The following is a 40,657-nucleotide window of genomic DNA, read 5'->3' as shown; positions in this document are numbered from 1 at the left end:
GGCAGCGCGTGCACCCGGGATGAGCTGATCCGCGCAGCTGATTCCGGCTTCTTCGCCGTGGTTGCCATCGATGCCCAGGGTGAGCTCCGCTCGATCATCGAGGTGGGTGACCGGTCTCCGGATCCGAAGCTGATGCCGGCTCCCAGCACCGGCGACAGCCGCCGCGGCAGCCACCCCGGCAGCGGGTCGCCGTCACCTGGCTCCACCCCCTGACGGCCCGGCCGTCGCCTTGTTACCGACTTGATGCCGAGCGCTGCAAGCGCAATGCCCTGCGGGGTGTTCTCATGTACAGCGGTGGCGCTTCTCAATGCCGGCGAAGACCACCGCCGGAGAAAAGCGCCTGCCGAGAAGGTGTTCAGATGAGCAAGCTTGCGACAGCCCTCGCCGGGATACCGCGCGGGGTGCGACGAGTCGTGTCGAGGCGGCCCCGCCTGCTGCTCGGCTCGACGGTGACCCTCGGCTCGACGCTGGTGCTCGGCCTGGTGCTGGCCGGCTGCGCCGGATCGGGTCGGCATCCCGGCGCCGGCTCCAGCGTCCCGGCCACTGATTCGACGGCGCCCAGCGGCGTCGGAACGACCCCGCCCGCGCCGTGCAAGCAGTGGTCGTGCGTGCCCGAGCAGCCTGTCCAGCTCGGCGGCGGCTATTCGGTGCGGCTGTGGGCCAGCGCCGCGCCGACCGCGGCGCCCACCGCTGATCGCAGCACGCCGGTGTTGCAGCTGCTGCACGACGGCCGGCATCGGCAGTGGTGGGTCGGCCGAGCCGGTTTCGGCTGGTCGGCAAAGCTTGATTGCCTCGCTGCCGGCGGGGCCGTCCCCGCGCACTGCGTGGTGCTGGCCGAGGCCGGCTCGCATGCCGGCAGCGCGGAGGTGGTGACGCTGCGCTCGGGCGCGCTGGCCAGCTCGCCGCAGGCCAGCGTCAGCTTCGACGGCGGCCGGCCGATGGCCGCCGACCTCGACCACGACGGCTGGCTGGACGTGCTGGGCACCGAGAACGACTACCAGCCCAACTACGCCACCGGCCACAACTACTGGGCCACCTACCGGTTCGCCGAAGGCAGCCTGTACCGCACCGGGTGCGCCCTGCGCCGGACGCTGGCCCAGCCTCCACCGCCGGACCGGCTGCTGACCGGGGACTGCCCGGCGATCTACACGAACTAGCCCTCGGACCTGCTGATTCAGCCCTCGGCGATCCAGCCTCTAACCTGCCGATCCAGCCCTTGGCGATCCAGCTCTCGGGCCTGCCGATTCAGCCCTCGGACATGCCGACTGCTTGGCTGACCTCGACGGCCAGCGCGGCCAGCTCGCCCGCGGCCTGCCGCTCGGCCGCCGCGACGCCGGCCAGCACACCGTCGGCAGGAGCTTCGGCTGCCGCGCCCGGCCCGGCGACGGCCGGTATCACCAGTTCCAGGTAGGCCTTGCACTTGGGCTCCGTCCCGGACGGGCGCACCACCACCCGGCCGCCGTCGAAGCGCAGGATCATCACGTCGTTGTCCGGCGCCAGGTCGGTCACGCTGACCTGCCTGCCCAGCAGCCGCTCGGGTGGCTCGGCCCGCAACCGGGCCATGGCCTGCTCGATCAGCGCAAGGTCGGTGACCCGCCAGGACAGCTGGCTGGTGGCGTGCAGCCCGTACTCGGCGGCCAGCTCGGCCAGCCGGCGCGGGATCGAGGACCCGTCGGCCTTGAGGCCGGCGGCGAGCTCGGCGACCAGCAGCGCCGCCGAGATGCCGTCCTTGTCGCGCACCAGCCCCGGCGCGACCGCGTAACCCAGCGCCTCCTCGTAGCCGTAGACCAGGTCCGGCGCGGCCCGGGAGATCCACTTGAACCCGGTCAGCGTCTCGGCGAAGCCCACCCCGTGCCGGGCGGCCATCGCCGACAGCATCGTCGAGGACACGATGGTCGTCGCGTACGTGCCCCGGACGCCGCGGCGCAGCAGCCAGTCCGCCAGCAAGACGCCCACCTCGTCGCCGCGCAGCATCCGCCAGCCGGCCGGGCGGTCGCCGGCGGCGGGGAACAGCGCGCCCACCGCGCACCGGTCGGCGTCGGGATCGTTGGCGATGATCAGGTCCGCCTGCTCACGTCCGGCCAGCGCCAGCGCCAGATCCATCGCCCCCGGCTCCTCCGGATTGGGAAAGGTCACCGTCGAGAAGTCCGGGTCCGGCTCGGCCTGCTCGCCGACCTCGCTGGGCGCGCTGAAGCCGGCCGCCGCGAACACCGCCCGGACGACCGCAGCGCCGACCCCGTGCAGGGCGGTGTGCACCACGTCCAGCTCGCGCGGGGTGTCCGGCCGGACGAGCGCCGCCACCGCCGCCACGTACGCATCGACCACCGACTCGTCCAGCGTCTGGTAGCCCGGCGACAGCTCGATGGCGCGCACCGACTCGACGGCCCGGATCGCGGCCTCGATCTCGGCGTCCATCGGCGGCACGATCTGCGCCCCGTCGTGGGCATAGACCTTGTAGCCGTTGTCCTGCGGCGGGTTGTGCGAGGCGGTGACCATCACCCCGGCCACCGCCCCCAGGTGGCCGACCGCGAACGCCAGCACCGGGGTGGGCAGCAGCCGGGGCAGCAGCCGGGCATCGAAGCCGGCAGCGGCCAGCACCGCCGCGGAGTCGGCGGCGAAGGACCGCGAGCCGTGCCGGCCGTCATAGCCGATCACCACGATCCCGCCGGCCCGTCCGGCCGTGGTCAGCTGGACAGCCAGCCCGGCGGCGGCCCGCCGCACCACGGCGGTGTTCATCCCGTTCGGGCCCGCTCGCAGCGGCCCGCGCAGGCCGGCGGTGCCGAAGGTGAGCGGACCGGCGAACCGGTCGGCGAGCTCGGCTGAGGCGTCCGGGTCGCCGTCCTGGGCCCGGGCCAGCAGCGCGCTCAGGTCCGCGACGCCAGCGGGGTCCGGGTCATCGGCGATCCAGCCGGCGACCTCGCGGTACAGCGGGTTTCCGGAGCCGGTGATCGCGCCGGTCACAGCCGGCCGATCAGCTCGCCGAGCAGCCCGCCCGCCCGCAGCGCGGCCGCCTTGCCCGCCGCCAGCACCTCTTCGTGGTTCAGCGGCTGGCCGGTCATGCCGGCTGCCAGGTTGGTGACCAGCGAGATGCCGAGCACCTCCGACCCCTCGGCCCGGGCGGCGATCGCCTCGAGGGCGGTGGACATGCCGACCAGGTCCGCGCCCAGCACCCGGGCCATCCGCACCTCGGCGGGGGTCTCGTAGTGCGGGCCGGGGAACTGCGCGTACACGCCCTCGGCCAGTGACGGGTCGATCTGGCGCATCAGGGCCCGCAGCCGGGGTGAGTACAGGTCGGTCAGGTCGACGAACCGGGGGCCGACCAGCGGAGAGGCGGCGGTCAGGTTCAGGTGGTCGGAGATCAGCACCGGATCACCGACCCGCATGTCCGTGCGCAGGCCGCCGCAGCCGTTGGTGAGCACCGTGACGGAGCAGCCTGCGGCGGCGGCGACCCGCACGCCGTGCACCACCGCGGCCACCCCCCGGCCCTCGTAGAAGTGGGTACGCCCGGAGAAGACCAGGATCCGCTTGCCGGGCCTGCCGTCGTGTCCTTGCATGGTTAGCGACCGGATGGTGCCGGCGTGCCCGGCGACCGCCGGTGGCAGGAAGCCGGGCAGCTCCGTGCTGGCGAACTCCACGTCCGCGGTGGCTCGCTCGCTCAGCGCCGCGACCGCGGGCAGCCATCCGGAGCCGAGCACCAGGGCCACGTCATGCCGCTCGGCGCCGGTCCGCTCGGCCAGCGCCCGGGCCGCCTCGACGGCCAGCTGTCCCGGATCGGCCGGGTGCTCGTCCTGCGATAGCCGGTGCTGGGGCGATTGTCCGGTGGCGGTCACGGGAGAAGAGCCTAGCGGCGCGGGCGGGGCGGACGGCCCGGCCCTGATGGCGTGCCCCGGGCGTCCGGCGGTCGAGAGATAGGCCACGGCGCCACGCGACGGTCACTGTGCTCGCTCTAACATCGCGCTATGACGGCACCCGGAGCCCACCTCGACCTGGCCGGCGGCTTTCCGGCTGCGAGCCGGGAGCAGTGGCGATCGCTGGTGGCCTCGGTGCTCACCAGGTCCGGCGTGCCGTTTCCCGAGGCGGCGCCGGAGGACGTGCTGTCCTACCGCAGTTACGACGGCCTGCAGCTCGCCCCGCTCTACACCGCCGCCGACCTGCCGGCCTGGGTCGGCCTGGATGCCGCCGGGTTGCCGGGCGAGCCACCGTTCGTGCGCGGGACCAGCGCCCGGCGGTCCGCCTGGGACGTCCGGCAGCGGGTGACCGACCCGGACCCGGCCGCCGCCAACCAGGCCGTCCTCGCCGAGCTGGCCGGGGGCGCGTCCTCGATCTGGCTGCAGCTGGGCCAGGGCGTGGCCCCGGTCGAGTCGCTGGCCACCGTCCTGGACGGGGTGTACCTGGAGCTGGCTCCGATCGCGCTGGACGCGGGGCCGGAGACCGAGGCCGCGGCCGAGGCGCTGCTGCGGCTGGTGAGCGATCGCGGCCTGGCCCCGGACGAGGTGGCCGGCACGCTGGGGGCGGACCCGATCGGGCACGCCGCGCGCACCGGGACGGCGCCGGAGCTCGTCTCCATCACCCGGCTGGCCGCGGCGACCGCCGGCTTTCCCCGGCTGCTGCCTGTCACGGTCGATGCCACCGTCTACTCCGAGGCCGGGGGCAGCGACTCCGACGAGCTGGCCATCAGCGTCGCGGTCGCGGTGGCCTACCTGCGGGTGCTGACCGGGGCCGGGCTGGGCATCGACGCGGCGCTGGCCCAGCTGGAGTTCCGGTACGCGGTCAGCGCCGACCAGTGGGCCTCGATGGCCAAGCTGCGGGCCGGCCGCCGGCTCTGGGACCGGGTGGCCGAGCTGTGCGGCGCCCCGGCCGGCAGCCGCGGCCAGCGCCAGCACGCGGTCACCGCAGCGGTGACGCTGACCCGGCGCGACCCGTGGGTGAACCTGCTGCGCGCGACCGTCGGGTGCTTCGCCGCCGCGGTCGCCGGCGCCGAGGCGATCACCGTCGCGCCGTTCGACTCCGCGGCCGGGCTGCCCGACGACTTCGGACGCCGGATCGCCCGCAACACCCAGTCGATCCTGCACGACGAGTCCAGCCTGGCCCGGGTGCTGGACCCCGGCGGGGGCTCCTGGTACCTGGAGTCGCTGACCGAGCAGCTGGCCGAGGTGGCCTGGGACAAGTTCACGGCGATCGAGCGGGCCGGCGGCGCGGTCGCCGTGCTGGAATCCGGCGCGCTGGCCGGCATGCTGGCCGCCAGCTGGGAGCCGCGACGGGACAACATCGCCCGCCGCCGCGACCCGATCACCGGCGTCAGCGAGTTCGCGATGCCGTCCGAGGCTCCGCTCAGCCGCCGTCCGCTGCCGCCGCAGCCGGCCGGTGGCTTGCCGCGGGTGCGCTATGCCGAGCCGTTCGAGGCGCTGCGGGACCGTTCTGACGCCGTGCTGGCGGCCACCGGTTTCCGGCCGCGGGTGTTCCTGGCCGCGTTCGGGCCGGTGTCGGCGCATACCGGGCGGCTGGGGTTCGCCCGCAACCTGCTCGCCGCCGGGGGCATCGAGGCCGTGGTCGACGCCGGCGGGCCGGACGAGCTGGTCGCCGCGTTCGGAGCAGCCGGCACGAGCCTGGCGCTGCTGTGCTCCTCCGACGCCGAGTACGCCACCCAGGCCGGGCCGCTGGCCGCCGCGCTGAAGGCCGCCGGCGCCGGACAGGTCTGGATCGCCGGCCCGCCCGATCTCGTCCAGGCCCAGGCGGACATAGACGCCGCGGTCTTCGCCGGCTGCGACGCGGTCGCCGCCCTGGAATCGATATACCAGATCGTGGGGGCGCCGTCGTGATCCCCGACTTCGGCGAGCTGTCGCTGGGCCGTCCGTCCGGCCGCCCGGCAGCGGACAACGCGCAGGCTGCGGACGGTTGGAGCACCCCGGAAGGCATCGAGGTCGCTCCGCTCTACACCGCGGCGGACCTGGCCGGACTGGACTTCCTGGACGGCTACCCCGGCATCGCGCCGTACCTGCGCGGGCCCTATCCGACCATGTACGTCAACCAGCCCTGGACGATCCGGCAGTACGCAGGATTCTCCACCGCCACGGAGTCCAATGCCTTCTACCGGCGCAACCTTGCCGCCGGTCAGAAGGGCCTGTCGGTGGCCTTCGACCTGCCCACCCATCGCGGCTACGACAGCGACAACCCGCGGGTGATCGGCGACGTCGGGATGGCCGGGGTGGCGATCGACTCGATCTATGACATGCGCGAGCTGTTCAGCGGCATCCCGCTGGACCGGATGAGCGTGTCGATGACCATGAACGGCGCGGTGCTGCCGGTGCTCGCGCTGTTCGTGGTGGCTGCCGAGGAGCAGGGGGTGGCGCCGGAGCAGCTGACCGGCACCATCCAGAACGACATCCTCAAAGAGTTCATGGTGCGCAACACCTACATCTACCCGCCGGTCCCGTCGATGACGATCATCAGCGACATCTTCGCCTTCACCTCGGCGCGGATGCCTCGCTTCAACTCGATCTCGATCTCGGGCTATCACATCCAGGAAGCCGGCGCGACGGCCGACCTGGAACTGGCCTACACGCTGGCCGACGGGGTGGAGTACCTGCGGGCGGGCCTGGCCGCGGGCCTGGGCATCGACACCTTCGCGCCCCGGCTGTCCTTCTTCTGGGGCATCGGCATGAACTTCTTCATGGAGGTCGCCAAGCTGCGGGCCGCCCGCCTGCTGTGGGCCAAGCTGGTATCCCAGTTCGAGCCGGCGAACCAGAAGTCCCTCGCGATGCGGGCGCACTGCCAGACCTCGGGCTGGTCGCTGACCGCCCAGGACGTGTTCAACAACGCGGTCCGCACCTGCATCGAGGCGATGGCCGCGACCCAGGGCCATACCCAGTCGCTGCACACCAACGCCCTGGACGAGGCGCTGGCGCTGCCGACCGACTTCTCCGCCCGGATCGCCCGCAACACCCAGCTGCTGCTCCAGCAGGAAGCCGGCGCCAACCGGGTGATCGATCCCTGGGGCGGCAGCGCGTACGTCGAGAAGCTGACCCATGACCTGGCCCGGCGGGCCTGGGGGCACCTGGAGGAGGTCGAGAAGGCCGGTGGGATGGCCGCCGCGATCGACCAGGGGCTGCCGAAGCTGCGCATCGAGGAGGCTGCTGCCCGCACCCAGGCCCGGATCGACTCCGGCCGGCAGCCGGTGATCGGGGTGAACAAGTACCGCCTGGATACCGACCAGAAGATCGACGTCCTCAAGATCGACAATGCCGGCGTGCGGGCAGCGCAAGGGGAGAAGCTGCTGCGGTTGAGGGCAGAGCGCGATCCGGCCGCCTGCCGGCAGGCGCTGGACGCGCTGACCCGGGCGGCGGCTGCGATAGCCGACGGCAGCAGGCCGGCCGGGCTGGAGCAGAATCTGCTGGCGCTGGCGATCGACGCCGCCCGGGCCAAGGCCACGGTCGGGGAGATCTCCGACGCGCTGGAGGCGGTCTTCGGCCGGCACGCCGGGCAGATCCGGACGATCTCGGGGGTGTACGGCGTGGAGGCCGAACAGGAGGGCAGGGTGGCCTCGATCGAGCAGGCCCGGGCGGCCACCGACCGGTTCGAGGCCGAGCACGGACGGCGGCCGCGGATCCTGGTCGCGAAGGTGGGCCAGGACGGGCACGACCGGGGGCAGAAGGTGATCGCCACCGCGTTCGCCGACCTGGGGTTCGACGTCGACGTCGGGCCGCTGTTCCAGACGCCGGCCGAGGTGGCCCGGCAGGCCATCGAAGCCGATGTGCACGTGGTGGGCGTCAATTCGCTGGCCGCCGGGCACCTGACGCTGGTGCCGGCGCTGCGCGACGAGCTGGCCGCCTTCGGCCGCTCCGACATCCTGATCGTGGTCGGCGGGGTGATCCCGGAGCAGGACTTCGACGAGCTGCGGGCTGCGGGCGCGGCGGCGATCTTCCCGCCCGGCACCGTGCTCGCGACGGCTGCCCTGCAGCTGCTCGAGGTGCTCGCCGCCCAGCACCCCGGCGCCGGCTGAGCCACGGTGAGAACCGATCCGACAGGCCCAGCTGTCGACGCGCTCCACGAGGGCGTGCTGGCCGGTGACCGGGCCGCGATCGCGCGGGCCATCACCCTGGTCGAGTCCCGCCGCCCGGACCACCGGGAGCAGGCCCAGCGGCTGCTGGCCGGGTTGTCCCCGCATACCGGCTCGGCGCAGCGGGTGGGGATCAGCGGAGTGCCGGGGGCCGGCAAGTCCACCTTCATCGACACCCTCGGCAGCAACCTGACCGCGGCCGGCCACCGGGTCGCGGTGCTGGCGGTGGACCCGTCCTCGGCGCGCACCGGCGGCAGCATCCTGGGGGACAAGACCCGGATGACCCGGCTGGCCGTCGACCCCGCGGCCTTCGTCCGGCCCTCGCCCAGCTCGGGCACCCTGGGCGGGGTGGCCAAGGCGACCCGGGAGACCATGCTGGTGATGGAGGCGGCCGGCTACGACGTGGTGCTGGTCGAGACCGTCGGGGTCGGGCAGTCGGAGTTCGTGGTGGCCGGCATGGTCGACACCTTCCTGCTGCTCACCCTGGCCCGCACCGGCGATCAGCTGCAGGGCATGAAGCGCGGCATCCTCGAGATCGCCGACGTGATCGCGGTCAACAAGGCCGATGGGGAGCATGCCGATGCCTCCCAGCGCGCGGCCCGCGAGCTCTCCGGCGCGCTGCGGTTGCTGCGCGGCGCGGAGGAGGCCTGGCAGCCGCCGGTGCTGACCTGCAGCGCGTTGCGCAACACCGGCCTGGACCAGGTGTGGAAGCACGTCCAGCGGCACCGGGACAAGCTGCTGGCCGACGGCGAGTTCGAGGCCAAACGCCGCCGCCAGCTGGTGGACTGGACCAGGTCGATGGTGCGCGACCGGCTGCTGGAGCAGCTGGAGACGCCGGCGGCCAAGGCGCTGATCGCAGCCGCTGAACATGCGGTGCTGGCCGGCGAGCTGACCGCGGAGCAGGCGGCGGCCCAGATCCTTGCGGGCCTACCGGGAGGGGAGCGTTCATGACGAAGAAGAAATCGGGGCCGCCGGCCCGGTTCAAGGACCTGTGCATCGACGCCGTCGACATCGAGGAGGCGGCCAAGTTCTGGTCGGTGGCGCTCGGCCTGGAGATCAACCGGCCGGAGGGCGAGATCGAGCTGGTCGGCCCGTCCGCCGAGCATTCGATCTGGGTCAATCAGGTGCCCGAGGCCAAGACGGTCAAGAACCGGGTGCACCTGGACGTGCGCACCGGCTCGCTGGCCGAGCTGGTGGAGTTGGGTGCGGCCGAGGTGGCGCCCGTCCGGAACTGGACGGTGATGACCGATCCGGACGGCCAGGAGTTCTGCGCCTTCGTCCGCAAGCGGCCGCCGGAGTACCGGCTGTTCGACCTGGTCGTCGACGCGCAGGACCCGCGCACCATCGCGACATGGTGGGCCGAGGTGCTAGGCGGGCACAGCCCGATCTACGAGCGCGGCTACTGCGACGTGGCCGGGATCGAGAACCTGCCCTGGCGCAAGTTCACCTTCTTGCTGGTGCCCGAGCCCAAGACGGTCAAGAACCGCGTGCATTGGGACGTGATAGCCGATCCGGACGAGCTGGTGGCGCGGGGCGCGACGCTGCTGCGTGCCAAGAGCGGCGACACCAACTGGCACGTGCTGGCCGATCCGGAGGGCAACGAGTTCTGCGTGTGGGAGCCGTCTGCCGGTAAGGGCCGGTGATGGCGCGCGGGGCTGAGAGATAAGGTGCCCTTGTGCCCAGCAGCCTCCACGCCCGAGCCATCGACTGGCTGGGGGTTCACCATAACGAGCTGGTGGGGTGGCGGCGCGAGCTGCACAGCCATCCCGAGGTGGGGTACGCCGAGTACCGCACGACCGAGCTGATCGTCACGGTGCTCAGCAGTTTCGGGCTCGCTCCGAAGCGGTTGTCCTTCGGCACCGGGGTGATCTGCGACATCGGCCCTGGCCCGGACTTCGTGGCGCTGCGCGCCGACATCGACGCGTTGCCGCTGCCGGACCACAAGTCGGTGAGCTACGCCTCGCAGAACGCCGGGGTCTGCCACGCGTGCGGGCACGATGTGCACACCGCGATCCTGCTGGCGGTCGCCGGCTGCCTGGCCCGCGAGGATGCGCTCGGCGGGTCCGTCCGGCTGATCTTCCAGCCGGCCGAGGAGCGGCTGCCCGGCGGCGCCGAGGCCGCGGTGGCCGAAGGCGCGCTGGACGGCGTCGGCGAGATCTTCGCGCTGCACTGCGACCCGAAGCTGGACGTCGGCCAGATCGGCATGCGGGTCGGCCCGATCACCGCCTCGTGCAACCAGCTGGACATCAAGCTGACCGGCCGGGGTGGCCACACCGCCCGGCCGCAGCTGACGGTCGACCTGGTGTACGCGCTTGGCAAGCTGGTGACCGAGCTGCCCGGACTGCTCTCGCGCCGGATCGATCCCCGCGCCGCCGTGTCACTGGTCTGGGGCGCCGTCGCCGCCGGCTCGGCCGCCAACGCGATCCCCACCACCGGGACGTTGCGGGGCACCGTCCGGATGCTCGACGACCGGCTCTGGAACAGCCTGGAGTCGATGATCACGGAGCTGGCCCAGCAGATCGTGGCGCCGACGGGTGTGGAGATCGAGATCAACTACGACCCGGGCGTGCCGGCCGTCACCAACGACGGCGCCCTGGTCGGCGTCCAGACCAGGGCGGCGCTGGCGGCGTTCGGCCCGCAGGCGGTCTCGGACACCCCGCAGTCGATGGGCGGCGAGGACTTCGCCTGGTACCTGCAGAGCGTTCCCGGCGCGCTGGCCCGGCTCGGGGTGCGCGGGCCGGGGGCGCCGCTCTATGACCTGCACCAGTCGAACTTCGACATCGACGAGGACGCCCTGGCGATCGGGGTCCGGTTCACCGCCGCGCTGCTGGACGAGTTCTGGAGCGGCGGGGTCAAGCACGCCTGATCAGGGTGCCAACGCCTTATGCGCGCGGATGCCTGCGGCCGCGAATTTCGCCATAACGCTCGATCTGGCCGCACGGGGCGATAGCCTCGCGACAGTCACGCAGACACCGGGGAGAACTCATGTTGTCGAGATCCTTGAAGTCCGTCGGAGTAGTCCTTGGCGTCGTCGGCATCATGGCCGCCTCCCAGACGCCCGCTCTCGCTGCGCAGTCGTTCGACCTCAACACCGACCGGACCGATGGGTACGCACATGCCTATGGCGAGGTCAGCTACATCGACGCCAACAGCGTCTACGTGCTTTCGTACGTCTCGGACCGTTGCGACTCGAGTGGGCGGGGCGACGGAGAAGGCGCCTACGTGTGGCTTCAGATCAAGTACACCGATGGTAGCTACGACGGTCCTCGAGTCATCCTCCAAAACTACGACAACGACGGCTGCGACACCGGGTACATCCCGAGCAGCTGGACCTATGACCGGACCAAGAGGATCAGCTGGGTCCGCCTCCGTCTCGATGAGGCTGACGGGCCTAACGACAGCACGCCCGACAGCGTCCTCTCCACCCAGAAGGACAACCCGTACACATAACTTGTGGGAGATACCGGGCGGAGTTCCACGACTCTAGAGTTGGACCACGTCCAATGCCGGCTCCGCTCGCTGGAGTTCAGCAGCGATCAGGCCCCGGTGACAGGCATGATGATCGCGTTCGTAACACAGCAGCGCGACGGTGTGATGGTCGAGCAGTTGAGCGACCCGACGTAGGGCTTGCGCGCCTTCGCCCGCGGCTATCAATCGCCTGAATACGGCATGGCTGCGTGGGTCACCTGCCCGGAACTGCGCACGGTTGTCTTTTGGGTTGCCCAGGGCCCTCAGATGCACATAACGAATGCCGGCTGCTTCCAAGGCCTCAGCAAGCTTCCGCTTGGAAAGCCCAGGCTTACGTGAGAGCGGAGTCAGCCTCACATCAACGAGTACGGTGACGGATTCTCTAATCAGCTCGGCGACCACGTCATTCACCGATCGGCCTTCATAGCCGAGGCTGACCAGCCGGGATTCGGGCATCTGCACATGATGTCAGCGCGGGCGGTTCTGCTGATCTGCGAGCGGACGGTTCAGCCGCCGATGGACCGGCAGGGTCGTTGCCGCAGCTCGTCCACGTAGTCACCGGGCGCCCCGGCGGCGTCCGCGGCCTCGGCGATCAGCCCGAGGTAACGGGCCGAGGGCAGGCCACCCTCGTAGCCGTTGAGCACGTACGTCCAGGCGAGCACGTCGCCCTCCAGGGTCGAGACCCGCAACCGGGACGTCCGGTACAGGCCCGAGTCGGCGCTCTCCCACTTGTCCAGCGCGATCCGGTCCTGCGGCGTGATGTCGTAGAGAGCGACGAACACCGCCGCGCCGGGCTCCTCGACCAGGGTGGCCAGCGCGCCTTCCCACCCCAGGTCCTCGCCGCCGAAGGTCAACCGCCAGTTGGGCAGCCAGCCTGTTCCGGCGAACGGTGAGTGCGGGCACCTGCTGCGCATCTGGGACGGGTCCATGTTGGATCCATAGGCGGCGTAGAGGGGCACGATCGAGCAGCCTACCGATCCGCATGTCGATCTCATCAGCCCCGGGCGGGTGGACCGGGGCATGATCCGGGACAATGGAAGGCGTGAGACGTATCGCGATCATCGGTGGCGGCCCGGCCGGTTACGAGGCCGCTCAGGTCGCCGCCGAACTGGGGGCCGAGGTCACCCTGATCGAGTCCGACGGCGTGGGCGGCGCGTGCGTGCTCTACGACTGCGTGCCGTCGAAGACCCTGATCGCGGCGTCGGAGAAGGTCACCGCGTTCCGGGACGCGCCCGCGGTCGGGCTCTGCTCCTCGGCCACCACCGATGTCACCGTGCAGCTGGCGGTGGTGAACGAGCGGGTGCGCCGGCTGGCTGCCAACCAGTCCGCCGATATCGCCAACCGGCTGAGCCGCCATGGCGTGAAGGTCCTCGCCGGCCGGGCCTGCTTCGCCCCGGACCAGCCGGGCCGGACGTTCGCGGTCGACGTCAGCGGCAGCGGCGAGGACAGCCCCAGCCAGCGGATCGAGGCCGATGTGGTGCTGCTAGCCACCGGCGGCACGCCGCGGGTGCTGCCCGGCGCCGAGCCGGACGGTGAGCGCATCCTGTCCTGGCGCCAGCTGTATGACCTGACCGAGCTGCCGGCCCACCTGATCGTGGTCGGCTCCGGCGTCACCGGCGCCGAGTTCGCCTCCGGGTACAGCGAGATGGGCGTGCCGGTCACCCTGGTGTCCAGCCGGGAGAAGGTGCTGCCGGGGGAGGACCCGGAGGCGGCCGACGTCATCGAGAAGGTGTTCACTCAGCGCGGCGGAAACCTGATCAAGCAGGCCCGAGCCGCCTCGGTGTCGCGGACCGGCGACGGCGTCGAGGTCCGGCTGGTGGACGGGCGCACCGTCGCCGGATCGCACGTCCTGATGTGCGTCGGCTCGGTGCCCAACACCGCCGGACTGGGCCTGGAGCATGTCGGCCTGGCCACCAGCGACGCCGGTTTCATCGAGGTGGACCGGGTGTCGCGCACCGAGGTGCCCGGAATCTATGCCGCCGGTGACTGCACGGGGGTGCTGCTGCTGGCCTCGGTCGCCGCCATGCAGGGCCGGGTGGCGATGTGGCACGCGCTCGGCGAGGCGGTGCAGCCCCTGCGCCTCAAGACCGTCGCCGCCAACGTCTTCACCCATCCCGAGATCGCCACGGTGGGCATCGGCCATGCGGCAGTCACCTCCGGAGCGGTGCCGGCGCGCACCATCACGCTGCCGCTGAGCGGCAATGCCCGCGCCAAGATGCAGGGCGTCACCGAAGGCTTCGTCAAGATCTACTGCCGGCCGGCCTCGGGGGTGGTGATCGGCGGCTCGGTGGTCGCCGCGCAGGCCTCGGAGCTGATCCATTCGATCGCGGTGGCCGTCCAGCTGGGCCTGACCGTCAACGAGCTGGCGGCCACCTTCACGATCTACCCGTCGATCTCGGGCTCGGTCACCGAGGCGGCCAGGCAGCTCATGCATCACGACGACCTCGACTGACGACTCGACTGGACGACCTCGACTGGGGCAGCTGATGGACATCTCACCGGAACAGATCGAGAAATCCCGACGGACGATCCGGGCGGCCGCGGTGTTCGCGGAGAACTCCGAGGTCATCGTGGCGCACGTCGCGCAGCTGCCCGCCGACCACGTGGTGGTCGCCGTCGTCACCGAGGACTACCTGTTCCATGGCGTGCACCACGTCGCCCGCACCGAGCTGGTCGAGCGGGTGCCGGCGCTGGAGGGGGAGAACGGCTGGGCGATGGTGTTCTCCGAAGGCGCCGACACCGCTCACGTCGGCTTGCGCACCACCGAGATGATCGCCCTGGCCGAGAAGCGGATCGAGATGATCTCCCGGATCGCCGCCCGCCGCCGGGGCTGAGTTCGACAGCGGCAGGGACGGGCAGCCGGCAGATCCAGCCGTCAGAGGTCTCAGTCGGGATCGGGCCCGGACGGCGGCAGCATCCCGTGCTGGCGCAGCCGCCGGTCGCGCAACTCCTCGCCGTAGGCGAAGCCCACGAACAGCGGCCCGATCACGACGAACAGCGCGGCGTAGATCCGGATCTCGAGCCGGCCGGGCAGCAACAGCAGCACGGTGACCGGAATGACGGCGAACAGCATGATCCGGCCCGCTTCGCGCAGCCGCCAATCCGGCCCGGTGAGGTCGGCGAACACCCAGTCGTGGTAGCGCTCGGGCAGCCGGCCGCCGAGCGCGTAGCCCAGCCAGCGCAGCGCGCCGGGGTGCTGCTCGTGGGGCATCATCACCGCTCCAGTCTGCCGCTATCGTTCCCGGCGTGGATACCGCCTTCTACGCCGGGTTGACCACCGAAACGGACGGCGCGGGGGCGGGCGCCGAGCTGCAGGGCACGGTGCGCAGCGCGGCGGCCTGCGGCGGGCCGTGGTCGGCCGACCTGCAGCACGGCGGGCCACCCAGCGCGCTGCTGGTCCGGCTGGCCGAGCAGCTTGCCGCCACGGCCGCCGGCCGCTTCGACCTGGCAGCGGCCCGGATCGCGGCCGAGTTCCTGGCGCCGGTTCCGGTTGCCCCGCTCGAGGTGGCGGCCCGGGTGCTGCGGCTGGCCCGCAGCGCCGTCCTGATCTCGGCCGAGCTGGCCGTCGACGGCCGTCCGTGTCTGCAGGCCCGGGTCTGGCTGATAGCGGAGGCCGGAACTCCTGTGATGCCCCAGCCCGGCGCCGAACGCGGCTGCCAGGACAAGCCGGCTCATCCGGCGGCGCTTCCCGACTTCGGCATGGACGGCTTCCCCTACGCCGAGCACCTGGAATGGCGCACCGTCTCGGGCCGGGCGCGCGAGCCGGGCCCGGCCGCCGTCTGGGTCCGCGCCCGGGTGCCGCTGCTGGCCGGGGAGCGGCCGTCCACCCTGCAGCGGCTGGTCCTGGTCGCCGATTCGGCCAGCGGCGTCTCCTCGCTGCTGGACTGGGACGACTGGTCGTTCGCCAACATCGACCTCGACGTGCACCTGATGCGGCAGAGCCAGGACGACTGGTTGCTGATGGAGGCGGTCAGCGAGGTGGGCCCCGGCATCGGGCTGGCCCGCTCCAGCCTGTCCGACCGGGCAGGGCTGCTCGGCGCCGGCCTGCAGACGTTGCTGATCCGCAGCCGTCGCGACTGAGCGACTCAGCGGCCCTAGCTGTGGCCCAGACCACGGTTGGTGCGGAATGAAACCTCCCTAACTAGCGGTTGAGACATCAATAGTTGAACACTAAAACAGTTTGGAGTTCCTGATGACGCTCGCCACCACCACCATCCCCAACTACCTGGCCGGTACCTGGTCGATCGATCCCACCCACTCGGACGTCTCGTTCTCCGTCCGGCACATGATGGTCAGCAAGGTGAAGGGCCGCTTCGGCTCGTTCTCCGGCGCCATCGTCACCGCCGAGAACCCGCTCGACTCCACGGTCACCGCCGAGATCGACCTGAGCTCGATCGACACCAACAACGCCCAGCGCGATGACCACATCCGCTCGCGGGACTTCTTCGAGGTCGACAAGTACCCCACCATGACCTTCACCTCCACCTCGGTCCAGGCCGACGGCGAGGACTACCTGGTGACCGGTGACCTGAGCCTCAAGGGCATCACCAAGAGCGTCACCCTCAAGCTCGAGCTCAACGGCATCGGCCCGGACGCCTTCGGCGGCACCCGCGCCGGCTTCTCGGCCAGCACCGAGATCAGCCGCAAGGAGTTCGGCGTCGACATCGACATGCCGATGGACGGCGGCGGCGTGGTGATCGGCGACAAGATCAGCATCGCCCTGGAGATCGAGGCCGTGCTCGACGCTGCCTGAGCAGCACCTGAACACACGCCCGAGTCGGTGCTACGGGGGGCCGGCTCGGGCGTGAACGCTGTCTAGTCCTTGATCTCGCAGATCACCGCGCCGGAGCTGACCACCGCGCCCGGCTCGGCGGCGAGCCCGGTGATGGCGCCGGCCTTGTGGGCGTTGATCGGCTGCTCCATCTTCATGGCTTCGAGCACGACGATCAGGTCGCCGGCCGCCACCGTGTCACCGTCGCTGACCGCGACCTTGACGATGGTGCCCTGCATCGGCGCGGTCAACGCATCCCCGGACGCCGCGGCGCCGGACCGCTTGGCCCCCGACCGCTTGGGCGCCTTCTTGACCGTGCCGGCCGCAGACCCGCCGGTCCCGGCCCCGAAGCCGGCCGGCAGCGTGACCTCCAGCCGCTTGCCGTTCACCTCCACCACCACCCGGTCGCGCTCGCCGGCGTCCGGCTCGGCAGCGGCGGCGCCGGTGAAGGGCGGGATCTGGTTGTCGAACTCGGTCTCGATCCACCTGGTGAACACGGTGAACTCCGCGCCGTCGGCCGGGGCGAAGGCCGGATCGCGCACCACCGCGCGATGGAACGGCAGCGCCGTCGCCATGCCGTCCACCACGAACTCGTCCAGGGCTCGGCGTGACCGGGCCAGTGCCTCGTCCCGGGTCTCGCCCCAGACGATCAGCTTGGCCAGCAGCGAGTCGAAGGCGCCCCCGATCACCGAGTTGCCCTCGATCCCGGAATCGACCCGGACGCCCGGGCCGGCCGGCTCCCGGTACGTGGTCACCATGCCGGGAGCGGGCAGGAAGCCCCGTCCGGGGTCCTCGCCGTTGATCCGGAACTCGATCGCGTGCCCGCGCGGCTCCGGGTCCTCCGCCCAGCGCAAGGCCTCGCCGTCGGCGATCCGGAACTGCTCGCGCACCAGGTCCAGGCCGGTGGTCTCCTCCGAGACCGGGTGCTCGACCTGCAGCCGGGTGTTGACCTCCAGGAAGCTGATCACGCCGTCGTTGCCGACCAGGTACTCCACGGTTCCGGCGCCGGTGTAGTTGGCCTCCCGGCAGATCGCCTTGGCCGAGGCGTGGATGCGCTCGCGCTGCTCGTCGGACAGGAACGGGGCCGGAGCCTCCTCGACCAGCTTCTGGTTGCGCCGCTGCAGCGAGCAGTCGCGGGTGCCGACCACGATCACGTTGCCGTGGGTGTCGGCCAGCACCTGCGCCTCGACGTGCCGGGACCGCTCCAGGTAGCGCTCGACGAAGCACTCGCCGCGGCCGAACGCGGCGACCGCCTCGCGGACTGCGCTGGCGTACAGCTCCGGGATCTCCTCCAGCGTCCGGGCGATCTTCAACCCCCGGCCGCCGCCACCGAAGGCGGCCTTGATGGCCACCGGCAGCCCGTGCTCGGTGGCGAAGGCGACCACCTCGTCCGGGCCGGCCACCGGGTCCTTGGTGCCGGGCACCAGCGGCGCTCCGGCGCGCAGCGCGATGTGCCGGGCGGTGACCTTGTCGCCGAGGTCGCGGATCGCCTGCGGCGACGGCCCGATCCAGGTCAGCCCGGCATCGAGCACCGCCTGGGCGAAGTCGGCGTTCTCGCTGAGGAAGCCGTAGCCCGGATGCACCGCATCGGCGCCCGATGCCCGGGCCGCGCCGATCACCTTGTCGATCACCAGGTAGGAGTCCGCCGGCGTGCTGCCGCCCAGCGCGTACGCCTCGTCGGCCATCCGGACGTGCAAGGCATCGCGATCGGGGTCTGCGTAGACCGCCACCGAGCTCAGGCCCGCGTCCCTGGCGGCCCGGATGACCCGGACGGCGATCTCGCCGCGGTTGGCGATGAGCACCTTGCGCATGCGTCTGCCTCCTGACTGCGGCCGGACCTGCGCGACCGGGCATGCGTCGCGATTCCGGCGGGGTGTGCTGCGAAGGCTACCCAAGACCTAGGGCAGCTGGTCGAGCCGCTCCCGGCATTGGGCGGCCACCTCGGCGACCTCGCGCAGCGTCCGGGCCAGGTCGCGCTCGCGGGCCCGCAGGTCTTCGCCGATCTCGCCCAGCCGGGCCAGCAGGATTTCCAGCTGGCGGCGCTCGGAGCTGGCCGCCCCGTCATACATGTCGACGATCTCGCGGATCTCCGACAGCGACATCCCGAAGCGCTTGCCGCGCAGGATCAGCCGCAGCCGGGCCCGGTCGCGGTGGTCATAGACCCGTGCCGAGCCCGCCCGGGCCGGGGCGATCAGCCCCTCGGCCTCGTAGAAGCGCAGCGTCCGGGTGGTGATGCCCAGCTCGTCGGCGAGCTCACCCACGGTCCATGTGCGGTCCGTCCGGCTGGCTTCCGTTGCCGAGGTCATGGCGTTATAGTGCTTAACGTTGACGTAAACGTCAACTCAAGCCTCCGAGCCGCTCGCCCGACCACGCCAGCCGGGACGGCTCGTCCAGCGCCGGGGAGTGGCCATGTCTTTCGAGCTGTCAGCAGACCACGAAGTGTTCCGCAAGGTCGTTCGGGACTTCGCCGAGTCCGAGGTCGCCCCGCACGTGGCGAAGTGGGACCGCGAGCACTACTTCCCGGTCGAGCTGATTCCCAAGATGGGCGAGCTCGGCCTGTTCGGGCTGGTCGTTCCCGAGGAGTACGGCGGCGCGGGCGCGGACTTCACCTCGCTGTGCGTGGCCATCGAGGAGCTCGGCCGGGTGGACCAGTCCATCGGCATCACCCTGTCCGCGGGCGTGGGCCTGGGCATCAACCCGATCCTGAGCTTCGGCACCGATGAGCAGAAGCAGCGCTGGCTGCCCGATCTGGTGGCCGGCCGGACCCTGGCCGGCTTCGGCCTGACCGAACCGGAGGCAGGCTCGGACGCCGGCGCCACCAAGACCCGGGCGGAGCTGGTCGACGGCCACTGGGTGGTCAACGGCGCCAAGGCGTTCATCACCAACTCCGGCTCGTCCATCACCTCGCTGGTCACCGTGACCGCCCGTACCGGCACCGTCGACGGCAAGCCCGAGATCTCGGCGATCCTGATCCCCAGCGGCACGCCGGGCTTCGAGGTGCAGCCGGCCTACGACAAGCTCGGCTGGCGGATCTCCGACACCCACGGGCTGGTCTTCGACGACTGCCGGGTGCCCGAGGCCAACCTGGTCGGCACCCGCGGCACCGGCTTCAAGCAGTTCCTGGCCATCCTCGACGACGGCCGGATCGCGATCTCCGCGCTGGCGGTCGGGCTTGCCCAGGCCTGCCTGGACGAGTCGCTGCGCTATGCCCAGCAGCGGCACACCTTCGGCAAGCCGATCGGCGCGCGACAGGCCGTCGCGTTCGCGATCAGCGATCTCGCGGTCGCCGTCGAGGCGGCCCGGACGCTCACCTACAAGGCCGCCTGGCTCAAGGACGCTGGCCGCTCGACCAAGGAGGTCAAGCACGCGGCCGCGATCGCCAAGCTGTTCTCCAGCGAGGCTGCGGTGTCGGCCACCCGGGTCGCGACCCAGGTCTTCGGCGGGTACGGCTTCATGGAGGAGTACCCGGTGGCCCGGTTCTACCGCGACGCCAAGATCCTGGAGATCGGCGAGGGCACCTCCGAGGTGCAGCGGATGGTCATCGCCCGGGCGCTCGGCCTGCCCGTCGAGTAGCCACCGCGCCCTGCCGCGAGCCGACTGTTCTACATTCGGTCGTCCCGACGCGCGAATCGCAGCACGATCCGTCCGACCCGACCAGCACCGAGAGGATCCCTGACGTGAGTGACGCCGACAAGGTAGCCGTGGCGCGGCAGGCCACCCTTGCCCCGCACGCCAAGGCCGCGGCCAAGCTCGCCGACGCCAACAAGCTCTACGTCCGGGACCGGATCGCGCTGCTGTTCGACGAGGGCTCCTTCGTCGAGGACGCGCAGCTGGCCAACGCCACCGCGACCGGGCTGCCGGCGGACGGGGTGGTCACCGGCCAGGGGCTCATCGAGGGCCGGCCGGCGCTGGTGGTCGCCAACGACCCGACCGTGAAGGCCGGCTCCTGGGGCGCCCGGACGGTGGAGAAGATCATCCGGATCACCGAGCGCGCCCTGGTCGAGGAGCTGCCGATCTTCTGGCTGATCGACTCCGCCGGGGCCCGGATCACCGATCAGGTGGCGCTGTTCCCCGGCCGCCGGGGCGCGGGCCGGATCTTCCACAACCAGGTGGCGCTGTCGGGCAAGGTGCCCCAGATCTGCTGCCTGTTCGGACCCTCGGCCGCCGGTGGCGCCTACATCCCGGCGTTCTGCGACATCGTGATCATGGTGGAGGCCAACGCCTCGATGTACCTGGGCTCGCCCCGGATGGCCGAGATGGTGGTGGGTGAGAAGGTCAGCCTGCAGGAGATGGGCGGCGCGCGGATGCACGCCACCGTCTCCGGGTGCGGCGACAACCTCGCCACCGACGACGCCGACGCCATCGAGCAGGCCAAGCTGTTCTTCTCCTACCTGCCGCTCAACTGGCGCCAGCCCGCCCCGTCCTACGCCGCCGAGGCGCCGGAGGTGGAGCTGTCCGACGATGTGGTGCCGGCCGCCGAGTCGATGCCGTTCGACATGCACGAGGTGATCGACGGCCTGATCGACGCCGACTCGTTCTTCGAGGTCAAGCCCGAGTTCGCCGCCGAGCTGATCACCGGGCTGGCCCGGATCGACGGGCGTCCGGTGGGCGTGGTGGCCAACAACTCCGCGGTCCGCGGCGGCGTGCTCTTCGGTGATTCGGCCGACAAGGCCGCCCGGTTCATCTGGCTGTGCGACGCGTTCAACATCAGCCTGCTGTACCTCGCCGACGTGCCCGGCTTCATGATCGGCTCCGAGGTGGAGCGCCAGGGCATCATCCGGCACGGCGCGAAGATGATCACCGCGGTGTCGGAGGCCAACGTGCCGCAGGTGTCGGTGTTGGTCCGCAAGGCCTACGGGGCCGGCCTGTACGCGATGGACGGACCCGGCTTCATGCCCGACGCCTGCATCGCGCTGCCGACCGCCCGGGTCGCGGTGATGGGGCCGGAGGCGGCCGTCAATGCGGTCTACGCCAACAAGATCGCCGAGATCGCCGATCCGGAGGAGCAGGCCGCGTTCGTCAAGGCCAAGCGTGCCGAGTACGAGGAGGACGTCGACCTGCTGCGGCTGGCCGCCGACCTGGTGATCGACGCGATCATCAACCCGTCCGAGCTGCGGGCCGAGATCGCCCAGCGGTTCGCGGCGCTGGCGGGCAAGGCACGGCCGCTGGCGGACAAGCGGCACGGCGTCCCGCCGGTCTAACCCATCTCGGCAACCTCAGGTTGGTTGCGCTGGCAGATCCGACACGGCGTAGCCGAACTCCAGCAGCATTCGGCGCAGCAGCGGCAGCGACAGGCCCACCACGTTGTGGTGATCGCCGGCCACCGCGTCGATGAACCAGCCGCCGAAGCCGTCCACGGTGAAGGCGCCGGCCACCCGCAGCGGCTCGCCGGTCCCGACGTAGGCCTCGATCTCGGCATCCGACGGATCGCCGAAGCGCACCTCGGTGCTGGCCAGCCGGTCCAGCACCCGGACGGTCACCGAGTCCGCCACCTCGATCAGGGTGTGGCCGGTGTGCAGCACCGCCGTCCGTCCTCGCATGGCCTGCCAGCGCGCAAGGGCCTCCTCGGCCGAGGAGGGCTTGCCCAGAGCACGGCCGTCGAGTTCGAGCAGCGAGTCGCAGCCCAGCACCAGCAGCGTCCCGCGCTGCCGGCCGGCGACCGCGACCGCCTTGGCGCGTGCCAGCTCGCGCACCAGGTCGGCCGGAGTGGGCGCGGTGATCGTCTCCTCGTCCACGCCGGACACCTCGACCTCGGGCTCGACGCCGGCGTTGCGCAGCGTCCGCAGCCGTCCTGAGGAGGCCGAGGCCAGCAGGAACCGCACCACCCGCGCTTACCCGAGCTTGAGCGACTTGCCGATGATCTCTTTCATGATCTCGGTGGCGCCGCCGTAGATCCGGGTCACCCTCGCGTCGGCGTAGGCGCGGGCGATCGGGTACTCCTGCATGTAGCCGTAGCCGCCGTGCAGCTGCAGGCACCGGTCGACCGCGCGGCCCTGCAGCTCGGTGGCCCACCACTTGGCCTTGGCGGCGTCCTCCGGGCTCAGGTCGCCCACGAGCAGGGCATTGACGCACTGGTCGATGTAGGCCTGCGCGACGTCCACCTCGGTCGCGATCTCGGCCAGCACGAACCGGGTGTTCTGCAGCGAGCCGATCGACTGCCCGAACGCCTTGCGCTCCCGGACGTAGTTGATCGTCCAGTTCAGCGCGGCGCGGGCGCCGGCCACGCCGGAGATGGCGATCGACATCCGCTCCTGCGGCAGGTTGGACACCAGCCCGAGGAAGCCCGAGCCGATCTCACCCAGGATGTTGGCCTTGGGCACCCGGACGTCGGTGAAGGACAGCTCGGCGGTGTCCTGGGAGTGCAGCCCCAGCTTCTCCAGGTTGCGGCCGCGCTCGAAGCCGGGCATGCCCCGTTCCACGATCACCAGGCTGAGCCCCTTGTGCCGCTCCGGCCCGGTGCGCACCGCGGTGATCACCAGGTCGGCGTTGATGCCGTTGGTGATGAAGGTCTTGGAGCCGTTGACGATCAGGTCACTGTCAGCACCTGGGCCGTCGGCCACCGCCGAGGTGCGGATGCCGGCCAGGTCCGAGCCCGCGCCCGGCTCGGTCATCGCCACCGCGGTGATCAGCTCACCGGAGGCGATGCCGGGCAGCCAGCGCTGCTTCTGCTCGTCGGTGCAGTACCGGAGGAAGTACGGCAGGCAGATGTCGTTGTGCAGGGTGATGCCCAGGCCCGCGCCGCCCACGCCGGCCAGCATCAGCTCCTCGCCCAGGATCTGGTTGAACCGGAAGTCCTCGGTGCCGCCGCCGCCGTACTGCTCGGGCACCTGGATGCCCAGGAAGCCGTTGCCGCCGGCGGCCCGGAACAGCTCGCGCGGGGCGAGCCCGGCCGCCTCCCAGGCCAAGTAGTCCGGCTGCATCTCCTTGGTGATGAAGGTGCGTACCGCGTCGCCGAAGGCGAGGTGGTCCTCGTCGTAGTGCCTGCGCTGCATCTCGTGGCTCCCGGCTGGTGACGGACTTCGATGTTCTGACGTCCTACTATCTCGCGGAGCAGGGCCCAACGCCAAGCCGGGCGGGGCGCAGAGTCTGGGGCCGTGCGGCTCGCTACCGTGTGCGGTGTGACTGCGACCTTCCAAGCCGACACGTTCCGGGCAGAGATCGGCGTCATCGGCGGTTCCGGCTTCTATTCGTTGCTCGAAGACGCCGAATCGGTGCCGGTGGACACCCCGTACGGCGAGCCCAGCGGCGAGGTCACCGTCGGCTCGCTGGCGGGCCGGCGGGTGGCGTTCCTGCCCCGGCACGGGGTCGACCACCGGTTTCCGCCGCACCGGGTGCCCTATCGGGCGAACCTGTGGGCGCTGCGGTCGCTGGGGGTCCGGCAGGTGGTGACCGGCTCGGCGGTCGGCTCGCTGGCCGAAGAGCTCGGCCCCGGCACGCTGGTGCTGCCCGATCAGATCCTGGACCGGACCTGGGGCCGGCCGCACACCTACAGCGACGGCGAGCGCGGCGTGGCGCACCTGTCGTTCTCCGACCCGTTCTGCCCGGTCGGCCGGGCGGCCGTCCAGCGGGCAGCTCAGACGGCGGGCCTGCCGCTGACCGGATCGGGAACCCTGGCGGTGATCAACGGCCCGCGGTTCTCCACCCGCGCCGAATCACTGGACTACCGCCGCAGCGGCGCGACGATCATCGGCATGACCGCGATGCCCGAGGCCGCGCTGGCGCGTGAGCTCGCGCTCTGCTTCACCTCGCTGTGCCTGGTGACCGATCACGATGCCGGCGTCGAGGCGGGCACCGGCGTCACCCACGCCGAGGTGCTGGAGACGTTCGCGGCGAACCTGCCGAAGCTGCGGGAGTTGCTGGTGGCCACGCTCGCGGAACTGCCCGCCAAGCAGGGTGGCGACTGCGGCTGCGCCGAGGTGTTCGGCGACACCACCCCGCCCTACGAACTGCCCTGAGGAATCGGCGGGTGGTCAGTACCAGGCCGACGCCCGCCAGGCGCCCGGACCAGGCGGCAGCGGTCGCCGCAGCCGCAGCGCCGGATCCGCCCAGCCACCGATCTGCTGCGCCGGTTGCGGGCCGGCCGGCCGCGCCCGGGCTATCGCCAGCAGCAGCACGGTGACCGCTGCTGTCTCCTCCGGCGTCGGGTTTCCGGAGGTGATCTGGAAGACCGGTTCGGTGGCGCTCACAGCGGGATGTTCCCGTGCTTCTTCGGCGGCAGCGACTGGCGCTTGGTCTTGAGGATCCGCAGCGACTTCACGATCAGCGCCCGGGTCTCCGACGGCGGGATCACCGAGTCGAGGAAGCCCCGCTCGGCCGCGATGTAGGGGTTGACCAGGGCGTCCTCGTACTCGGCGACCAACTCCGCGCGCCGGGCCTCCTGCCGGGGTAGGTCGTCAGCGAGTTCGCTCAGCTCCTTGCGGTACAGGATGTTCGCCGCGCCCTGGGCGCCCATCACGGCGATCTGCGCGGTCGGCCAGGCCAGGTTGATGTCGGCGCCCAGGTGCTTGGACCCCATCACGTCGTAGGCGCCGCCGAAGGCCTTGCGGGTGATCACGGTGATCTTGGGGACGGTGGCCTCGCCGTAGGCGAAGATCAGCTTCGCGCCACGCCGGATGATGCCCTGCCACTCCTGATCGGTGCCGGGCAGGAAGCCGGGGACGTCGACCAGGGTCAGCACCGGCACGTTGAAGGCGTCGCAGGTACGCACGAACCGGGCTGCCTTCTCCGAGGCGTCGATGTCCAGGCAACCGGCCAGGAACATCGGCTGGTTGCCCACCACACCGACCGGCTGGCCGTCGATCCGGGCGAAGGCGCAGATGATGTTCGGCGCGAACAGGGCCTGCACTTCCAGGAATTCGCCGTCGTCCACCAGGTGCTCGATGACGGTGTGCATGTCATAGGGCTGGTTCGGCGAGTCCGGGATGAAGGTGTCCAGGAACGGGTCGCGGTCTCCGGCGGTGTCGGCGTCCTCGGAAGCCGGGGTGAAGCACGGCGCCAGGTCCATGTTGTTGCTCGGCAGGTAGGACAGCAGCGCCTTGACGTAGTCGATCGCGTCCTGCTCGTCGGCGCCGAGGTAGTGGGCATTGCCCGAGGTGGTGTTGTGCACCCGCGCTCCGCCCAGGTCCTCCATGCTGACGTCCTCGCCGGTGACCGTCTTGATGACGTCCGGGCCGGTGATGAACATCTGCGAGGTGTTGTCGACCATCACCACGAAATCGGTCAGCGCGGGTGAGTAGACGTGCCCGCCCGCCGCGGCGCCCATGATCAGCGAGATCTGCGGGATGACCCCGGAGGCCTGCACGTTGCGGTAGAAGATGTCGCCGTAGAGGCCGAGGGAGACCACGCCCTCCTGGATGCGCGCGCCGCCGCCCTCGTTGATGCCGATCAGCGGGCAGCCGGTCCTGAGGGCGAAGTCCTGCACCTTGACGATCTTCTCGCCGTACACCTCACCGAGCGCGCCGCCGAAGATGGTGACGTCCTGGCTGAACACGCACACCGGCCGGCCGTCCACGGTTCCGTAGCCGGTGACCACCCCGTCGCCGTACGGACGGTTGGCCTCCAGGCCGAACATGGTCGAGCGGTGCCTGGCCAGCTCGTCGAACTCGACGAACGAGCCCTCGTCCAGCAGCAGCGCGACCCGCTCGCGGGCGGTCTTCTTACCCTTGGCATGCTGCTTGGCCACGGCCCTGGCCGACCCGGCGTGCACCGCCTCGTCGTAGCGGATCTCCAGCTCGGCGAGCTTGCCGGCGGTGCTGTGCAGATCAAGGGCCGGACCCGGCTGGGCCCTTGGCTCTGCCGCGACCGGCTCCACGTCAGCACTCATGAGCGCTGAGCCTAGCCCGACCGGTACGCCGTCAGCCTGCGGGAGTGACCGACCTCGCGGCCGCCTCACGCGTTTTGCCCCGCCAACGGAACTCCGCGGCCACAATGAGGTCATGACCCGCCCAGCGGAGCAGTTGCGGCAGCCGGTGGACGCCGATGCCGTCACCGCCCGGCTGGCCGGCCGGTGGTTGGTCGAGGCGGTGGCCGAGACCGGCTCCACCAATGCCGACCTGCTGGCCGCCGCGGCTGCCGGCGCCGCCGCGGGCACCGTGCTGGTCGCCGAGCTGCAGACCGGAGGCCGGGGGCGGCTGGGCCGCAGCTGGGAGTCCCCGCCCGGCGCCGGGCTGACCTTCTCGGTGCTGCTGCGGCCGGCGCCGCCGGTCTCGACGTGGGGCTGGCTGCCGTTGCTGACCGGGCTGGCGCTGGCCCGCGCCCTGGGCTCCCAGGCCCGGCTGAAGTGGCCGAACGACCTGCTGCTCGGCGCGCGGGGCGGCAAGGCAGCCGGCATCCTCGTGCAGTCCGGCGACGGCGCGGTGGCCGTCGGCGTGGGCCTGAACGTCTCGACCCGCCAGGAGGAGCTGCCGGTCGAGACGGCCACCTCCCTGCTGCTCGAAGGCCATCGGGAGCTGGACCGCGCTGAGTTGCTGGTGGGCTTCCTGGGCAGGTTCGACGGCGTGTACACCGCCTGGCAGGCGCACGGTGGGGACGCCCGATCCAGCGGATTGGCCGACGGATACCGCGCCGTGTGCGCGACCCTGGACAGCGAGGTCTCGGTCGAGTTGGGTAGCCACACGCTGATCGGCCGGGCGGTGGATCTCGATGATGGCGGAAGGTTGCTGGTGCAGCCGGCAGGTGGCGGCGCACCGGTCGGCGTCGCTGCCGGTGATGTGACCCATTTGCGTGGGATTATTCGTGAGCGTTAAACCAAACGCGCGGATCTTTGAAGGGTTGTCAGATGCCGTATCCGGAGAAGCTGCTCAACGACGATGAAGAGGTCGTCGAGCACCTGCACCCACACTGGCTGACGCTGGTTCCATCGGTGCTGGCCTTCTTGGTGATCTGCGCGCTGGGCGGTGTCGGCCTTGCCTTCCTGCCGGACGGCGGCGACAACCAGACTGCCCGCCAGGCCCTGCTGCTGGCGATCCTGGCGGTCGGACTGGTGCTGCTGGTCTGGTTGGCCCTGGCCCCGGTGATCCGCTGGCGGTGCACCCACTACGTCATCACCACCCGGCGGGTGCTGATCCGGCGCGGGGTGTTCAATCACTCCGGACGCGACATCACGCTGGGCCGGATCAGCGACGTGGCCTACGAGCAGACGCTGTGGGACCGGCTCTTCCGGTCCGGCACCCTGCACATCGAATCGGCCGGCGAGAACGGGCAGGAGACGCTGGTCAACATCCCCCGGGCCAACGACGTCCAGCAGACCCTGAACCGGCTCATCGAGGCCGATACCAGCAGGCGGGAGTATCCGCGGCCGACCGCCGGCTGAGGCGCGATCCTCAGGAGCTGACCGGCCGCGGCCGGCTGGGCATCGGCCGCCTCGGTGGCACGGGTGATCGGGATTCGGCTGGTTCGGCGGCGGGCTCCTCTTCGAAGCCTTCACTTGCCGGCCCGCTCGAGCCCGGGCCGGTCAGCGTCGCCAGCATCTGCCGGACGTTGGCCAGCTGGACGTTGATGCTGTCCCGGCGCTGGGTGGCGGCAGCCAGCTCGCGCTCGGAGTCGGCGTGGATCCGGTCAGCGCGGGCGACGGCGTCGGCGACGAGTTGCTCGGCCTTGCGCTCGGCCTCGGCGATCAGGGTGGCGGCCTCACGGGCGGCCGCGGCTGCGGCGTGCTCCGTCTCGGCGCGTAGTTGGTCGGCGTGCTCGCGGGTGATGGCCAGTTGCCGTTCGGCGATCGCGGTGCGCTGCCGCAGATCGTGCTCGACCTTGGTCCGGCGCTGGGCGAGCTGCTGCTCGAAGTCGTTGGCCGCCTGCGCCGCCTGGGCACGCTGGCCCTCGTAGATGGCTTCGGCCTCGGCCCGGCGGGCAGCGGCGTGCCGGTTGGCCTCGTCGATGATCTGGTCGGCGCCGCGCCTGGCCTCGTCCAGGATGCGGGTCGCGTCCTGGTCCGCGCTGGTCCTGGTCTGCTCGGCGTACCGGTCGGCCTCGGCCATGATGCGGGCGCTGGCGGCGTCCAGCTCGAGGAGCCTGCGGTTGACCTCGGCGGCCGCCGCGCCGCGCAGCTCGTCGGCCTCGTCGCTGGCCAGGGTGAGGATCTGCCCGATCCGAGCGCCGAAATCAGCGAAGCTCGGCTTGCTGGGGTACGGGTCGGGATCGGCAGGCGGCCGGGCTGCCGCTTCGGAGGCGGTCAGCTCCTCGACCCGGCGGGTCAGCTCGGCTGCCTGCTGCTCGGCGGCGGCAGCGGCGGCCATCAGCTCAGCCACCCGGCGGTCGACCTCGGCGGGGTCGTAGCCACGCATTACCGTCCGGAACGCTTCGTTGCTGTTCTGGATCATCCGCCGCTCTCATCATCTGCTCGAGTAGGAAGGTGCTGTCGACGTCGGCGATGTCGCGGGCGTCGCCTGGTACCTCGACCGGCTGCTGCTCGACGGTCCGGTCCGTGCCCTGGTGCGTGATCAGCCAGCTCGGCACCGCGAGGCGGTCTACCGACACCTCGGCGGCCGCGGTCTCGATCGGTTCGGACGCCGAGACGGATTCGGACGCTTCGATGGCCGAGGCGGGGTCGGGCGCATCGATGGCCGACACGACCTCGGATGCCGGAGCAGCTGCCCCCGGTACAGGCGCATCGCCCGGGCCGGCCAGTGCCGCGATCACCCCGGACAGCTGTCCGAGCTCGGCGGCGATGGCATCGCGTCGCTCGGCCAGCAGCGCGACCTCGGCACGGGCCTCCGCCAGCAGCTGGCAGGCCTGGGCGCGCAGGTCCTCGGCCTCGGCGCGGGCGTCGCTGATCAGCATGCTGGCCTCGGCCTTGGCCGCGCGGCGCACCTCGTACATCTCGCGCTGGGACTGCCCGACCTGCTCGGCGACCTGCTCGCGAACCGCGCGAGCGCCCGCTTCGGCCTCGGCCAGCCGCCGCTCGGCGCGGTCGTAGTGACCGACGGTGGCCTCCTCGGCCTGGGCGAGAGCATCCGCGGCCTGCTGCCGCGCCTGGGCCAGGACGGCGGTCGCTTCGACCGCCGCCTCGGTCAGCAGCCGCTCGCGGACCTCGGCCGCGGCGAGCATCTCGTGCTCCAGCTGGCTGCGCCGCTGCCGCAGCTTCTCCGATGCCGACGCCAGCACCCCGCTGACCCGGAGCCGGACGTGGCGCAGCGCGGCAGCCGCCTCGGCATGCGCCTGGCCGCGGATCCGGTCGGCCTCCAGGTGCGCGGCTCCTACCAGGCTGGTGACCGTCTGCTGCGCCCAGGCGGTCTGCTCGGCGACGGCGGCCAGCTCACGGGCCGCCTCGTCCCGAGCCCGGTCGAGCAGGGCGGCAGCCTCCTCGGCGGCGGCAAGACGGAGACCTGCCGAGTCGCGTTCGGCCTGCTCGAGGCGATCCTGGGCGGTGCTGAGCAGCAGGACCGCCTGCTGCTGTGCCTGGTCGAGCACGCCGGCGGCGTGTTGGTCGGCCGCGGTCCGGATCTCGGCGGCTTCGGCGTGCGCGACGGCGAGCAGCTCACGCAGCTCGCGTTCGTGCTCGCTCCAGGACCGGGTCAGATCGGCTGCCAGGTGGGCGTGCCGCTGCTCGGCCTCACGCTGGGCGCCGAGCAGGATCTGCTCGGCCTGGGCGCGGAACGCCGTGGCGGTCAGCTTGGCCTGCTCCCGCTCCTGCTCGGCCTCGGTCCGGGCTTCGGCCAGGATCGACTCGGCGGCCTGCTCCGCAGCGGCCGCGACCAGCATCGCCTGATCGGTGGCGTCGCGGATCAGCGTCTGCGCTTCGCTGTGGGCCTCGGCCAATCGGGCGCGGGCGGCCGCGAGCTTGTGCTGAGCGGCTGCCAGGGCATCCTCGGCTGCCGCCTGCGTCGGATCGGACGCCGGCAGCTCGCCGGTTGCCGGCAGGTCCTCGGACGGGAATGCCGGGACGCCGGTTCCGCCCGGTGCCGCGTCGTCCCGCATGTCGCAGATAGTCGCAGAAGATTGCCGCCTGAACGCCGATCGCAGCGTGATGTCGCAGCACCTATTCGCCGCAGATGGGTGCTTATTTACGGTGAGTCAGCACCGCTCTCAGAGCGTCACCAGAATCGTCGATGAAGGGCGGCTGCGATCGAACTCAGGTGATCATCAATTCGATTACCACCGCAATCGCCAGAGCGGCGAAGACCCCACCGGCAGCACGGTCCAGGTTCGTGCGGATGCCGGGCCGCCGGCCCAGCAGGTCACGGGCGCCACCGGCCGCCACCCCGACCACGGCGTCCACTATCCAGCCGACCGCCTGCATGATCAGGCCCAGCACGACGAATTGCAGAATGACCGAACCGTTATCGGCGTCGACGAACTGCGGCAGAAAGGCCGTGAAGAACAACGCCATTTTGGGATTTGCCAGGTTGGTCATCGTGCCGCGCCAGAACATTCGCTGGCCGTAATCGCCGGCGTTGTCCTCGGCGTGTTTACCGGCGCTGCGCCAGGTGTCCCACGCGAGGTAGGCGAGATAGCAGGCGCCGGCCACCCGGAGCCCGGTGGAGATCTCCGGGAGCTCGGTGACCAGGGTGCCGAGCCCGAAGGCGGTGATCAGAACCCAGACCGTCACACCGGCGCTGACGCCCGTTGCCGCCAGCAGCGCCCCACGGCGGCCTCGCGACAGTCCGGAGGCCATCACGAAAGCCATGTCCGGACCGGGCGCCACGCAGATCACCACCACGGCGATGAGGAAGGGCCCGAGCACTGATGCGGTCAACATCGTGCCTCCTCGTCGCCCGAATCACCCGAATCACCATAACAGTTGGGCCGTCCCGGCCGCCTGTGTCAGGTTGTGCGGTCCATTCCGAACGTGCTGTGCAGCGCCCGCACCACCGAGGGCAGCGCAGCTGAGCTGGTGGTCACCGAGATCGCCTTGTCCGAGGCGGTGATGGAGTAGGCGGGGGCGTCGGCCGCCAGCAGCGCCTGGATGAACTCCGATGTCGTGGTCGGGTCCGACCGCATCCCCCTGCCCACCACGGAGACCGAGCCGACCTTGTCGTCGTAGCTCAGGGAGCTGAAGTTGAGCGCCTGCTGGGTGGCCATCAGCGCCGAGGCTGCCCGCGGCCCGTCCCCGCCCTCGAGGGTGATCGTCACGTCGAAGTTGCCGGTCATCGGATTCACCGGGCTGGCATGCAGGTTCTCGATCGGCACCCCGACCTCGGCCACGGTGCGCACCAGCGGGGCGACGCTGTCCGGCCCGATGTCGGCGACGGCATGCACGACCAGGCTGGCCCGCGAGGCGTCGTGGGCGATCCCAGAGATGACCCTGCTGAACGGCGACCGCTCGGCATCGTGCTCGCCGCCGCGCCTGGCGCTGACCCAGGTCCCCGGCTCCTCCGACATCGACGACCGGACGTGGATGACGACCTGGCAGTTGCGCGCGTACTCCACGCATCGATCGTGCAGCACCTTGCAGCCGTGCGCGGCGAGCTCGAGCATGTCGTCGTACCCGAGCCAGTCCAGTTTGACCGCGTCCGGGACCAGCCGCGGGTCGGCGGTGTAGACCCCCTCGACGTCGGTGTAGATCTCGCACACCTCGGCCCCGAGCGCTGCGGCCAACGCGACGGCGGTGGTGTCCGAGCCGCCCCTGCCCAGCGTCGTGACCTCGCCCGAGCGCTCGGCCACGCCCTGGAAGCCGGCCACCAGAACGACCTTGCCGTCGGCGAGTGCTCGGCGTACCGCGTCGGCCCTGACCCGCAGGATCCGGGCATAGCCATGGACCTCGTTGGTGATGATGCCGGCCTGGGCTCCGGTGAACGACTGCGCCGCGATGCCCGCGGCGTTGAGGCTGATGGCCAGCAACGTCATCGAGGTGATCTCACCGGTGGCCAGCAGCAGGTCGTTCTCGCGGGGGTCGGGCGAGCTCGTCAGCTGCCGGCTGAGGTCGAGCAAGTGGTCGGTGGTGTCGCCCATCGCCGACACCACCACGACCAACTGGTGCCCGGCTTGGGCGGTAGCGGCTATCCGGCGGGTGACCCTCGCCATCGCATCAAGGTCAGCCAGCGACGACCCACCGTACTTCTGGACGATCGTGGCCATGTTCGACCTCTTCCTTTTCTTGCCAGCGGTTGATCCCTACCGGACAACAGCAGTCGCGCCTCGGCACCAGGTCTCCAGCACCGCGGCGTCGATCTCGGGCCAGGTGAGGCCCACTTGGTCGCAGCGCGCCACGAAGTTGTGCCGGTAGGCCGGCGAGGTCGAGGTGAAGAACTGATCAGCCAGCACCGCCAGCTCGTCCCTCGGCCGTTCCGGCAGGATCAGCCCGAGCTTCTGCAGCGCCTGCGGCGCGTCCTTCTCCTTCGATGCGTCCTGGAGCCGCTCCCAGAACTCGCCGTAGCTGACCTCCTTCAGGCCGGCTATGACACTCAACCGGTCGAGCACGTCATCGAGGGCGAGGTCGTGCTTGCCGGCCACGTGGTAGCAGGCGCCGAGCGGGGCCGTCCGGTCGGCCTTGGCGATGGCCCGGCCGATGAACGCCGCCACCGCGTCGACGGGGCTGAAATCACTGGCTGCCCCGGTGCGGAACACCATTCCGAGTTGCCGACACCCCTCCAGCAGCATCTCGGTCAGGCTGCCGGTATGGCTCGGGATGCCGGTCGAGGTATGCGGCATCACCTCGCCGAGCCGGTAGATGTGCACGGCCAGACCCTGATCGCGAGCGGCCATCAACAGCTTCTCGGCGCACCACTTGCTCTGGCTGTAGCCGTCAGCCGGCAGATTCTCCTCGACCAGGCAGGTGTCCTCGTCCACCGCCGTGCCACGCGGCAGGACGCTGAGGGTGGACAGGTGGTGGATCGCCTTGGGCGGCCCGCAGCGCGCCAGCTCGATCAATGCCCGCACGCTGGCCACATTCGTCGCCCGCAGCTTCGCATACGGCGTCACCAGGTTCACCTGGGCGCCCGAGTGGACGATCGCATCGACGCTGTCGGCCAGCGCGGTGTGACGCTCATCCGATAGCCCCAGTCGCGGCAGCGCGAGATCGCCGACCTCGATCCGGACCCGCGGATCGTCGAGCAGGTCGGGGAGCTGGTAGTAGCTCAGCCGCGAGCTCAGCAACTGGTGCGCTGCCTGCCGGTCCTCAGCGCGTACCAGGCAGCTGATCGTGGCAGTGGTCTCGCGCAGCAACGACTCGATCAGGTGGACGCCGATGAAGCCGGAGGCGCCGGTCAGGAGGATGGAACGGGGCGGGCTGCTCGGCGGCGGACGCCACTCCGACCACGCATCCAGGTGCTGGTCGGCGAGCACCTGCTCGGCAGGATGCGGGGCCTGTTCGCCTTCGGATTCCAGCAATGCCACCTGGGCTGCCACCGTCGGATGAGCGGCGATGTCGTGCACGGTGATCGGACGCCGGAACTCGGCACGCAAGGCAAGCGCGAGGCGCTGGGCCGACAGGGAAGTGCCACCGAGGTCGAAGAGCGAGGTGTCCGGGTCGTGGCCGCCCAGGGGCAGGATCTCGGCCCACACCCGCTCGATCCGGGCTCGAACCCCGTCACTCGCGGCCTGGCGGTCACGCCTGGCTTCGGCCTCTCGGACGAAGGCCGCCAGCGCTCGCCGGTCCGCTTTGCCGTTCGCCGACAGCGGCAATTGCTCCAGCCGGACGAACCGGTCGGGCACGAACTCGGGGGGCAACACCGAACGAGCGGCGTCGAGCAGCTCCGTCGTCACCGGGTGGTCGCTGATCACCGCGGCGATCAGTTGGGCGCGATCGAGCTCGCCGTCGGCGAAGACCTTGGCCTCCCGGATGCCCGGCAGCCGGGTGAGAGCAACTTCCACCTCGGTCGGCTCGATCCGTACGCCGCGCAGCTTGATCTGGTCATCGGCGCGGCCGACGAAGTACAGCAGGCCGTCCTCGCGGTACTGCGCCAGGTCACCGGTGCGGTACAGGCGCTCGCCGGGAATCTCCGGAAAGGGATTGGCGATGAAGCTGCGCGCGGTGCGTTCGGGGTCGGCGAGGTAGCCGTAGCCCACGCAGTCCCCGCCGATCAGCAGCTCCCCGGTCTGGCCGGGACCCAGCGGGCTCAGGTCGTCATCGACGATGACGACCGAGGTGTTGTCGATCGGAAAGCCGATGGGGATCTCCGCGCCGTCGCCGGGCGGTTGCCGGAAGGTGTGGAAGACGCTGCCGATGGAGGCCTCGGTCGGGCCGTAGGTGTTGGTGAACTCCACGTGCGGCAGCACCTCGTGGAACCGGCGGACAGCGGCGCCATTGATGGCCTCGCCACCGAGGAGCACCCGGCGAAGGCTCGACGCCTGCTGTGCCAGCTCGGCATCGGCGTGCACCAGATCGGCCAGCACCGCGAAGATGGACGGCACGAAGTCGGTGATGGTGACGCCGTGCCGACCGATCTGGCGCACCGTCTGCTCCAGATCCAGCAGGCCCTGACGAACCGGCATCACCACCGTGCCGCCGGAGGTCAGCGGCCAGAGCAGCTGCCACAACGACGAGTCGAACACCGAGCGGCTGTTCTGCAGCGCGACATGCCCGCCGCCGAACAACCGGGTCATGGTGGTGAAGCGGTTCAGCAGGCCACGATGGTGGTTGAGCGTGCACTTGGGCAGGCCGGTGGTCCCTGAGGTGAAGAATCCGTAGAAGATGTCGGGCCGTTCCGGGCGTGGCACATCAGGCCGGTCGGCCGCGCCGCTGAGAAGCCCGGCATCGATGTAGACCCGCCGTCCGGCGGACGTGGCTGATTCCGGGGTGCGCGGACCGGCGACCAGCAGATCCGTCTGCAGCGTCGTCAGCAATGCGGCGGTCCGGTCGGCAGGCCAGCGAGGGTCCATCGGCACGAACGGGATGCCGGCCTTCATGGCGGCCAGGATGGCCAGCGGCAGCTCCAGGCCGTCGGACACCAGCAGCGGCAGCAGCCGGCCCGGCTGCGCGCCCTGCTCCAGCAGGTTGGCGGCCAACTCATTGGCCAACCGGTCGACCTGGTGGTAGCTCAGCTCCTGATCGCCGTAGACCACGGCGATGGCGTCCGGGGAGATGAGGACCTGCTGATCGATGAGGTCGAGCGAGGTCTCTTCGGCCGGGTAGGGCCGGCTCAGGCCGTTGAGCGCCCGGTAGGCCGCTGTCACGGCTGGCTGCCCGTCGTGGTGAGGCTGAAGCTCCGCAGCTGCTGGTAGAACGGCAGGTGGTATTCGAGGTAGCCGGCGAGCCGCTCGTTGTTGTCGGTGGTCACTGCGTAGCTGCGCTCGACAGGCTGGAATGTGGTGCTGGCCGCGGCGTCCTGGTGCCAGCGATTGGTCGCCGCCCACTCCGGACGCTCGGCCGGGGTCCAGCTCAGCGCCTCCGGGCGCTCGGCCAGACCCACCCGGCGGCAGTACGCCGAGACCACGCCGGCCGGGTCGCGCACCAGCTGGTCGGCATCGACGACGACCGGCGTGACGCCGGTCTCGCGGCGCACGAGCTCGAAGATCTCAGCGAGGTACTCGAAGCCGATCTCGTCGCAGGGCACCTTCGGGTTGAGGGCGTAGTGCGATTCGATCACTCGCCGCGGATCCCGAATGATGAACGTGTGCGTCATCTCCAGCAGCTCGGGATGCCGGGCGAACAGGCGCGCGTGCCGGTATTCGGTCGTCTCCTTGAAGAAGATCGGCTGGGCGCTGTGCCGCATGAAGGAGATGACCTCGGCGGCGCCGCGCAAGGTGCGGCCCGCGACTTCGACCGGCTGGTCGTTGGCGCAGGCGTAGAACGGTTCGTGGATCAGGCAGAACTCATCGCGCTCGGCCATCATCCGGAAGAACGCAGTCGACATCGACCGCGGCGCGCTCCACAGTCCGAGTGGCGCCGCGGTGGTTACCTGGGCCATGGTTTCTCCTTGTTATTGGGACCATTCGGTCGGTTCGCGGTCCCAGCGGTGCGCACGCAAGGTCGTCATCAGCTCATCGGACAGCGGCTGGCCATCGCTGCTGGCGATGTTGCGCCGTACGTGCTCGCTGCGGCGCATCCCTGGGATCACCGTTGCCACATCAGGGTTTGCGAGGATGAAGCGCAGGGCGATGTCGGCGAGATTGGCATCCGGCGGCAGGTCAGCCTTCAACGCCTCCACCTTCGTGACCGAGGACTCCAGGTTCTCCGGAACGAAGTAGGAGGCCCGCCAGTCGTCGGGACTGAAGGTGGTCTCGCGGGTGATCGCTCCGGTCAGCGTTCCCTCGTCGAAGGGCACTCGCGCGATCACGGCGACGTCGTGGGCCCGGCACGCCGGGAACAGGGTGTCCTCGGGCGCCTGGTCGAAGATGTTGTAGATGACCTGGACGCTGTCGATCAGCCCGCTCTCGACCGCCCGGACCCCGTTCCAGGGCTCCCACCGGTTGATGCTGATGCCGATGCCCTCGGCGAGGCCCGCGGACCTGATCCGGGCTATCGACTCGAGCCACTCGTCGTTGTCGACCCAGGAGTCCTCCCAGACGTGGTACTGGAGCAGGTCCACGCGGTCCACGCCGAGGTTGGCGAGCGACTTGTCGAGGTACTCGGCCACGTAGTCGTAGGGGAACACATCCGACAGCAGCGAGGCGCGCGTCGAGGGCCAGGCGCGGTCCTTGGGCGGCACCTTGGTCGCTGCGTAGAGCCGCTGCCCGGAGTTGTCCTTGAGCAGGCGGCCGAGGAGTTGCTCGCTGTGGCCACGGCCGTAGATCCAGGCCGTGTCGAAGAAGTTGCAGCCGAGATCGACTGCCAGCTGCAGCGCCTCCAGGCTTTCCTGGTCATCGGCGCCCTGCCAGCCACCCGGCCCGGCGCCCACCCCCCACATGCCGTAGCCGACCTCGCTCACCGACCAGCCGAGCCGGCCGAACGTGCGGTTGTCCATTGCCTCAGCTCCCGTTCCAGGCAGCGCTGGACACGGTCAGCGGGCCCGACGCCCAGTTGTGACCAGTGCCGGCGAACCTGCGTTGATGAACCACTTGCGCGGCGTGGTCGACATCCTTGATGGCGCGGCCGATCACCGCGCCCTTGTAGATCTCCAGCTCGATGACGGCGTTGACCAGGCGAGCCATCTCCTCCAGGCCGGCGCGCGCCGCCCGCGCGGCCAGGGAGCCCGTCGTCGCCTCGTACACCGAGACGCCCACCACCCGGGACAGCGTGCGCCGGAGCTCGTCGGCAGCCCGGTCGGTCACCGTCTCGTAGGCCGTCCGCACCGCCGAGGACAGCAGCTGCATGCCCGGGGCCTCGTACACGCCCCGGCACTTGGTGCCGTTCACCCGGTTCTCGAAGACGTCGACCAGGCCGAGTCCGCACCGGCCCGCGATGAGGTTGGCCTGCCGCAGGAGCTCGGCCGGCGGCAGCCGCCTGCCGTCCAACTCGACCGGACGGGCGCGCTCGATGCCGATCGTCAGGGTGGTGATCGAGTCGGGGGCTTCCTCGGGAGCCACGCCCAGCTGGCGCGGCAGCGCCCGGGGAGTGGTGCGCAGATCCTCCAGCGACGCGTCCTCGTGCGAGACGCCTGCCAGATTGCCCTCGATCGAGTGTTCGGCGGTATTGCCGGGCATGGGAACCAACCCGCGGCGGTCCAGATATTCGGCCATCGCCGCCCGGTCGGGCATCTTTGCCCGCATCTCGGGATCGGTCCATGGGGCGAATACCGGTATATCGGGCAGATAACGGGCGCCATTTCGTTCGAAGCGCCGCTGATCGTTGCCACCGCCGACGCAGCCGTGGGCGAGGACCTCGCATTTGGCGTCGTGGAACTCATCCGCCAGCCCTGCCACGATAACCTCACGGGATAGGCCGGTGGTGTTCCAGTACCCGCCGTCGTAGTGACCGTCGAACGCGATCAGATCGAGCGCGGCGGTTGCCATCGCCGGCGTCAGGTCCACCGTTCGCACCGGCATCCCGCTTGCCCGCACCGTGTCGACGAAGGAATCGAACTCCGCCGGCTCGCACTGGCCGAGGTAGCCGGCCAGCCCCACCACGTCGTGCCCGTCCTCCAGCAGCCTCGCCCCGACGGCTAGGCTGGAGAGCCCGCCGGACAACGCGATGCCCACCCGCCGGCCGAAAAATTCGGAATTCTGCACGAGTCAGCCCCTCTCCGAGAACGCGGATGTCTGCCTAGTGTCTGCGTGCGCTGCCAATCTGACCTGGCGATAAACCTGCAGACAAGTCATTACCGCTATCTCTGGGCAACCAGGGCCAAAGGTAGTACTTTGACTGCACCAAAGGTGGTAGGGCCTGCTGGCGCTAAGAAAGCGCGAGCTTGATGAAACAGGAGGTCGCATTTCATGCAGGCGAAGATCGCCAATGCTGCTGCGCTGCTCCACCGAGCTGACCGGGTCGCGATCACCCAGCGGTACCTGACCGCGGCGCAGGCCACCGGGAGAGCCGGATGGGATTCCCAGGCGTGTATGCAGCGGGTGAGCTGGACCTTGGACCGGATAGCAGCCCTACTGGATGCCGAGGTCGCCCCGGAGCCGATTCCCGCTGCGGTTGGGCCCCAGCACCCACGTGCCGAGGCTCAGGAAGCGAGCCAGCTGATCTTCGACGCGGCACTCCCCACAGTCGCCGACGCGCTGGCGCGGGCCGGCGCGCCGGCGCCGGAGCTCACCGCCGCCAGAGTGGTCCACCGCGCGGTGCTGGACTGGCTGGCCGCCGTGCCCGCGCCGCGCGAGAGCCGGGCGGAGCGGCAGAACTCCGAACGCCTCCGGCTGGCCCGGCAGCTGCACGACGTGCTGGCGCCGCTGCTCGCCGTCGGGCTGCACCAGCTCGAACTCTGCGAGACCCATGCCGAATCCGCCGGCGCACAGGCGAAGGAGAAGCTGGCGGCTGCCCGCGCTGCCATCCAGGAGTCCCAGGCCGTGGTCCGCAGGCAGTGCGCCCTGCTGCGCGAGAGACCTGGGCTCGCCGAGTCGCTGCGACGGTATCTGGCCGACGCCGGGAGCAGTTGCCCGGTACGGCTCGAGCTGGCCGACGGCCTGGATTCGCTGCCCCCGCGTTACACCGACGAGCTGTTCCTGATCATCCGGGAGGCCCTGCGCAACGCGTTCACGCACTCGGCCGCCGATGAGGTGGTGGTCACCGCGGACATCTCAGCGGCAGCCGTGCTGGCTACGATCCGGGACAACGGACGCTCGTTCGTGGTGACGGCGCGCGAGGGCGCCGAGGGCGGTCAGGGGCTGACGTCGATGCGAGAACGTGCTTGGCTGCTAGGCGGATTCCTCACCATCGACAGCCGGCCAGGACAGGGTACGGTGGTTCGCCTTCGAGTCCCGCTGCCCGAACCCGATTGTGAGGTGTGGCCATGAGTGACGCTGTCGGCGTGGTGCTGGTCGATGACCATGCCCTGTTTCGGGCCGGTCTGGCCGAGCTGCTCCGCACGGTCGGCGGCCACGTCGTGCTCGGCCAGGGCGCCAGCGGGGACGAGGCGGTGGCGCTGACGCGCGAACACCGCCCGGACGTCGTGATGCTGGACGTGGAGATGCCCGGCCCGGGTGTGAGCTCGACCATCTTCGGGATCCTGCGCGAGAGCCCCGGCACCAAGGTGGTGGTGCTCACCGTCCACGACGACCCGGACGTCCTGCGGCAGGTGTTCGACGCCGGCGCATCCGGTTTCCTGGCCAAGAGCGCCGGTTGCGCGGAACTCGTCGCGGCCATCGACTCGACCCGCCGCGAGCAGGACGGCTTCCTGCTGTCGGCGTCCAGGACCACCTCCCGCGCGGTCGTGCACCGCCGGGCCGCGCCGGCCGAGAGCCCGCTCACCGCTCAGGAGCGCCGGGTGCTGGAGTTACTGGCCCAGGGCCAGCCGAATCGGCAGATCGCGATCGAGCTCTTCATCAGTGAGACCACGGTCAAAAGGCATTTGACCAACATCTATCGCAAGCTTGAAGCCACCTCGCGTCTGCAGGCAGTCAGCAAGGCCACACAAATCGGACTCCTCAGCGCCCCTTCGAGCAGGTAGCCTGCAACAGCGGGCCCCCCGGCGGCGGACAGCAGTGCGTGTGATCCGGGTATCTCCTACAGCTAGCGACGAGGCAGGGAGGCGCGATGCTGACGCATCTGCAGCAGCTTGAAGCCGAAAGCATCCACATCCTTCGGGAGGCGGTCGCCGAGAGCGAGCGACCGGTCATGCTCTACTCCGTGGGCAAGGACAGCTCGGTGATGTTGCGGCTGGCGCAGAAGGCGTTCAGCCCTTCACTGCCGCCCTTTCCGCTCCTGCATGTCGATACCACGTGGAAGTTCCGCGAGATGTACGAGTTCCGCGACAAGCTGGTGGCCGAGACGGGGATGCAGCTGCTGGTGCACCAGAACCCGGACGCCCTGGCCGCGGGCATCAACCCGTTCACCCACGGATCGGCCGTTCACACCGACATCTGGAAGACCGAGGGGCTCAAGCAGGCGCTGGACCTGCACCGCTTCGACCTGGCCTTCGGTGGCGCCCGCCGGGACGAGGAGAAGTCGC

The 40,657-nt window shown here is 70.7% G+C and carries 39 protein-coding genes; 20 read left to right on the top strand and 19 right to left on the bottom strand.

Translation table 11 applies throughout. The features are described from left to right. Positions 1-213: hypothetical protein (locus tag VF612_RS06615; protein ID WP_408659059.1), on the top strand; the 213-nt coding region annotated here is incomplete at its 5' end. Between the two features lie 146 nt (positions 214-359). Further along, a complete protein-coding gene (locus VF612_RS06610) occupies positions 360-1,157 on the top strand; it encodes a hypothetical protein (protein ID WP_408659058.1) in 798 nt (265 codons plus the stop codon). Positions 1,158-1,245: 88 nt separating this feature from the next. Here the strand turns inward: VF612_RS06610 and VF612_RS06605 are convergent, their stop codons facing one another. Both VF612_RS06605 and VF612_RS06600 read right to left on the bottom strand, forming a co-directional pair. After that, positions 1,246-2,961, bottom strand: coding sequence for a phospho-sugar mutase (locus VF612_RS06605; RefSeq protein WP_408659057.1), 1,716 nt, complete (start codon positions 2,959-2,961; stop codon positions 1,246-1,248). Then, entirely contained in the window at positions 2,958-3,830 is an 873-nt protein-coding gene (locus tag VF612_RS06600) for a purine-nucleoside phosphorylase (RefSeq protein ID WP_408659056.1), read from the bottom strand. The genes VF612_RS06605 and VF612_RS06600 overlap by 4 nt, the downstream gene beginning before the upstream one ends. Before the next feature lie 129 nt (positions 3,831-3,959). On the opposite strand from VF612_RS06600, the gene VF612_RS06595 reads away from it, so the two are divergent. The 6 genes from VF612_RS06595 (at position 3,960) to VF612_RS06570 (ending at position 11,506) form a co-directional block, all read left to right on the top strand. Further along, on the top strand, positions 3,960-5,819 hold the full coding sequence (locus VF612_RS06595; RefSeq protein WP_408659055.1) for a methylmalonyl-CoA mutase family protein: 1,860 nt from the start codon (positions 3,960-3,962) through the stop codon (positions 5,817-5,819). Further along, positions 5,816-7,999, top strand: a complete 2,184-nt coding sequence (scpA, locus tag VF612_RS06590; RefSeq protein ID WP_408659054.1) for a methylmalonyl-CoA mutase — start codon at positions 5,816-5,818, stop codon at positions 7,997-7,999. Before VF612_RS06595 ends, scpA begins: the two co-directional genes overlap by 4 nt. 6 nt (positions 8,000-8,005) lie before the next feature. After that, on the top strand, positions 8,006-9,007 hold the full coding sequence (gene meaB, locus VF612_RS06585; RefSeq protein ID WP_408659053.1) for a methylmalonyl Co-A mutase-associated GTPase MeaB: 1,002 nt from the start codon (positions 8,006-8,008) through the stop codon (positions 9,005-9,007). After that, complete coding sequence (locus tag VF612_RS06580; protein WP_408659052.1) at positions 9,004-9,699, top strand: VOC family protein; 696 nt, start codon at positions 9,004-9,006, stop codon at positions 9,697-9,699. Before meaB ends, VF612_RS06580 begins: the two co-directional genes overlap by 4 nt. 32 nt (positions 9,700-9,731) lie before the next feature. Then, positions 9,732-10,922 carry an amidohydrolase gene (locus VF612_RS06575; RefSeq protein WP_408659051.1) on the top strand — a complete coding sequence of 397 codons (1,191 nt, stop codon included), beginning with the start codon at positions 9,732-9,734 and terminating at the stop codon, positions 10,920-10,922. A 119-nt stretch (positions 10,923-11,041) separates the two neighbouring features. Then, entirely contained in the window at positions 11,042-11,506 is a 465-nt protein-coding gene (locus VF612_RS06570; RefSeq protein ID WP_408659050.1) for a hypothetical protein, read from the top strand. A 33-nt stretch (positions 11,507-11,539) separates the two neighbouring features. Here VF612_RS06570 and VF612_RS06565 read toward each other — a convergent pair whose 3' ends face one another. After that, positions 11,540-11,980, bottom strand: coding sequence for a DUF488 family protein (locus tag VF612_RS06565; protein WP_408659049.1), 441 nt, complete (start codon positions 11,978-11,980; stop codon positions 11,540-11,542). 50 nt (positions 11,981-12,030) lie between these two features. Next, positions 12,031-12,483, bottom strand: a complete 453-nt coding sequence (locus VF612_RS06560) for a gamma-glutamylcyclotransferase family protein (protein WP_408659048.1) — start codon at positions 12,481-12,483, stop codon at positions 12,031-12,033. Positions 12,484-12,566: 83 nt separating this feature from the next. Here VF612_RS06560 and VF612_RS06555 point away from each other — a divergent pair, with 83 nt between their 5' ends. After that, a complete protein-coding gene (locus VF612_RS06555) occupies positions 12,567-13,976 on the top strand; it encodes an NAD(P)H-quinone dehydrogenase (protein WP_408659047.1) in 1,410 nt (469 codons plus the stop codon). A gap of 34 nt (positions 13,977-14,010) precedes the next feature. Then, positions 14,011-14,358 carry a hypothetical protein gene (locus VF612_RS06550; RefSeq protein WP_408659046.1) on the top strand — a complete coding sequence of 116 codons (348 nt, stop codon included), beginning with the start codon at positions 14,011-14,013 and terminating at the stop codon, positions 14,356-14,358. A 50-nt stretch (positions 14,359-14,408) separates the two neighbouring features. Here the strand turns inward: VF612_RS06550 and VF612_RS06545 are convergent, their stop codons facing one another. Beyond that, positions 14,409-14,738, bottom strand: coding sequence for a DUF5313 family protein (locus VF612_RS06545; RefSeq protein ID WP_408659060.1), 330 nt, complete (start codon positions 14,736-14,738; stop codon positions 14,409-14,411). 32 nt (positions 14,739-14,770) lie between these two features. On the opposite strand from VF612_RS06545, the gene VF612_RS06540 reads away from it, so the two are divergent. Together VF612_RS06540 and VF612_RS06535 are read left to right on the top strand one after the other, a co-directional pair. Next, a complete protein-coding gene (locus VF612_RS06540; RefSeq protein ID WP_408659045.1) occupies positions 14,771-15,604 on the top strand; it encodes a thioesterase family protein in 834 nt (277 codons plus the stop codon). A 112-nt stretch (positions 15,605-15,716) separates the two neighbouring features. Then, entirely contained in the window at positions 15,717-16,277 is a 561-nt protein-coding gene (locus VF612_RS06535) for a YceI family protein (protein WP_408659044.1), read from the top strand. A gap of 62 nt (positions 16,278-16,339) precedes the next feature. Here VF612_RS06535 and VF612_RS06530 read toward each other — a convergent pair whose 3' ends face one another. Both VF612_RS06530 and VF612_RS06525 read right to left on the bottom strand, forming a co-directional pair. Then, a complete protein-coding gene (locus VF612_RS06530; protein ID WP_408659043.1) occupies positions 16,340-18,106 on the bottom strand; it encodes an acetyl/propionyl/methylcrotonyl-CoA carboxylase subunit alpha in 1,767 nt (588 codons plus the stop codon). 87 nt (positions 18,107-18,193) lie between these two features. Then, positions 18,194-18,601 carry a MerR family transcriptional regulator gene (locus VF612_RS06525; protein ID WP_408659042.1) on the bottom strand — a complete coding sequence of 136 codons (408 nt, stop codon included), beginning with the start codon at positions 18,599-18,601 and terminating at the stop codon, positions 18,194-18,196. A 103-nt stretch (positions 18,602-18,704) separates the two neighbouring features. Between VF612_RS06525 and VF612_RS06520 the strand changes: the two genes are divergently transcribed. Together VF612_RS06520 and VF612_RS06515 are read left to right on the top strand one after the other, a co-directional pair. Further along, positions 18,705-19,868: an acyl-CoA dehydrogenase family protein gene (locus VF612_RS06520; protein ID WP_408659041.1), complete on the top strand. Its 1,164-nt coding sequence runs from the start codon at positions 18,705-18,707 to the stop codon at positions 19,866-19,868. Positions 19,869-19,972: 104 nt separating this feature from the next. Further along, positions 19,973-21,496 carry an acyl-CoA carboxylase subunit beta gene (locus tag VF612_RS06515; RefSeq protein WP_408659040.1) on the top strand — a complete coding sequence of 508 codons (1,524 nt, stop codon included), beginning with the start codon at positions 19,973-19,975 and terminating at the stop codon, positions 21,494-21,496. A 15-nt stretch (positions 21,497-21,511) separates the two neighbouring features. Here the strand turns inward: VF612_RS06515 and VF612_RS06510 are convergent, their stop codons facing one another. After that, positions 21,512-22,120, bottom strand: coding sequence for a Maf family protein (locus tag VF612_RS06510; RefSeq protein ID WP_408659039.1), 609 nt, complete (start codon positions 22,118-22,120; stop codon positions 21,512-21,514). A gap of 6 nt (positions 22,121-22,126) precedes the next feature. Then, positions 22,127-23,287: an acyl-CoA dehydrogenase family protein gene (locus tag VF612_RS06505; protein WP_408659038.1), complete on the bottom strand. Its 1,161-nt coding sequence runs from the start codon at positions 23,285-23,287 to the stop codon at positions 22,127-22,129. Between the two features lie 126 nt (positions 23,288-23,413). Between VF612_RS06505 and VF612_RS06500 the strand changes: the two genes are divergently transcribed. Further along, positions 23,414-24,250 carry an S-methyl-5'-thioadenosine phosphorylase gene (locus VF612_RS06500; protein WP_408659037.1) on the top strand — a complete coding sequence of 279 codons (837 nt, stop codon included), beginning with the start codon at positions 23,414-23,416 and terminating at the stop codon, positions 24,248-24,250. A gap of 15 nt (positions 24,251-24,265) precedes the next feature. Here VF612_RS06500 and VF612_RS06495 read toward each other — a convergent pair whose 3' ends face one another. Both VF612_RS06495 and VF612_RS06490 read right to left on the bottom strand, forming a co-directional pair. Then, positions 24,266-24,481 carry an acyl-CoA carboxylase subunit epsilon gene (locus tag VF612_RS06495; RefSeq protein WP_408659036.1) on the bottom strand — a complete coding sequence of 72 codons (216 nt, stop codon included), beginning with the start codon at positions 24,479-24,481 and terminating at the stop codon, positions 24,266-24,268. Next, the gene (locus tag VF612_RS06490) at positions 24,478-26,118 is read right to left on the bottom strand and encodes an acyl-CoA carboxylase subunit beta (protein ID WP_408659035.1); all 1,641 of its coding nucleotides are present in this window, start codon (positions 26,116-26,118) and stop codon (positions 24,478-24,480) included. The genes VF612_RS06495 and VF612_RS06490 overlap by 4 nt, the downstream gene beginning before the upstream one ends. 112 nt (positions 26,119-26,230) lie before the next feature. On the opposite strand from VF612_RS06490, the gene VF612_RS06485 reads away from it, so the two are divergent. Together VF612_RS06485 and VF612_RS06480 are read left to right on the top strand one after the other, a co-directional pair. Continuing rightward, complete coding sequence (locus VF612_RS06485) at positions 26,231-27,040, top strand: biotin--[acetyl-CoA-carboxylase] ligase (RefSeq protein WP_408659034.1); 810 nt, start codon at positions 26,231-26,233, stop codon at positions 27,038-27,040. Between the two features lie 32 nt (positions 27,041-27,072). After that, positions 27,073-27,606 (top strand): PH domain-containing protein, encoded by a 534-nt coding sequence (locus tag VF612_RS06480; RefSeq protein WP_408659033.1) that lies wholly within the window; start codon positions 27,073-27,075, stop codon positions 27,604-27,606. A 10-nt stretch (positions 27,607-27,616) separates the two neighbouring features. Here VF612_RS06480 and VF612_RS06475 read toward each other — a convergent pair whose 3' ends face one another. The 8 genes from VF612_RS06475 to VF612_RS06440 form a co-directional block, all read right to left on the bottom strand. Beyond that, entirely contained in the window at positions 27,617-28,576 is a 960-nt protein-coding gene (locus tag VF612_RS06475) for a hypothetical protein (RefSeq protein WP_408659032.1), read from the bottom strand. Continuing rightward, positions 28,533-30,209, bottom strand: a complete 1,677-nt coding sequence (locus VF612_RS06470; protein ID WP_408659031.1) for a hypothetical protein — start codon at positions 30,207-30,209, stop codon at positions 28,533-28,535. Before VF612_RS06470 ends, VF612_RS06475 begins: the two co-directional genes overlap by 44 nt. Before the next feature lie 154 nt (positions 30,210-30,363). Further along, a complete protein-coding gene (locus VF612_RS06465) occupies positions 30,364-30,975 on the bottom strand; it encodes a LysE family translocator (protein ID WP_408659030.1) in 612 nt (203 codons plus the stop codon). Between the two features lie 80 nt (positions 30,976-31,055). Continuing rightward, a complete protein-coding gene (locus tag VF612_RS06460; RefSeq protein ID WP_408659029.1) occupies positions 31,056-32,309 on the bottom strand; it encodes an aspartate kinase in 1,254 nt (417 codons plus the stop codon). Between the two features lie 36 nt (positions 32,310-32,345). Beyond that, entirely contained in the window at positions 32,346-35,345 is a 3,000-nt protein-coding gene (locus tag VF612_RS06455; RefSeq protein WP_408659028.1) for a non-ribosomal peptide synthetase, read from the bottom strand. Continuing rightward, positions 35,342-36,079, bottom strand: coding sequence for a sulfotransferase family protein (locus VF612_RS06450; RefSeq protein WP_408659027.1), 738 nt, complete (start codon positions 36,077-36,079; stop codon positions 35,342-35,344). The genes VF612_RS06455 and VF612_RS06450 overlap by 4 nt, the downstream gene beginning before the upstream one ends. A gap of 12 nt (positions 36,080-36,091) precedes the next feature. Next, positions 36,092-37,075: an aldo/keto reductase gene (locus VF612_RS06445; RefSeq protein ID WP_408659026.1), complete on the bottom strand. Its 984-nt coding sequence runs from the start codon at positions 37,073-37,075 to the stop codon at positions 36,092-36,094. A 4-nt stretch (positions 37,076-37,079) separates the two neighbouring features. Next, positions 37,080-38,279: an argininosuccinate synthase domain-containing protein gene (locus VF612_RS06440; protein ID WP_408659025.1), complete on the bottom strand. Its 1,200-nt coding sequence runs from the start codon at positions 38,277-38,279 to the stop codon at positions 37,080-37,082. A 204-nt stretch (positions 38,280-38,483) separates the two neighbouring features. Here VF612_RS06440 and VF612_RS06435 point away from each other — a divergent pair, with 204 nt between their 5' ends. From VF612_RS06435 to cysD, 3 genes are all read left to right on the top strand, one after another. Next, positions 38,484-39,503 carry a sensor histidine kinase gene (locus tag VF612_RS06435; protein WP_408659024.1) on the top strand — a complete coding sequence of 340 codons (1,020 nt, stop codon included), beginning with the start codon at positions 38,484-38,486 and terminating at the stop codon, positions 39,501-39,503. Beyond that, complete coding sequence (locus tag VF612_RS06430) at positions 39,500-40,156, top strand: LuxR C-terminal-related transcriptional regulator (RefSeq protein ID WP_408659023.1); 657 nt, start codon at positions 39,500-39,502, stop codon at positions 40,154-40,156. The genes VF612_RS06435 and VF612_RS06430 overlap by 4 nt, the downstream gene beginning before the upstream one ends. An 86-nt stretch (positions 40,157-40,242) precedes the next feature. Next, a partial coding sequence (cysD, locus tag VF612_RS06425; RefSeq protein ID WP_408659022.1) for a sulfate adenylyltransferase subunit CysD occupies positions 40,243-40,657 on the top strand: 415 nt, incomplete at its 3' end.

It is taken from the genome of Jatrophihabitans sp., from assembly GCF_036388195.1.
Taxonomy (GTDB): domain Bacteria; phylum Actinomycetota; class Actinomycetes; order Mycobacteriales; family Jatrophihabitantaceae; genus Jatrophihabitans_A.
The sequence above is the reverse complement of the archived record's forward strand: the minus strand, read 5'-3'. Positions and strand labels throughout refer to the sequence as shown.

Coding starts and splice junctions, on each gene's coding strand:
- VF612_RS06565 (WP_408659049.1), bottom strand. CDS start 11,980: ATGCCCGAATCCCGGCTGGTCAGCCTCGGCTATGAAGGCCGATCGGTG.
- VF612_RS06475 (WP_408659032.1), bottom strand. CDS start 28,576: ATGCGTGGCTACGACCCCGCCGAGGTCGACCGCCGGGTGGCTGAGCTG.
- VF612_RS06520 (WP_408659041.1), top strand. CDS start 18,705: ATGTCTTTCGAGCTGTCAGCAGACCACGAAGTGTTCCGCAAGGTCGTT.
- VF612_RS06460 (WP_408659029.1), bottom strand. CDS start 32,309: ATGGCCACGATCGTCCAGAAGTACGGTGGGTCGTCGCTGGCTGACCTT.
- VF612_RS06505 (WP_408659038.1), bottom strand. CDS start 23,287: ATGCAGCGCAGGCACTACGACGAGGACCACCTCGCCTTCGGCGACGCG.
- VF612_RS06490 (WP_408659035.1), bottom strand. CDS start 26,118: ATGAGTGCTGACGTGGAGCCGGTCGCGGCAGAGCCAAGGGCCCAGCCG.
- VF612_RS06470 (WP_408659031.1), bottom strand. CDS start 30,209: ATGCGGGACGACGCGGCACCGGGCGGAACCGGCGTCCCGGCATTCCCG.
- VF612_RS06550 (WP_408659046.1), top strand. CDS start 14,011: ATGGACATCTCACCGGAACAGATCGAGAAATCCCGACGGACGATCCGG.
- VF612_RS06545 (WP_408659060.1), bottom strand. CDS start 14,738: ATGATGCCCCACGAGCAGCACCCCGGCGCGCTGCGCTGGCTGGGCTAC.
- VF612_RS06535 (WP_408659044.1), top strand. CDS start 15,717: ATGACGCTCGCCACCACCACCATCCCCAACTACCTGGCCGGTACCTGG.
- VF612_RS06570 (WP_408659050.1), top strand. CDS start 11,042: ATGTTGTCGAGATCCTTGAAGTCCGTCGGAGTAGTCCTTGGCGTCGTC.
- VF612_RS06485 (WP_408659034.1), top strand. CDS start 26,231: ATGACCCGCCCAGCGGAGCAGTTGCGGCAGCCGGTGGACGCCGATGCC.
- VF612_RS06450 (WP_408659027.1), bottom strand. CDS start 36,079: ATGGCCCAGGTAACCACCGCGGCGCCACTCGGACTGTGGAGCGCGCCG.
- VF612_RS06525 (WP_408659042.1), bottom strand. CDS start 18,601: ATGACCTCGGCAACGGAAGCCAGCCGGACGGACCGCACATGGACCGTG.
- VF612_RS06480 (WP_408659033.1), top strand. CDS start 27,073: ATGCCGTATCCGGAGAAGCTGCTCAACGACGATGAAGAGGTCGTCGAG.
- VF612_RS06530 (WP_408659043.1), bottom strand. CDS start 18,106: ATGCGCAAGGTGCTCATCGCCAACCGCGGCGAGATCGCCGTCCGGGTC.
- VF612_RS06430 (WP_408659023.1), top strand. CDS start 39,500: ATGAGTGACGCTGTCGGCGTGGTGCTGGTCGATGACCATGCCCTGTTT.
- VF612_RS06610 (WP_408659058.1), top strand. CDS start 360: ATGAGCAAGCTTGCGACAGCCCTCGCCGGGATACCGCGCGGGGTGCGA.
- VF612_RS06435 (WP_408659024.1), top strand. CDS start 38,484: ATGCAGGCGAAGATCGCCAATGCTGCTGCGCTGCTCCACCGAGCTGAC.
- VF612_RS06445 (WP_408659026.1), bottom strand. CDS start 37,075: ATGGACAACCGCACGTTCGGCCGGCTCGGCTGGTCGGTGAGCGAGGTC.
- VF612_RS06580 (WP_408659052.1), top strand. CDS start 9,004: ATGACGAAGAAGAAATCGGGGCCGCCGGCCCGGTTCAAGGACCTGTGC.
- VF612_RS06595 (WP_408659055.1), top strand. CDS start 3,960: ATGACGGCACCCGGAGCCCACCTCGACCTGGCCGGCGGCTTTCCGGCT.